The sequence below is a fragment of the Caulobacter sp. GW822-FHT01G02 genome (assembly GCF_058802865.1).
Genome location: NZ_JBXAON010000003.1, coordinates 340,306 through 395,265, shown reverse-complemented (window position 1 = coordinate 395,265; position 54,960 = coordinate 340,306). Strand labels below are relative to the sequence as shown.

54 protein-coding genes (2 of these 54 cut by a window edge) are annotated in these 54,960 nt (G+C 68.6%); 27 read left to right on the top strand and 27 right to left on the bottom strand.

All coding sequences use genetic code 11. The features are described 5' to 3' along the window. The 3 genes from AC1RNC_RS10800 to AC1RNC_RS10790 all read left to right on the top strand — a co-directional run. Positions 1–206: the final stretch of a site-specific tyrosine recombinase XerD gene (locus tag AC1RNC_RS10800; RefSeq protein ID WP_492886103.1), read on the top strand. It extends 721 nt beyond the left edge of the window; 206 of the gene's 927 nt are visible here — the last part of the coding sequence; the start codon falls outside the window, past its left edge; its stop codon occupies positions 204–206. 84 nt (positions 207–290) lie between these two features. Continuing rightward, entirely contained in the window at positions 291–512 is a 222-nt protein-coding gene (locus AC1RNC_RS10795; protein WP_099581025.1) for an alkylphosphonate utilization protein, read from the top strand. Positions 513–577: 65 nt separating this feature from the next. Next, positions 578–1,273 (top strand): hypothetical protein, encoded by a 696-nt coding sequence (locus tag AC1RNC_RS10790; protein ID WP_492886101.1) that lies wholly within the window; start codon positions 578–580, stop codon positions 1,271–1,273. Between the two features lie 13 nt (positions 1,274–1,286). Here the strand turns inward: AC1RNC_RS10790 and AC1RNC_RS10785 are convergent, their stop codons facing one another. After that, positions 1,287–1,769, bottom strand: coding sequence for a VOC family protein (locus tag AC1RNC_RS10785; RefSeq protein WP_492886100.1), 483 nt, complete (start codon positions 1,767–1,769; stop codon positions 1,287–1,289). Between the two features lie 184 nt (positions 1,770–1,953). Here AC1RNC_RS10785 and AC1RNC_RS10780 point away from each other — a divergent pair, with 184 nt between their 5' ends. The 3 genes from AC1RNC_RS10780 (at position 1,954) to AC1RNC_RS10770 (ending at position 5,368) form a co-directional block, all read left to right on the top strand. Continuing rightward, positions 1,954–2,952 (top strand): aldo/keto reductase, encoded by a 999-nt coding sequence (locus tag AC1RNC_RS10780; RefSeq protein ID WP_492886098.1) that lies wholly within the window; start codon positions 1,954–1,956, stop codon positions 2,950–2,952. 198 nt (positions 2,953–3,150) lie between these two features. Continuing rightward, the gene (locus tag AC1RNC_RS10775) at positions 3,151–4,179 is read left to right on the top strand and encodes a mechanosensitive ion channel family protein (protein ID WP_492886096.1); all 1,029 of its coding nucleotides are present in this window, start codon (positions 3,151–3,153) and stop codon (positions 4,177–4,179) included. 130 nt (positions 4,180–4,309) lie between these two features. Next, entirely contained in the window at positions 4,310–5,368 is a 1,059-nt protein-coding gene (locus AC1RNC_RS10770; RefSeq protein WP_492886094.1) for an HpcH/HpaI aldolase/citrate lyase family protein, read from the top strand. 98 nt (positions 5,369–5,466) lie between these two features. Here AC1RNC_RS10770 and AC1RNC_RS10765 read toward each other — a convergent pair whose 3' ends face one another. The 3 genes from AC1RNC_RS10765 to AC1RNC_RS10755 form a co-directional block, all read right to left on the bottom strand. Beyond that, on the bottom strand, positions 5,467–5,895 hold the full coding sequence (locus tag AC1RNC_RS10765; protein ID WP_492886092.1) for an OsmC family protein: 429 nt from the start codon (positions 5,893–5,895) through the stop codon (positions 5,467–5,469). Positions 5,896–5,948: 53 nt separating this feature from the next. After that, on the bottom strand, positions 5,949–7,343 hold the full coding sequence (locus tag AC1RNC_RS10760; protein ID WP_492886089.1) for a cytochrome P450: 1,395 nt from the start codon (positions 7,341–7,343) through the stop codon (positions 5,949–5,951). 204 nt (positions 7,344–7,547) lie between these two features. Next, a complete protein-coding gene (locus AC1RNC_RS10755; protein ID WP_099581009.1) occupies positions 7,548–7,748 on the bottom strand; it encodes a hypothetical protein in 201 nt (66 codons plus the stop codon). 286 nt (positions 7,749–8,034) lie between these two features. Here AC1RNC_RS10755 and AC1RNC_RS10750 point away from each other — a divergent pair, with 286 nt between their 5' ends. Both AC1RNC_RS10750 and AC1RNC_RS10745 read left to right on the top strand, forming a co-directional pair. Continuing rightward, positions 8,035–8,997: an acetyl-CoA carboxylase carboxyltransferase subunit alpha gene (locus AC1RNC_RS10750; RefSeq protein ID WP_492886087.1), complete on the top strand. Its 963-nt coding sequence runs from the start codon at positions 8,035–8,037 to the stop codon at positions 8,995–8,997. A 75-nt stretch (positions 8,998–9,072) separates the two neighbouring features. After that, positions 9,073–10,050 (top strand): NAD(P)H-dependent flavin oxidoreductase, encoded by a 978-nt coding sequence (locus tag AC1RNC_RS10745; protein ID WP_492886085.1) that lies wholly within the window; start codon positions 9,073–9,075, stop codon positions 10,048–10,050. A gap of 85 nt (positions 10,051–10,135) precedes the next feature. On the opposite strand, the gene AC1RNC_RS10740 is transcribed toward AC1RNC_RS10745, so the two are convergent. The 15 genes from AC1RNC_RS10740 to AC1RNC_RS10670 form a co-directional block, all read right to left on the bottom strand. Next, a complete protein-coding gene (locus tag AC1RNC_RS10740; RefSeq protein WP_492886083.1) occupies positions 10,136–11,596 on the bottom strand; it encodes a CehA/McbA family metallohydrolase in 1,461 nt (486 codons plus the stop codon). A 79-nt stretch (positions 11,597–11,675) separates the two neighbouring features. After that, on the bottom strand, positions 11,676–14,483 hold the full coding sequence (locus tag AC1RNC_RS10735; protein WP_492886081.1) for a TonB-dependent receptor: 2,808 nt from the start codon (positions 14,481–14,483) through the stop codon (positions 11,676–11,678). Positions 14,484–14,556: 73 nt separating this feature from the next. Continuing rightward, positions 14,557–15,516: a FecR family protein gene (locus AC1RNC_RS10730; protein ID WP_492886079.1), complete on the bottom strand. Its 960-nt coding sequence runs from the start codon at positions 15,514–15,516 to the stop codon at positions 14,557–14,559. Then, positions 15,480–16,061, bottom strand: a complete 582-nt coding sequence (locus AC1RNC_RS10725; RefSeq protein ID WP_492837047.1) for an RNA polymerase sigma factor — start codon at positions 16,059–16,061, stop codon at positions 15,480–15,482. The genes AC1RNC_RS10730 and AC1RNC_RS10725 overlap by 37 nt, the downstream gene beginning before the upstream one ends. 192 nt (positions 16,062–16,253) lie before the next feature. Next, positions 16,254–18,011: a methyl-accepting chemotaxis protein gene (locus AC1RNC_RS10720; RefSeq protein ID WP_492886565.1), complete on the bottom strand. Its 1,758-nt coding sequence runs from the start codon at positions 18,009–18,011 to the stop codon at positions 16,254–16,256. A 476-nt stretch (positions 18,012–18,487) separates the two neighbouring features. Continuing rightward, the gene (gene uvrB, locus AC1RNC_RS10715) at positions 18,488–20,770 is read right to left on the bottom strand and encodes an excinuclease ABC subunit UvrB (RefSeq protein WP_492886077.1); all 2,283 of its coding nucleotides are present in this window, start codon (positions 20,768–20,770) and stop codon (positions 18,488–18,490) included. Between the two features lie 108 nt (positions 20,771–20,878). Beyond that, positions 20,879–22,381: a PepSY-associated TM helix domain-containing protein gene (locus tag AC1RNC_RS10710; RefSeq protein WP_492886075.1), complete on the bottom strand. Its 1,503-nt coding sequence runs from the start codon at positions 22,379–22,381 to the stop codon at positions 20,879–20,881. Beyond that, the gene (locus AC1RNC_RS10705) at positions 22,381–22,962 is read right to left on the bottom strand and encodes a hypothetical protein (RefSeq protein ID WP_492886073.1); all 582 of its coding nucleotides are present in this window, start codon (positions 22,960–22,962) and stop codon (positions 22,381–22,383) included. The genes AC1RNC_RS10710 and AC1RNC_RS10705 overlap by 1 nt, the downstream gene beginning before the upstream one ends. After that, positions 22,959–25,277, bottom strand: coding sequence for a TonB-dependent receptor (locus tag AC1RNC_RS10700; protein WP_492886071.1), 2,319 nt, complete (start codon positions 25,275–25,277; stop codon positions 22,959–22,961). The genes AC1RNC_RS10705 and AC1RNC_RS10700 overlap by 4 nt, the downstream gene beginning before the upstream one ends. A gap of 313 nt (positions 25,278–25,590) precedes the next feature. Next, positions 25,591–26,619, bottom strand: a complete 1,029-nt coding sequence (locus AC1RNC_RS10695) for an RNA polymerase sigma factor (RefSeq protein ID WP_492886069.1) — start codon at positions 26,617–26,619, stop codon at positions 25,591–25,593. Positions 26,620–26,776: 157 nt separating this feature from the next. Beyond that, on the bottom strand, positions 26,777–27,664 hold the full coding sequence (locus AC1RNC_RS10690) for a DNA/RNA non-specific endonuclease (protein ID WP_492886067.1): 888 nt from the start codon (positions 27,662–27,664) through the stop codon (positions 26,777–26,779). 36 nt (positions 27,665–27,700) lie between these two features. Continuing rightward, the gene (locus AC1RNC_RS10685) at positions 27,701–28,171 is read right to left on the bottom strand and encodes a hypothetical protein (RefSeq protein WP_492837033.1); all 471 of its coding nucleotides are present in this window, start codon (positions 28,169–28,171) and stop codon (positions 27,701–27,703) included. Positions 28,172–28,183: 12 nt separating this feature from the next. After that, positions 28,184–28,507, bottom strand: coding sequence for a hypothetical protein (locus AC1RNC_RS10680; protein WP_492886065.1), 324 nt, complete (start codon positions 28,505–28,507; stop codon positions 28,184–28,186). A 140-nt stretch (positions 28,508–28,647) separates the two neighbouring features. Next, complete coding sequence (locus AC1RNC_RS10675) at positions 28,648–29,070, bottom strand: DUF1810 domain-containing protein (protein WP_492886063.1); 423 nt, start codon at positions 29,068–29,070, stop codon at positions 28,648–28,650. A 22-nt stretch (positions 29,071–29,092) separates the two neighbouring features. Next, the gene (locus AC1RNC_RS10670; protein ID WP_492886061.1) at positions 29,093–29,980 is read right to left on the bottom strand and encodes a LysR family transcriptional regulator; all 888 of its coding nucleotides are present in this window, start codon (positions 29,978–29,980) and stop codon (positions 29,093–29,095) included. Positions 29,981–30,109: 129 nt separating this feature from the next. Here AC1RNC_RS10670 and AC1RNC_RS10665 point away from each other — a divergent pair, with 129 nt between their 5' ends. From AC1RNC_RS10665 to AC1RNC_RS10650, 4 genes are all read left to right on the top strand, one after another. Further along, positions 30,110–30,850, top strand: coding sequence for an SDR family oxidoreductase (locus AC1RNC_RS10665; RefSeq protein ID WP_492886059.1), 741 nt, complete (start codon positions 30,110–30,112; stop codon positions 30,848–30,850). Between the two features lie 163 nt (positions 30,851–31,013). Next, positions 31,014–31,343, top strand: a complete 330-nt coding sequence (locus AC1RNC_RS10660; protein WP_199743360.1) for a PadR family transcriptional regulator — start codon at positions 31,014–31,016, stop codon at positions 31,341–31,343. A gap of 32 nt (positions 31,344–31,375) precedes the next feature. Continuing rightward, positions 31,376–32,347 (top strand): hypothetical protein, encoded by a 972-nt coding sequence (locus tag AC1RNC_RS10655; protein WP_492886057.1) that lies wholly within the window; start codon positions 31,376–31,378, stop codon positions 32,345–32,347. A 441-nt stretch (positions 32,348–32,788) separates the two neighbouring features. Further along, positions 32,789–33,979, top strand: coding sequence for a cell wall hydrolase (locus AC1RNC_RS10650; RefSeq protein ID WP_492886055.1), 1,191 nt, complete (start codon positions 32,789–32,791; stop codon positions 33,977–33,979). On the opposite strand, the gene AC1RNC_RS10645 is transcribed toward AC1RNC_RS10650, so the two are convergent. Together AC1RNC_RS10645 and AC1RNC_RS10640 are read right to left on the bottom strand one after the other, a co-directional pair. Further along, positions 33,939–34,769 carry an SDR family oxidoreductase gene (locus tag AC1RNC_RS10645; RefSeq protein ID WP_492886053.1) on the bottom strand — a complete coding sequence of 277 codons (831 nt, stop codon included), beginning with the start codon at positions 34,767–34,769 and terminating at the stop codon, positions 33,939–33,941. The genes AC1RNC_RS10650 and AC1RNC_RS10645 overlap by 41 nt on opposite strands. A gap of 157 nt (positions 34,770–34,926) precedes the next feature. Next, positions 34,927–35,112, bottom strand: a complete 186-nt coding sequence (locus tag AC1RNC_RS10640) for a YegP family protein (RefSeq protein ID WP_492103306.1) — start codon at positions 35,110–35,112, stop codon at positions 34,927–34,929. A 164-nt stretch (positions 35,113–35,276) separates the two neighbouring features. Between AC1RNC_RS10640 and AC1RNC_RS10635 the strand changes: the two genes are divergently transcribed. Further along, positions 35,277–35,849 carry a DUF1003 domain-containing protein gene (locus AC1RNC_RS10635; RefSeq protein ID WP_492886051.1) on the top strand — a complete coding sequence of 191 codons (573 nt, stop codon included), beginning with the start codon at positions 35,277–35,279 and terminating at the stop codon, positions 35,847–35,849. A 5-nt stretch (positions 35,850–35,854) separates the two neighbouring features. Then, the gene (locus AC1RNC_RS10630) at positions 35,855–36,766 is read left to right on the top strand and encodes a carbon-nitrogen hydrolase family protein (RefSeq protein WP_492886049.1); all 912 of its coding nucleotides are present in this window, start codon (positions 35,855–35,857) and stop codon (positions 36,764–36,766) included. Here AC1RNC_RS10630 and AC1RNC_RS10625 read toward each other — a convergent pair. Together AC1RNC_RS10625 and AC1RNC_RS10620 are read right to left on the bottom strand one after the other, a co-directional pair. Beyond that, positions 36,763–37,113, bottom strand: coding sequence for a DUF3147 family protein (locus AC1RNC_RS10625; RefSeq protein WP_492886047.1), 351 nt, complete (start codon positions 37,111–37,113; stop codon positions 36,763–36,765). The two genes, AC1RNC_RS10630 and AC1RNC_RS10625, sit on opposite strands and share 4 nt — an antisense overlap. Before the next feature lie 56 nt (positions 37,114–37,169). Beyond that, a complete protein-coding gene (locus tag AC1RNC_RS10620; protein ID WP_492886045.1) occupies positions 37,170–38,111 on the bottom strand; it encodes a GlxA family transcriptional regulator in 942 nt (313 codons plus the stop codon). A 95-nt stretch (positions 38,112–38,206) separates the two neighbouring features. Between AC1RNC_RS10620 and AC1RNC_RS10615 the strand changes: the two genes are divergently transcribed. Then, complete coding sequence (locus tag AC1RNC_RS10615) at positions 38,207–38,899, top strand: DJ-1/PfpI family protein (protein WP_492886043.1); 693 nt, start codon at positions 38,207–38,209, stop codon at positions 38,897–38,899. Between the two features lie 174 nt (positions 38,900–39,073). Here AC1RNC_RS10615 and ygiD read toward each other — a convergent pair whose 3' ends face one another. Further along, positions 39,074–39,844 carry a 4,5-DOPA-extradiol-dioxygenase gene (gene ygiD / locus AC1RNC_RS10610; RefSeq protein ID WP_492886041.1) on the bottom strand — a complete coding sequence of 257 codons (771 nt, stop codon included), beginning with the start codon at positions 39,842–39,844 and terminating at the stop codon, positions 39,074–39,076. Positions 39,845–39,947: 103 nt separating this feature from the next. Between ygiD and AC1RNC_RS10605 the strand changes: the two genes are divergently transcribed. From AC1RNC_RS10605 to AC1RNC_RS10585, 5 genes are all read left to right on the top strand, one after another. Continuing rightward, entirely contained in the window at positions 39,948–41,108 is a 1,161-nt protein-coding gene (locus AC1RNC_RS10605; protein ID WP_492886040.1) for an acyltransferase family protein, read from the top strand. Positions 41,109–41,290: 182 nt separating this feature from the next. Then, positions 41,291–42,064 carry a tyrosine-protein phosphatase gene (locus AC1RNC_RS10600; protein WP_492886038.1) on the top strand — a complete coding sequence of 258 codons (774 nt, stop codon included), beginning with the start codon at positions 41,291–41,293 and terminating at the stop codon, positions 42,062–42,064. 170 nt (positions 42,065–42,234) lie between these two features. Beyond that, positions 42,235–43,683 carry an MFS transporter gene (locus AC1RNC_RS10595; protein ID WP_492886036.1) on the top strand — a complete coding sequence of 483 codons (1,449 nt, stop codon included), beginning with the start codon at positions 42,235–42,237 and terminating at the stop codon, positions 43,681–43,683. Positions 43,684–43,787: 104 nt separating this feature from the next. After that, complete coding sequence (gene pabB / locus AC1RNC_RS10590) at positions 43,788–45,113, top strand: aminodeoxychorismate synthase, component I (RefSeq protein ID WP_492886034.1); 1,326 nt, start codon at positions 43,788–43,790, stop codon at positions 45,111–45,113. Continuing rightward, on the top strand, positions 45,110–45,859 hold the full coding sequence (locus AC1RNC_RS10585) for an aminotransferase class IV (RefSeq protein ID WP_492886033.1): 750 nt from the start codon (positions 45,110–45,112) through the stop codon (positions 45,857–45,859). Before pabB ends, AC1RNC_RS10585 begins: the two co-directional genes overlap by 4 nt. Here the strand turns inward: AC1RNC_RS10585 and AC1RNC_RS10580 are convergent. From AC1RNC_RS10580 to AC1RNC_RS10570, 3 genes are all read right to left on the bottom strand, one after another. Beyond that, positions 45,846–46,427: a TadE/TadG family type IV pilus assembly protein gene (locus AC1RNC_RS10580; RefSeq protein ID WP_492886031.1), complete on the bottom strand. Its 582-nt coding sequence runs from the start codon at positions 46,425–46,427 to the stop codon at positions 45,846–45,848. The two genes, AC1RNC_RS10585 and AC1RNC_RS10580, sit on opposite strands and share 14 nt — an antisense overlap. After that, entirely contained in the window at positions 46,424–46,981 is a 558-nt protein-coding gene (locus tag AC1RNC_RS10575; protein ID WP_492886029.1) for a TadE/TadG family type IV pilus assembly protein, read from the bottom strand. The genes AC1RNC_RS10580 and AC1RNC_RS10575 overlap by 4 nt, the downstream gene beginning before the upstream one ends. Before the next feature lie 92 nt (positions 46,982–47,073). Beyond that, a complete protein-coding gene (locus AC1RNC_RS10570; RefSeq protein WP_492886027.1) occupies positions 47,074–47,520 on the bottom strand; it encodes a pilus assembly protein N-terminal domain-containing protein in 447 nt (148 codons plus the stop codon). Between the two features lie 317 nt (positions 47,521–47,837). On the opposite strand from AC1RNC_RS10570, the gene AC1RNC_RS10565 reads away from it, so the two are divergent. The 7 genes from AC1RNC_RS10565 to AC1RNC_RS10535 all read left to right on the top strand — a co-directional run. Next, positions 47,838–48,014 carry a Flp family type IVb pilin gene (locus AC1RNC_RS10565; RefSeq protein ID WP_492837007.1) on the top strand — a complete coding sequence of 59 codons (177 nt, stop codon included), beginning with the start codon at positions 47,838–47,840 and terminating at the stop codon, positions 48,012–48,014. Positions 48,015–48,194: 180 nt separating this feature from the next. Further along, positions 48,195–48,707, top strand: a complete 513-nt coding sequence (locus AC1RNC_RS10560; RefSeq protein WP_492886026.1) for an A24 family peptidase — start codon at positions 48,195–48,197, stop codon at positions 48,705–48,707. Between the two features lie 205 nt (positions 48,708–48,912). Beyond that, positions 48,913–49,809 (top strand): Flp pilus assembly protein CpaB, encoded by an 897-nt coding sequence (cpaB, locus tag AC1RNC_RS10555; protein WP_492886024.1) that lies wholly within the window; start codon positions 48,913–48,915, stop codon positions 49,807–49,809. 32 nt (positions 49,810–49,841) lie between these two features. Continuing rightward, positions 49,842–51,509, top strand: coding sequence for a type II and III secretion system protein family protein (locus AC1RNC_RS10550; protein ID WP_492886022.1), 1,668 nt, complete (start codon positions 49,842–49,844; stop codon positions 51,507–51,509). 9 nt (positions 51,510–51,518) lie between these two features. Continuing rightward, on the top strand, positions 51,519–52,199 hold the full coding sequence (locus tag AC1RNC_RS10545) for a CpaD family pilus assembly lipoprotein (protein ID WP_492886021.1): 681 nt from the start codon (positions 51,519–51,521) through the stop codon (positions 52,197–52,199). Continuing rightward, positions 52,199–53,755, top strand: coding sequence for a CpaE/TadZ family protein (locus tag AC1RNC_RS10540; RefSeq protein WP_492886019.1), 1,557 nt, complete (start codon positions 52,199–52,201; stop codon positions 53,753–53,755). The genes AC1RNC_RS10545 and AC1RNC_RS10540 overlap by 1 nt, the downstream gene beginning before the upstream one ends. Continuing rightward, a protein-coding gene (locus AC1RNC_RS10535) for a TadA family conjugal transfer-associated ATPase (RefSeq protein WP_492886017.1) crosses the window boundary here: on the top strand, positions 53,756–54,960 show its 5' portion. The gene runs 301 nt beyond the window's last position; the window shows 1,205 of its 1,506 coding nt (coding positions 1–1,205); the start codon lies at positions 53,756–53,758; the stop codon falls past the right edge of the window.

Below are 54,960 nucleotides of genomic sequence, written 5' to 3'. Positions count from 1 at the left end.
ACCGCGAGAAGGTCAGCCCGCACGTCCTGCGCCACGCCTTCGCCACCCACCTGCTGGAAGGCGGCGCCGACCTGAGGGTCATCCAGACCCTGCTGGGCCACGCCGATATCGCCACCACCCAGATCTACACCCACGTGGCCGGCGAGCACCTGCAGCACATCGTCCAGACCAAGCATCCGCTGGGGCGGAAGAAGACGCCGTATTGACGCGCGGCCTTGGCAGCCCTTAGGAAAGACCCCATCAAATCTACGGGTTTGCCTCTTGGGCCGCCCTATCCCGAAAGGCCCGACATGTCGGAAGAAACCCGCGACTCCAACGGAACCCTGCTGGCCGAAGGCGACACCGTTACCCTGATCAAGGACCTGAAGGTCAAGGGTTCGGGCGGCGTGACGCTGAAGCGCGGCACGGTGGTCAAGAAGATCCGCCTGACCGGCGACCCCGAGGAGATCGAGGCCAATGTCGACAAGGTCCGGGGCCTGGTCCTGCGCACCGAGTTCGTGAAGAAGGCCTAGCTTAACCCTCCCGCGCTAGGGTCTCCGTCGAACGGGCGGAGAACCGCCGGGCGGGGCTGAAAGCCATGGTGACGACGGCGGGGCAGGCGGGACCGATGGTCCTGGCCGCCTATGGCAAGACGATGGGGCTGGTCGGGGCGACGTCTCCTGAAGCGTCCAAGGACGCCCCCGTGGCGGCCAGGAGCCCCGAGGCCGAGGCGCTCGACCGCCTGAAAAGCGACATGCGGACCAACCGCAAGACCCAGATTGGCGAGGCCAAGGGCCGCGCCCGCGAGAAGCTGCAACGCATCATCGAGAAGATGAAGCTGCTGAAGAAGCTCTACGCCAACGACCCCAAGGCCATGGCCAAGGCGCTGGCCGCCGTGGCCAAGGAGCTGCAAGGCGCGGTCAAGGAATATGGCAAGGCGGCCAAGGACGCCGGCGAGATGTTCAAGGCCGACTTCGCCGCCGCCCCCGACGCTTCGCTGACGCCCGACCAGCAGGCCGCCGCCCGCAAGGACCTGGAAGACCAGGCCAAGGGCGAGGCCAGCGGCGACATGGACTTCATCAAGTCGGTCCGCGCGCTCAGCAGGGCCCTGAAGGACGAGCTGCAGACCGCCAAGACCAAGGGCATCCTGACCCAGCCGGGCAAGTTCGAGCGCTCCGACGAGGTCAAGGACGCCGAGGACGGCCTCAAGGATCTCGACCAGATGACCGAGGACCTGGACACGCAGATCCGGCAGGACATGCCCCCGGGCAGCCTGATGAAGCTGGCGGCTTAGGAGGCGCTGGCCCTCATTCCCCCTTGAACGCCTTCTCGATCGCCGCGACGTCGATCTTCTTCATGGTCATCATCGCCTGGAAGGCGCGGCCGGCGGCTTCGCGGTCCGGGCTGGTGGTCGCCTCGATCAGCTGCCTGGGCGTCACCTGCCACGACAGGCCGAAGCGGTCCTTCAGCCAACCGCACTGGCTTTCCTGGCCGCCGTCGGCCGTCAGGGCGTTCCAGTAGTGGTCGACCTCGGCCTGGCCGTCGCAGTCGATGACGAACGAAAAGGCCTCGTCCAGCTTGAAGGTCGGGCCGGCGTTCATGGCGATGACCTTCTGGCCGTCCAGCTCGAACTCGACGATCATCACCTTGCCCTCCTCGACGCCCTCCGGCCCGTCGCCGGGATAGCGGGCGATCCGGTGGATCTTCGAGTTGGGGAACAGCGAGACGTAGAGCTTGGCCGCGTCCTCGGCCTGGTGGTCGAACCACAGGAACGGGCTGATCTTGGGCATGGGTCTTCCTCTGGCGTTGTGAGCCTAGGACGGGTGGGTGAGGGTGGTTCCGACACCGCCTGAAGAAAATCGATTGTCCGTCGCGCCGGGAAGATTGCCTGATCCTCCACATCGACGCGACGGCCCTAGGCTTGCCGCGCGCGGGTCCCATCTTCATCGTCATTCCACATCCAAGGAGCATCCCATGAAGACGCGCAAACTCGGCGACGGCCTCGAGGTCTCGGCCATCGGCCTCGGCTGCATGGGCATGGGCCAGGTCTATGGCACGGCCCTCGACAGCGCCGACGCCCACAAGGTGCTGGCCAAGGCCGTCGAGCTGGGCGTGACCTTCTTCGACACGGCCGAGGTCTATGGCCCCTATCTGAACGAGATCCTGGTCGGCGAGGGCCTGAAGCCCTTCCGCGACAAGGTGGTGATCGCCACCAAGTTCGGCTTCGACATCGCGCCGGAAGGGACGGGCGAGGGCTTCGCGCGGATGCGCGGCACGGACAGCCGCCCCGAGCACATCCGCGCCGTGGCCGAGGCCTCGCTGAAGCGCCTGGGCGTCGAGGTCATCGACCTCTTCTACCAGCACCGGGTCGACCCCAACGTGCCGATCGAGGACGTGGCCGGGACGGTCAAGGACCTGATCGCCGAGGGCAAGGTCAAGCATTTCGGCCTTTCCGAAGCCGGCGCGGCGACCATCCGCAAGGCCCACGCGGTCCAGCCGGTGGCGGCCCTGCAGAGCGAATATTCGCTGTGGTTCCGCGAGCTCGAGGCCGAGATCCTGCCGACCCTGCGCGAGCTGGGCGTCGGTCTCGTTCCCTATAGCCCGCTGGGCCGGGGCTTCCTGACCGGGGCGCTGAAGAGCGAGCTGGCCGCCGACGACTTCCGCCGCAACCTGCCGCGCTTCCAGGGCGAGGCCCTGACCAAGAACCTCGGCCTGGTCGAGGCCCTGACCCAGATCGCCGGCGAGAAGGGGATCACCCCGGCCCAGCTGGCGCTCGCCTGGATCCTGCACCAGGGCCCGGACATCGTCCCGATCCCCGGCACCACCAAGATCGCCCGCCTGGAGGAGAACATCGGCGCCGTCGACGTCACCCTCTCGGCCGAGGATCTCACCCGCATCGCGGCGGCGGTTCCGGAAACGGCCATCGAGGGCGAGCGCTACACCAAGGCCGGCATGGCGATGGTGGGGCGGTAGGGGGGCCACGGCTAAATCTCTCCTCCCCCCTTGGGGGAGGGGGACCGCCGAACGGCGGTGGAGGGGGTCAGCGCCGCGCCTGCTGAGTCATGACCAGCCCCCTCCGTCACGCCGCGCTTCGCGGGCGCGCCACCTCCCCCAAGAGGGGGAGGAGAGGGCCCTTGATCCCTCCCGCCCGATCCGCCCACACTCCGCCCCATGGCCGCCAACTCGCTCCGCACGCTCGATTCCTTCGAACTCCTGAAGCTGGGCAAGGCCTCGGTCACGGTCGGAGGCCTCGCGGCCGGGGTGCTGATCGTGGCCGTGGCGCTGTTCGCCGCGCGGCTGAGCTCGGCGGGCTTGCGGCGGCTGCGCGAGCGGGCGGCCGGGGACGCGGCCTCGCTCTACATCGTCGAGAAGGTCCTGACCTACGGCCTGGTGATCATCGGGGTGACGGTGGGCCTGTCGACCATGGGCCTGGACCTGACCTCGCTGGCCGTGTTCGCCGGCGCGGTCGGCGTCGGTGTCGGCCTGGGCCTGCAGGGCATCATCAAGGACTTCGCCTCCGGCGTGAGCCTGGTGTTCGAGCGGCTGGTGGCGGTGGGCGACTTCGTCGAGCTGTCCAATGGCGGGCGCGGCGTGGTCCACGAGATCGGCCCGCGCGCCACCCGCATCCGCACCAATGACAGCACCGACATCATCGTGCCCAACTCGGTGCTGGTGAACGACCAGGTGATCAACTGGACCCTGCGCAACACCAACCGCCGCTTGCGCGTGCCGTTCGTCGCCGCCTTCGGGGCCGACAAGAACCAGGTGCGCGAGGCGGTGCTGAAGGCCGCCAGGGCCGCGCCCTACACCTCGCCGGACGACGCCGTGCGCCGGGCCCAGGTCTGGCTGGTCGGCTATGGCGAGAGCAGCCTGAAGTTCGAGCTGGTGGTCTGGCCCACCGTCGAGGCCGTGCGCCGGCCCGCGGCGATCCACGCGGCCTATACCTGGCTGATCGACGACGCCCTGCGCGAGGCGGGAATCGAGATCCCGTATCCGCAGCGCGACATCCGGGTGCGGGGGCTGTTCGGCGAGGAGGGCGAGGACGCCCTGACCAGTCTCAAGCTGGAACCCGCCGCCCGCCGCCGCAAGGCGGCCAAGGCCGTCAAGCCCGGCTCCAGCAACGACGCCGCCGCCGACCTCGAGCGCGAGGACCCCGACGAGGCGCCCAAGCCGGTCCCGCCGCCGGCCGCCAAGGCCTGACCCGCGCGTCGGCCTTGACCTTGATGCCGCGTCGCCGCAGTCTTCTCGCAACTGCGAAACGGCAGTGCGACAGCCGAAGGCGGATGCCGGTTTCGGCGACTGTCGCGCGTCAACAAAGACTGTTCGGGGAGTGATCGGCATGAAGACGCCGCGCGGCTTTTTCAAACCCTTGGCCATCGGCGCGCCGGCGCCCTATCGCGAGCTGCCGGCGCGCGTCGAGCGGATGATCCACTTCGTGCCGCCGCACCTGGACAAGGTCCGCGCCAAGATCCCCGAGATCGCCCCGACCGTCGACGTCATCCTGGCCAACCTCGAGGACGCCATCCCCGCCGACGCCAAGGGCGCGGCCCTGGCCGGGCTGGTGGCGATGTCGCGCGAGGTCGACTTCAAGGCCCTGGGCGTCGGCTTCTGGACGCGGATCAACTGCCTGAACTCGCCCTGGCACCTGGATGAGATCAGCACCATCGTCGAGAAGGCCGGCGACAAGATCGACGTGATCATGGTCCCCAAGGTCGAGGGGCCATGGGACATCTTCTACATGGACCAGTTGCTGGCCTCGCTGGAAGCCAAGCACGGCGTGACCCGGCCGATCCTGCTGCACGCCATCCTGGAGACCGCCGAGGGCGTGATGAACGTCGAGGCCATCGCCGCCGCCAGCCCGCGCATGCAGGGGATTTCGCTGGGTCCGGCCGACCTGGCCGCCAGCCGGGCCATGAAGACCACGCGGGTCGGCGGCGGCCATCCGGGCTATCGCGTCATCGAGGATCCGCACGCGGATGGCTCGCCCCGCGCCTCGGTGCAGCAGGACCTCTGGCACTACACCTTCGCCAAGATGGTCGACGCCTGTGCGGCCCATGGGATCAAGCCGTTCTACGGTCCGTTCGGGGCGATCGACGACCCGACAGCCTGCGAGCAGCAGTTCCGCAACGCCTTCCTGATGGGCTGCGCCGGGGCGTGGAGCCTGCACCCCAGCCAGATCGAGATCGCCAAGCGGGTGTTCAGCCCCGACCCGGCCGAGGTGGCCTTCGCGCGCAAGATCCTGGAGGCGATGCCGGACGGCACGGGCGTGGCGATGATCGACGGCAAGATGCAGGACGACGCCACCTGGAAACAGGCCAAGGTCATGGTCGACTGCGCCCGGCAGATCGCGGGCAAGGACGCGGAATACGCGGCGCTTTACGGGTTTTAGAGCGGCGCTGTCCCCCTCCACCAGCTTCCTGGTCCCCCTCCCCCAAAGGGGGCGGACAGGCCTCGCGCGGCGAGGTCAGGTGGGGGGTAGTGCCGAGCCTAGTCCTGCTCCGCCACCGTCGTCACGATCCTCGCCCCCGCCGTCAGCAGCTTGTGGATCGGGCAGCGATCGGCGATCTCGAACAGGCGCTCGCGCTGTTCCTCGTTGAGGTTGCCGTCGAGGCTGATGACCCGCTCGAAGCGCTCGGGCGGGGTCTTATCGGCGTCGTAGTGCGAGAACACCTCGACGTGCAGGCCGCTGACGTCCCAGTTCTTGCGGTTGGCGTAGAGGCGCAGGGTCATGGTGGTGCAGGCCGCCAGGCCCGCGGCGACCAGCTCGTGCGGGTCCGGACCGAGATCCAGGCCCCCCTGGGCCGCCGAGACGTCGGCGACGATGGTCGACGGGCCGGCGGTGACGAAGGTCTGCAAGACCCCTGTGCCGGTGTCCGTGGCAGTGGCGAACGGACGGGTCTGGGCGACTTCGGTCATGGGGGGATCCTTGCAGAGCGGTGGTCGGAAGCTGGCGCTTCCTGCCCCGCCGATCAAGGCCGGGCTTGTACGATCGGCTCCAGACGGAAATCCGGCGCGTGGTCCGGCCCCAGGGTGATCGAGGCGCGGGGGATCACGGGACGGTCGCTGGCCATCGAGACCTTGAAGCGCGCCAGCAGGCTGGCCAGCACGATCTGCGCCTCGGCCAGGGCGAAGCCCGCGCCGATGCAGACGCGCGGCCCGGCCCCGAACGGCAGGAAGGCCTCCAGGCCCCACGGGTGAGGCTGGTCGATGAACCGTTCGGGCTTGAAGGCGGTCGGGGCGTCCCACAGCTTGCGGTGCCGGTGGATGACCCATGGGCTGATGGTGACCATGCAGCCGGGAACCACGTCGCAGCCCGAAACGACGTCGGCCTCCAGGGCCTGGCGGGCGATCAGCGGCGCGGTCGGATAGAGCCGCAGGGTCTCGAACAGCACCGAGCGCAGCAGCGGCCAGGCCTTCAGATCGTCCAGGCTGGTCAACCGCTCGGCCGGGAAGGCCAGAACCTCGGCGCGGACCCGGTCCTGGGTGGCCGGATCGAGGGCCAGCAGATAGGTCGCCCAGAACAGCAGCCGCGAGGTGGTCTCGAAGCCGGCGGCCAGCATCGAGCTGCACTGGTCGCGGATTTCCTGGTCGGGCAGGGGCGAGCCATCCTCGTTCCGCGCGGCTAGAAGGCGGTCGAGCAGGTCGCGGACTTCCGGATGCGGCTTGGCCCGTCGCTCCTCGATCAGGGCGTCGACCGCCGTGAACCAGCGCTTGCCGAGCCGTCGTCGCTCGCCGTCCATGAACAGCAGGTCGTCGGCGCCCTTGGCGACGAAGTCCATCAGGTTGAAGTGCGCCGGCCCCTCCATGTAGCGGCGGGCGAGGTCGGCCAACAGCGCGCCTTCCGTGTCGGCGCGGCGCGAGAACAGGGCCCGCAGCACGGCGTCCAGGGTGGCGCGGTGGAAGTCCTGGGCCAGGTTGGCGCGGTCACGGCCCTCCAGCCCTTCCGCGAGGCCCGCGCCTGCGGCGACGAAGTGAGGCAACAGGCCGCCGATCGCGGCGGGGGTGAAGACGGGCGCCAGGCTCTTGCGCTGACGCCGCCAGGTCTCGCCCTCGGACATCAGCACGCCCTCGCCGACCAGCGGCTTCAGCGAGCGGGCGGCCTTCACGGGCCGGGCGTATTTGGCAGAGGTCAGCACGTGGCGAACGCCGGCGGGGTCGTTCAGGAACAGGCCCGGCTGGCCCATGAACATGTATGGCGCGGCGAGGCTCTCATAGTCCTCCTCGCAATAGGCCCCGATCAGGCTGCGGCCCATCTCCCAGGCCACGCGGAGCTGGCCCAGCGGGGTGACGCCCAGCGGCGTGGGGTGGATCTTCGGGGCGGGCGGGATCAGCGGCGCGGGGCGGACGGCGGCGAGCATGTCCATGAAGCGGCCTTCCGGTCAGCGGAGCGCGTTCGAGGCTCCATCCGGACGTTGACGCTATAGTCGCTCACGTCGCGATGCAATTATTCATCGCGGTCGGAATTCTTGGCCCGCAACCTCGTCCTTCGACAGGCTCAGGATGAGGTTTCCACGGACGCGTCGAGCGTAATCCTCATCCTGAGCCTGTCGAAGGACGAGGATGGACCCTCAGGCCGCGACCGCCCGCAGCGGGCTGACGTCGAACACACGCTGCGATCCGCGCCAGACCTCCACGAAGTCACAGCGGTGGTGCATGTCGAGAAGTTCGAAAGCTCTCGCGCGCGCGGCCGAGTCGTCGGCGCAGGGCGTGACGTCGAAGCGCGGCACCGAGCCGTCGGATTCGACACAGAAAAAAGTGAACACCTGCATGGGCGCTACGCACTCTCTACAGGCGGGGCCGCGCACGTTCGATGGCGGGGGCCGCGGGGCGCAGATCGACTTCCGCGACCTGCTACAAAAGAACATAGGACTCTATGTCGCGATTCACCAGGGGAGAGAGTCTCGATTCGAGACTCACCTGTGAACCGCACCATTCAGCCTGTGGATAAAACACGTCGGATTCGCGGCGGTTCCCGGCCGGAATCTGGCCTCTTTCCCTCGGGGGATTCCGCCACTAGGTTCGCACCCCTTCATCAACGGCGACGTTCAAGAGTCCATGGCCGCCCATTATCTCGATTTCGAACGCCCAATCGCTGATCTGGAAAGCAAGATCGAGGAGCTGAGCAAGCTCTCCGAGACCGCTGGACCGGGGGCGTTCGACCTCGAGATCCAAGCCCTGCGCGACCGCGCCCAGGAGCTCCGCAAGGAAGCCTACGCCAATCTGGACGCCTGGCAGAAGACCATGGTCGCCCGGCATCCCCAGCGGCCGCACCTGCGCGATTATGTCGCGGGCCTGATCGACGAATTCGTCGAGCTGCGCGGCGACCGCAAGTTCGCCGACGACCAGGCGATCGTCGGGGGCCTGGGCCGGTTCCGCGGCCAGCCGGTCGTGGTCATGGGCCACGAGAAGGGCCACGATACGACGACCCGCCTGAAGCACAATTTCGGCATGGCCCGCCCCGAAGGCTACCGCAAGGCCGTCCGCCTGATGGACATGGCCGAGCGCTTCAGCCTGCCGGTCATCACCTTCGTCGACACCGCCGGCGCCTATCCGGGCCTGGGGGCCGAGGAGCGCGGCCAGGCCGAGGCCATCGCCCGTTCCACCGAACGCTGCCTCACGCTCGGCACGCCGATGGTCGCCACCATCGTCGGCGAAGGCGGCTCGGGCGGGGCCATCGCCCTGGCCGGCGCCAACCGCGTGCTGATCCTGGAGCACTCGATCTATTCGGTGATCTCGCCGGAAGGCGCGGCCTCGATCCTGTGGCGCGACGGCGCCCGGGCCAAGGACGCGGCCACCCAGATGCGGATCACCGCCCAGGACCTGATCAAGCTGGGCATCGTCGATCGCATCGTCGAGGAGCCCGCCGGCGGCGCCCACTCGAACGGCGAGGTCGCCATCCAGGCCGTCGGCGACGCGGTCGAGGAAGAGCTGAAGGCCATGGCCCACATGAGCGCCGAGCAGTTGCGCAAGCAGCGCGCCGACCGCTTCTACGCCATCGGCCGCGCGGGGCTGCAGTAGGGCCTCTCTGGCCTCTTGCCTGACCCTAGGGTCATCCCCGCATAGTCTCCGAAAATCAGAGGGAGACCTGCGGCCATGGCTATCAAGACCCGTTTCACCGCGCTGTTCGGCGTCGAGCACCCGATCGCCCAGGGCGGCATGCAGTGGGTCGGCAAGGCCGAGCTGGTCAGCGCCGTCGCCAACGCCGGGGCGCTGGGCTTTCTCACCGCCCTGACCCAGCCGACGCCGGAAGCGCTGGCCAAGGAGATCGCCCGCACCCGCGACCTCACCGACAAGCCGTTCGGCGTCAACCTGACCATCCTGCCGGCCATGACCCCGCCGCCCTATGCCGAGTACCGGGCCGCGATCATCGAGAGCGGGATCAAAATCGTCGAGACCGCCGGTTATAAGCCTCAAGAGCACGTGGACGACTTGAAAGCCCACGGGGTCAAGGTGATCCACAAGTGCACCGCCGTCCGCCACGCCCTCAGCGCCGAGCGGATGGGCGTCGACGCCATCTCAATCGACGGCTTCGAGTGCGCCGGCCACCCGGGCGAGGACGACATCCCCGGCCTGATCCTGATCGCCGCCGCCGCCGACAAGGTGAAGATCCCGATGCTGGCCTCGGGCGGCATCGCCGACGCCCGCGGCCTGGTGGCGGCCCTGGCGTTGGGCGCCGACGGCGTCAACATGGGCACCCGGTTCTGCGTCACCCAGGAGGCCCCGATCCCGATGGCCTTCAAGGAGCAGATGGTCGCCAACGACGAGCGTCAGACCGACCTGATCTTCCGCACCCTGCACAATACCGCCCGCGTCATGCGCAACGCCGTCAGCCAGGAGGTGGTGCAGATCGAGCGGGCCGGCGGCGCGAAGTTCGAGGACGTCGCCCACCTGGTCGCCGGAACCCGCGGCCGCGACGCCCTGGCCAAGGGCGACACCGACGGCGGCATCTGGAGCGCCGGCATGGTCCAGGGCCTGATCCACGACATCCCGACCGTGAAGGACCTGGTCGACCGCATCGTCGCCGAGGCCGAGGCGATCATCCGCGGGCGGCTGGCGGGGATGGTGGGTTAGGACGCAACGCCGTCCGGCATGGGGACCGGTGTCGATCTGACCGGAATGCTCCGGCGCTCCACACGTCTCGGAAGGTCGTTTAGCCTCAGGGGCCGACCGCGAGATAGATGGGGTTGCCGATCACGAGCAATCGCCCCGCCGGGTCGCGCGAATTGACCCGCACCCAGCTGGCGCCCTGCCCCACGCGGATCGAGAACTCGCCCGCCGGAGAGATGCTCACGGCGGCCTTGGCCCCGTCACGGATCACCTCCAGGCCCGCGACATCGAGGTTGGAGACGACGGCGGTGAAGGTCACGGTCGCGCCGGCTTTAACCGCCAGCGTCTCGCCCATGACGGCCTTTCGGCCGCCTGTCGTGGCCGTCAGGTCGAGCATACGGTCGCGGGTCCCGTCCAGGTCGATGAACACCCGGCCGGCGCGCAGACCGGCGAGAATGGCTTCGGTCGAGAGGCCTTCGGCATGGACGACCGTCGCCGGACGACCGACGGCGGACGGCTTGTCGTGCGGGATGCCGGCGTCGTGGTTGTCGCTGCCGCCCACGGCGGTGATGCGCCGGCCCTGGTTCAGCAGGGCCTCCCAGAAGGGCACGCCCGACAGAACGCCCTCGAAGTCGCCCAGGGCCTTTTCGTTGCCGCCGTTGGCGACCTCGATCGCCTGGACGGCGTCGTAGTCGGTGTCCTTGACGGTCCAGCCGCAGCCCATGCACTGCTCGCCGGACGGCGCGGCCGGGTGGTTGATGGAGAAGACGCCGCCCGCCGCCTTCACCGCCTGCTGCAGGCCGCGAATGGTCGGCACGGTCTTGGACCCCAGGCGGAAGTCGATGAAGGCCGTGGGGCCGAAGACGTTGGCGTGACCCTGGAAGGTGGTGACCTCGCGGCCCGGGATCAGCAGCAGGCCGGGAAACGCCGGCTGGAGCTCGGCCATCGCCTCGGCCTGACTGGTCGTGTTGTGGTCGGTGATGGCGATGAAGTCGAGACCGGCGGCCTGAGCGGCCAAGACGGTGCGGTAGACAGGGCAGGGCGCGCGCGGGGCGTCGCCGGTCACGCAGCCGCCGTCGCTATGGGCGGTGTGCATGTGCAGGTCGCCGCGATACCAGCCCGGCGTCGTGGCCTTGGGCAGGACGGCGGGAAGCGGCGCGGGCGTGCGCTGGAACCAGATCTGGGCTTCGTAGGTCGCCTTCGCGTTCGGCCGAGCATTGGGCACGCCCAGCAATAGCGTCCACTTCCCGGCCGGCAGCGGTCCGGGCAGGTAGCCGGCCGTCGCCGCCTCGGCGGAGACGAAGAACGCCTTCCTGGCGCCGCCGCTCCAGCCGCGGAAGCGGATGGGGTCCATCAACCCCAGGTCCAGCACGGTCTTGTCCTCTCGGCCGGTGTAGTCGAACGCGACCGACAGGCGCGTGACGCCGGCCGGCACGTCGAAGGTCACCGGCTTGTAGGTCTGGTGGTCGGCGCCGCTGATCTGACCGGTCAGGACGAGATCGGGCCCGCCGGTCCGGGCCCAGGCGGGCGCGGCGATCAGCAGAAGGGCCAGGACGAGCCAGCGGATCATCGGAAGCTCCAATAAAAAGAAGGGCGGCCGAAGCTGCGGCCGCCCCAAGGTTCAGGGGAAGGAAGTCAGGCGGCGCGCCCTAGAACTTGTAGAGAAGCGCCGCCTTGAAGGCCCGGCCGAACTCCGGCCGGCCGACGCCGTACAGCGATCCGGCCTCGCTGCTGATGATCTGGCCGGCGCGGGGATTGCCCTCGGTCAGGCCCAGTTCGTTGGTCAGGTTCGTGCCGTAGACATAGGCCGAGAGCTGGTCGGTGAGGTTGAACCGCACCGTGGCGCCCACCAGGGTGTAGGCCGCCAGCTTGGAGGTGTTGGCCGCGTCCGAGAACCGGTCGCCGTAGCGCTCGATGGTGCTCTCGATCCGCAGGCGGCCGTCCATCAGGTTGAAGCCGGGCGTCAGACGGAAGGCCGTCTTTGGCACGCGGATCAGCTGATTGCCGGTGAAGTCGCGAGTCCGCGTCGCCGAGCCCGCCGGCGGCTTGATCTGGCAGGTCGGGTCCGAGGCCGAGACCGTGCAGCCTTCCTCGAACTTGTAGTCGCCGAACTCGGGGTTCTGGATCGTGGCGCTGAAGCCCAGGTCGAACCACGAGACCGGGCGTAACGTCCCTTCCAGCTCCAGGCCCAGGGTCTTGGTGTCGGTGATGCTGGTCTGGTTCACATAGGCGCCGGTGGTGGGGTTGAACACCAGGCTGCCGAAGGTCAGGGCGTCATAGGCGGTGTGGAACACCGTGGCGTAGAGATCGAGCTTGCCGGCGCTCAGCTTGTAGCCGGCTTCCCACAGATCCATCGTCTGGACGATCGGCGCGGTGTTGGACGCGTTGGTGATGTAGTCGCCCAGCGACGGCAGGCGGAAGGCCGAGGTGTAGCGGGCGAAGAGGCCCATGCGCGGGCTGATCCGATAGTCCGCGCCGACGGTCCAGCCGCTGTGCTCGAACTTGCGCGTGAAGCGGTCATAGACGCCCGAGCCGGCCAGCACGGTGTCGTCGGCCGGAGTCGGCGAGAGGCCCAGATTGATGGTCGCCGTCCGCTCGCTGCGACCGGTGAACTCCACCTTCTCCCAGCGCACGCCGGCGTCGATGCGCAGGGCGGGCGTCACCTGCCATTCGTCGGTCAGGTAGAGGGCGGTGGTGTTGGACTTGCCGTCGCCATTGGCGAACTCGGCGCCGTAACGGCTGATGCCGTTCTCGGTCAGGCTGGAGAGGACCTTGCCCGCGCCGTCGACCGCCACCAGGTCCAGGCGGCGCGCGTTCTCGCGCACGTCCAGCAGGGCATTGGCCGAATAGCGGTTGAACGCCTCCTCGACGTGGGCGTGATAGAAGCCGGCCGCCACGTCATGGGTCTGGCCGCCGATCTCGAACTTGTGCAGCAGGCGGGTGTCGTTGATCAGCTCGTCCAGCGGCACGGAGACGTAGCGCAGCGAGCCGTCCACCACGAGGCCGTTGCCGTTCTGGCCCGCGGTGTCGAACACTTGGCTGGGATTGGTGGCGTAGCGCAGCTGCACGTCGACCGCGCCGGGCGTCGCGGCCAGCAGGGCGGCCTTGTACTGGGCGATGCGGGCCGAGCCCAGCACCGGGGTGTTGGGGAAGAGGCCGATGCGCTTGGACTCCGAGGTCCGGTAGCGCAGGGTCTCCTGCAGACGCCAGCCATCGGCGATCTCATACTTCAGGACGGCGGTGGCCTGGGTCAGCTTGACCTCGGTGCCGCGCGACAGGTCCCAGTCGAACGGGCCCTTGGGGCCGCGCAGGGTCAGTTTCGTGGTCTCCGGACCCGCCAGCGTGCCGGTCAGCGGATCGAAGCCCGGCGCGGCGCTGGCCTCGCCATTGGAATTGAACTTCAGCGGCACGCCGGCGAACAGGATGACGTTGTCGTCCAGGTGCTTGATGTTGAAGTCGAAGCTGCCGCGCTGGAAGTCGCGGCCGATCGAGGCGCGGACCTGATAGCCCTTGTTGGCCGTGAAGCCGGGATCGCGGATGCCGTCATCCTCGCGCCAGAAGCCGCCGACGCTGGCGCGCCAGTCGCCGATCGGGCCGCCGTAATAGGCGTCGACGCGCTTGAGACCGTAGTCGCTGGCCTGGACCTTGACGACGCCCTCCTTCGTCTCGCCCTTGCGGGTGATGAAGTTGACCGTGCCGCCCGGGGCGTAGGAGGCGAAGATCGAGGATGGGCCGCCACGCACCACCTCGATGCGCTCGATGGTCTCGTCCAGGCGGAACGACTGGTCGGCGTTCAGATAGCCCAGGCCGCCGTCGTGCTGGACCGGCGCGCCGTCTTCCTGCAGGGCGATGGCCGAGAAGCCCTCCTGCGGGATGCCGCGGGCGCGGATGTTGGCGCTGGCCTCGCCGCCCGAGGCCTCGACCCAGAAGCCGGGCACCGACTTCAGAGCGTCGGCCACGCCCATCGGCGAGCGCAGTCGCAGGGTCTCTTCGTTCATGGTGGTGACGGCGTAGCTGGTGGCCAGACGCGTGCGGGCGTCGGAGCCGGCGCGCGAGGTGACGATCAACTCCTCGACCGTCGACACCTCAGCGGCGGCCGGGCCGACGGCCAAAGGGCCGGCGCCCCGCTGGCGCAGGGTGATGACCTGGGCGGTGGCCGAGGCGATCTCCAGGTCGCTGCCGTCGATCAGCTTGCGGACCGCGTCCTCGCGGCCATAGGCGCCTTGCAGGCCCGCCGCGCGGTGCTTGGCGGCCACGTCATAGGGGAACAGGATCTGCACGCCCGCCTGGCGCGAGAAGGCGGTCAGGGCCTGGGCCATGTCGCCGGCCGGGATGTTGAACTCCACCCGCGCGGCCGCCTGGGCCTGGGCGACGACCGGCGCGACCAGCGCCGTCGTGGCCAGAAGCAGACATGCGCCGATGCGCGGCGCCCCAAATCGCGTCCAAGACTTGATCATCGTATTCGCCCCTCTTTTCGTCCGCCGAAAACCGGCGTCTCGTTCGGCCAGATGGAGGGGGCGCGAAAAACCGCTATCGAGATTTTAGAAGAATTCGTGACGATCCATCGTCGATAATCCGTATGCCGAACGTTGTGCGCAAGGCGTCCAGGAAGTTCTCGGGATTGTCCGTCAGGAACCGGCCGCCCAGACGCATGGCGCCGACCTTGGGGTCTTCTACGACCAACTTGCGGGTGAGATAGCGATTGTACTCCTCGACAGCGTCGGCCAGGCGCTGACCGTCGAAGACGATTTCACCGCGACGCCAGGCCTGCACGGCCTGCACCTCGGATTCGGGAGCGGGCGCGATGACGACGCCGGTCGTCGTCACCGCCAGCGCCTGGCGCTCGTCGGTGGCGCTCTCGACGACGGCCCGGGTCTCGCCGGCGGCCGTCTTGATCGCCGCGCGGCCGGCCAGGACGATCAGGTCCAGGCCGACGGGGCGCAGTCGGGCGTTGAACTGGCCCGAGGCCAATTGCGCGAGCCCCTGCCGCGTGAACAGCTCGAACGGCCGCAGGGCGTCCTGGGCGATGGTCAAGGCGACCTCGCCGCGCTCCAGCCACAGGCGACGGCGCTTGCGGTCGAACCGCCACAGGACCTCGGTGTCGGTGTTCAGCTCGACCGAGCTGCCGTCGGGCAGGGCCAGGGTCCGCCGTTCGCCGACACCCGTGAGGGTTCGGGCGCGCAGCAGTTGATCGCGTCCCAGATAGGCCGCGCCGGCGACGCCCGCGGCCAGGGCCAAGCCTCCGCCCAGCCAGGCGCGACGGCTCATGGCCGGCCGCCCGATCAGGTCGGGGCCGGGCTCGGCGTCGCGCAAGGCGTCCAGCTTGCTCCAGGCGGCCGCGACCTCGGCGAAGGCGGCGGCGCGGCGCGGATCGGTGTCGCGCCAAGCCTCGAACTCGGCGGGATCCGCGCGGCCGGCGTCCAGACGCGCCAGCCATTCCGAAGCCTGGGCGATCAGCGCGTCTCTGTCTTGATCGCCCGTTTTCGCCATGTACTCGCTTTACTCCCGATCCTTCGGTCTTCGCTCGCCGCCAGGGACTTGGTCAGCAGCATCAGCCCTTTGGCTAGGTGCTTCTCAACCGTAGAGATGGACAAGTTCAACCGAACCGCTATCTGGCCCGGCGAAAGGCCTTCCATTTTCCGCAAGGTGACCACGCGCCGACACTGTTCTGGCAGGCGGTTGACCGCCTCGAGGACACGCGACAGCTCCTCGCGGGCGCTGGTCACGGCGTGCGCGTCCGGCGCGGGGTCGGGCAGAGCTTCCATCTCCAGCACCCCGATCTGGCGAATGCCCACGACCTTGGCCCGGCGGAAACGCTCGAAGGCCAGGTTGCGGATGATGGTCAGCACAAAGCGCTCCGGTTGCTCCAGGCGCCGCCAGTCGGGCACGCTCAGCACCTTGGCGTAGGCTTCCTGCACCAGGTCCTCGGCCTCGACGGCGTCGCCGGTCAGCTTGCGGGCATAGGCGCGGTAGGTCTGCGCGAACGGCAGCACCGCCTCGGCGAACCACTTGTCTATGTCACGTAGCCAAGCCATCGCGCCGCGTCCCGCCGGCGACGACCGCCAACTCCCAGAGCGCTGGAGTAGCGAAGCGAGGTGTCAGTTTGGCGACGGTCACCGTTTCACGCGATCCGGAGCGCGGCCGGCTCCGGCTGAACCGGCCGCTTCTTCGTCGCCCCGCCGGGCCGCTCCGCGTTTCAGGTCAGGCCGAGGGGCTGGCGGTCAGGATCAGAACTCCTCCCAGGATTCCTGAGCCACGGCCGCCGCGCCGCCTCCGCTCGGCCGCGTGAAGCTTGCGATCTTGGCCTGCATCTTGGCCACGGGATTGCGCGGCGGGGCCTGACGATCAGGCCGAGCCGGTTGGGCGCGGGCTGGCGCGGCGCGGTGCGCGCCCTGGCCGGTTTCAAAGCGCAGCACCAGGCGCGCCAGCTCATTGGCCTCGTTCTTGAGGTTGGACGCGGCGGCGGTGGCCTGCTCGACCATGGCCGCGTTCTGCTGGGTCACCTGATCCATCTGATTGACGGCGACATTGACCTGGTTGAGGCCCGTGGCCTGTTCCTGGGAGGACTGGGCGATCTCCGAAATCAGCAGGTCGATCTGGCTGACCTTGCCGACGATGTCGGTCAGGGCCTCTCCGGTCGCGCTGACCAGTTTCACCCCACGCCCGACCTGAGACGAGGAGTTGGCGATCAGGGTCTTGATCTCCTTGGCCGCTTCGGCCGAACGCTGGGCCAGGGCGCGCACTTCCTGGGCGACGACGGCGAACCCGCGTCCGGCTTCACCGGCCCGGGCGGCCTCGACGCCGGCGTTCAGGGCCAGGAGATTCGTCTGGAAGGCGATCTCGTCGATGACGCCGATGATCTGGGTGATCTGGCCCGAGCTCTGCTCGATTTCGGTCATGGCCGTGACCGCTTCCTGCATGATCCGCCCCGATTTCTCGGCGTCGACCTTCGCGCCCGTGGCGGCGCCGGAAGCCTGGCGGGCCCCCTCGGCGCTGCGCCTGACCGTGGCGGTGATCTCGTCGAGCGCGGCGGCGGTTTCCTCCAGGCTGGCGGCCTGCTGCTCCGTCCGCCGCGACAGATCGTCGGACGCGGCGGCGATCTCGTCGGAGCCGCCGCGGATGCCGTCGGTCGTCCCCGAGATCGCGGTCATCGCCTCGCGCAGACTGGCGATGGCGTCGTTGAAGTCGGACTTGATCTGGGCGTACTGACCGTTGAATTCCGCATCGATCTGGGTCGTCAGATCGCCTTGGGCCAGCTTCGCCAGACTGGCGGCGAGCGCGGAGACCACCATCGCCTGTTCGGCTTCGGTCTTGCGACGTTCGGCTTCGGCCCGCCCGCGCTCCCCCTCGGCCTCGGTCCGCAGCCGATCGGCGTCGCTGGCCAGATCGCGAGCCTTCAGGCCATTGTCCTTGAAAACCTGGACGGCCTTGGCCATCAGGCCAACCTCGTCGCCCCGCGCCTGGCCGTCGACCTCGACCTCGAGATCGCCGGACGCCAGGCGGCGCATTCTGTCGGCCAGGTGGTTGAGCGGCCGGGTGATGCTGACACCGGTCATCCAGAGCGCGCTGCCCACGCCCACGGCCGTGCCGAGCGCGGCGATAATCAGCAACTGCCAGCGCGTGCGGCTGGAATTGGCGCTCAAGGCGTTGGATTGTTCGTGGCCGTCCTTGATGCTGGCGTCGACGATCTTGGTGTTGGCCGCGCCGAAGGTCTCGACTTGCTTGGCCGCAATGATCATCGCCTGGGCCGCCTCATCGTTGCGGTTCTGTAAGCCGAATTCGACGACCTTATCCAAGGCGGCCTTCACGCCCACGGCGTTCGCCGACAGCGCCTTGATCTGGTCGCTCTGGCCGGGCAGGCCCTTGGCGCCGTCCTTCAGAAAAACCTGGAGCGTCGCATAGGTCTTGTCGTAGTTGGCCTTGGCGCTGCGTCCTTCAGGCGAGGCGCCGTCATAGAACACGGTCATGGCGGCGAAGTAAGCCATCTGGTTCAAGCTGCGGTTTGCGCGCGCCATCTCTACCCTGGCGGGACCACGCACGTCCGCGAGAACAGAATAGGTTGCATCGCTTTTCCTCAGTTGCTCACCGCCATAGGCGGCAACGAGCATACAGATCAGCCCAAGCGCGATCATCATGGAGGCGATTTTCACGCCGATCTTCGTATTCTCCAACAGGCGCACAGATGTCTCCCCTCCGCGCGCCAAGGAGCGCGGGATTATTGTTCGTCTGAATATATATTTTTGGGAACGCCAAACAGGCGGGCGAAATACACTTGCCCGACCGTGAACTCTTTGGCTCTGGAGTTTGACGAAATCTTAATTCGCGACCCCAGACGCTGACTTGCGTCAATGGGGCGCAGGTCATTGACCTGGCTATCCTCGGAAGGCGGCGCCGGGTCGAACGGGGACGTGGGCCGCATTGGCCTCCCTCCCCCACGACGCGGAGCAGGAGCCGATCCCCGCTACTTCCGCTTCTTCCTGAACTCCTCCGCCTTCTCCTGGCGGATCTCGGCGCGCAGGCGCTTGGGGGTCGACTTGTCGACCTCGTCCCCCGTCGCCGCCAGGACCTCGTTGGCGAATTCCAGGTCCATAAGTTTCATGCGCTTGATCTCGTCGCGCAGGCGGGCGGCGGTCTCGAACTCCAGGTTGGCGGCGGCCTCGCGCATCTTGGCCTCCAGGTCCTTGAGCGCGGCCTTGAAATTGTCGCCGCTGAACGGGCGGTCGTCGGTCTCGGACATGCCCATCGGCACCAGCACGCGGTCGCCGCGCTCGTAGGGGCTGTTGAGGATGTCCTTGATGTCGCGCTTGACGCTCTCGGGCGTGATGCCGTGCTCGAGATTGTAGGCGTGCTGCTTCTCGCGGCGGCGCGAGGTCTCGGCCATGGCCCGCTCCATCGAGCCGGTGATCCGGTCGGCATAGAGCACGACCTTGCCGTCGACGTTGCGCGCGGCGCGGCCGATGGTCTGGATCAGGCTGGTCTCCGAGCGCAGGAAGCCTTCCTTGTCGGCGTCGAGAATGGCCACGAAGCCGCATTCGGGGATGTCCAGGCCCTCGCGCAGCAGGTTGATGCCCACGAGGACATCGATATTGCCCATCCGCAGCTCGCGGATGATCTCGATGCGCTCCAGGGTGTCGACGTCGCTGTGCATGTAGCGGACGCGGATGCCCTGTTCGGTCAGGTATTCGGTCAGGTCCTCGGCCATCTTCTTGGTCAGGACGGTGACCAGGGTGCGGTAGCCCTTCTTGATGGTCTGGCGGATCTCATCGACCACGTCGTCGACCTGGCTGGCCCCGTCCTTGGAGACCGGGCGCACCTCGACCGGCGGGTCGATCAGGCCGGTGGGACGGATCACCTGCTCGGCGAAGACGCCGCCGGCCCGCTCGATCTCCCAGCCGGCCGGGGTGGCGCTGACGTGCACCGTCTGCGGCCGCATGGCGTCCCACTCCTCGAACTTGAGGGGGCGGTTGTCCAGGGCCGAGGGCAGGCGGAAGCCGTACTCGGCCAGGGTCCATTTGCGGTTGCGGTCGCCCTTGTACATGGCGCCGATCTGCGGAACCGTCTGGTGGCTCTCGTCGGTGAACAGCAGGGCGTTGTCGGGGATATATTCGAAGAAGGTCGGCGGCGGCTCGCCCGGCTGGCGGCCGGACAGGTAGCGGCTGTAGTTCTCGATGCCGGCGCACGAGCCGGTGGTCTCGATCATCTCGAGGTCGAAATTGGTCCGCTGCTCCAGGCGCTGGGCCTCCAGCAGCTTGCCGTTCTCGTACATCCAGGCCAGGCGTTCCTTCAGCTCGGCGCGGATGGCGATGATCGCCTGACGCAGGGTCGGGCGCGGGGTGACGTGGTGGCTGTTGGCGTAGACCTTGATGGTCTCCAGCTCGGCGGTCTTCTTGCCGGTCAGGGTGTCGAACTCGCTGATCGACTCGACCTCGTCGCCGAACATGGTCACGCGCCAGGCGCGGTCCTCGTAGTGGGCGGGGAAGATCTCGATGGTGTCGCCCCGGCGGCGGAAGGTGCCGCGCTCGAAGGCCATCTCGTTGCGCTTGTACTGCTGGGCCACTAGGTCGGCGATCAGCTGCTTCTCGTCCACCCGGTCGCCGACCGTCAGGGTGAAGGTCATGGCCGTGTAGGTCTCGACCGAGCCGATGCCGTAGATGCAGCTGACCGAGGCCACGACGATGACGTCGTCGCGCTCCAGGATCGCCCGGGTGGCCGAGTGCCGCATCCGGTCGATCTGCTCGTTGATGGAGCTGTCCTTCTCGATATAGGTGTCGGTCCGGGGCACGTAGGCCTCCGGCTGGTAGTAGTCGTAGTAGCTGACGAAGTACTCGACCGCGTTCTCCGGGAAGAACGACTTCATCTCGCTGTAGAGCTGGGCGGCCAGGGTCTTGTTCGGGGCCAGGATCAGCGCCGGGCGCTGGGTGGCGGCGATGACCTGGGCCATGGTGAAGGTCTTGCCCGAGCCCGTGACGCCCAGCAGCACCTGGTCCTGCTCGCGGTTATTGATGCCCTCGACCAGCTCCTTGATCGCCGTCGGCTGGTCGCCGGCGGGCTGGTAGTCGGAAACGAGCTTGAATTTCTTGCCGCCCTCGGACTTGTCCGGCCGCGCGGGGCGGTGCGGGGTCCACAGCATGGGCATGGTCGCGTCGGCGACGTCCTGGACGGTGTCCCCAAGGGTATCCAGGACGAAGGGCGTCGAGACGTCGGAAACGCCCCCAAGAGGCGCGGTGTCGGGGGTGCGAGGCATGGCCCCAAGTTAGGGACCCGCGAGGCTCACGGCTAGAGGGCCTGCTGACGGGGAGTGGCAGCAGCGTGGCGGGAGGACCGGCTGGGCGGCCTATGGCGCCAGCTCGCCTCACACCGGCTGGCGCGCCTTCCAGACACTGCCGGCCAGGAGGAGAGCGGCCAGCACTACGCAGGCGTCGGTGATCCAGCCGACTGGATCGGCCATTCGCGCGCCGTTTAGCGCGGCATGAACGCCGGCCGTCAGCAGCAATAGGGCCGCCGTCGCCAAGCGCAGGCGGATCGAGATGGCCGCGGGCGTCCAGACGATCGCCGTCCCGCTGGCCGCCAGGGTGGCGACGATCCAGACGGTCACCGGTGGGACGGGTAGGATCAGGGCGGCGACGGCCGAGGCGGCGTAGGCGAAAGGCTGGCTCCAGACGAATGCGGTCCAGACGCGCTCCCAGCGCGGCGCGGGGCGACCCTTGTCGCGGCGGCGGGCCAGCCAGATGGCGACGCCGCTGGACGTCACGGAGGTCAGGCCCAGTCCCAGCAGCAGATAGGCGACCTTAACCGGCCAGCCGCCGAACCAACCGAAGTGCAGGGGCGTCATCGACGACAGAACCTTGAGGCCCAGGGCGCCGCTCTCGTAGCCGACCTCGCCGAGCAGCTTGCCATCACCATCGAGCACAAACGTCTCGCCGCGCGACAAACGGCCAGGGGTGACGGCGTTGACCATCACGTGCTGGCCGCGCTCGCCGGGGTGTTCGACATAGAGGTATGCCGGGCGCGCATTGGGACGAGCAACGCGCAGGGTCTCCAGCGGCTTGGCTAGGTCTAGCACCGGCGCGGGGCGTGGATCGTCGGCCACCGTCGGGCCGCTGAACAGGGCGTAGGCCTTGGCGGTGTCGCCCTTGAACGTGGCCAGGGCCAGCACGCCGACAATGATCACTGTCAGGCCCAGGAACGCGCCGGTCAGCGACACCACCAGGTGGAAGGGCAGACCCCAGATGCTGATGCGATTGTGAAGGTCGGCCTCCTGCAGGCGCTTGGATCCTCCCCAACGAAAGGCGAAGGCGTCCTTGAAGACGCGTGGATGCGACAGGACGCCCGAGATCAGAGACGACAGCAGGGCCACGCCGGTGAGCCCTACGACGAAGCCGCCCCAGGCGCGGGGCAGGTGCAGCACGGTGTGGAGCTCGGCCTGGAATTCGGTCCAGGGCGTCTTCAGCTCGCCGACGATCGCGCCCGAGGCGTCGGCGACCACGGTGCGCTCCGCCTTCTTGGCGTCGTCGAGATGGGCGGTCAGGCGCGGGCGGACAGACTGGGGCAGCTGGATCAACAGGTCATGGGCGGCGGGATTGATCGCCAGGGCCTGGCGGAAGGCTCTGTCCACCGCCTGGGGCGTGGTGTGCTGCAGCACCGGCCCCGCCGGCTGTTCCCAACGGGTATACTCCTGGGTGAAGACGGCGATCGAGCCGGAAAAGCAGACCAGGTAGATCAGGGCCGCGAAGGCAAGGCCCAGGGCTGAATGGCCGGCCAGCATGGCCCGCACGAACTCGGCGGGGACCTTGGGCCAGATCGGCTTGCCGATCGCGCGCGGCTTGGCGGAAGGCGTCGGTTTCGCGGCGTTCATTACAGCGCCCCCTTCAGGAAGGCCGCGCCCAGGGTAACGACCGAAACGCCGGTCAGCACGGCGGTGGCGCGCAGGATCTTGTCGTCGGACAGGGTCCAGGCCATGCCGCCGGCCCACAGGAACGGCGTCATCAGTCCGCCGATCACCATGCGGCTCTGTATCGCGCCAGGCGCGCAGATGGCGATGGCCAGGCCGCAGCCCAGGGCGGCGATCCCGGCCAGCGGACCGGCCAGGAAGGCCCGCAGCCAGCCGCGCCAGGCGATGCGTCGGCGCTCGGACGGCTCGAGAGCCAGTTCGCGCGGAGCCTTCTTCTTGGCGTTGCGAAACTCGACGCCGGTCGCGACCAGCGCCAGGGCCACGGTCGAGCCGAGCGCCAGAACGATGGCCGGCCCCCGTGCGCCGCCCAGCAGGAAGCCACTGGCTGCCAGGATTACCCCCAGCAGCGCCCAGGCGCCGGAGATCAGCCAAGGGCGGCCTAGGCTGTTGCGTCTCCAGGCTTGGCGCAGCAACAGGGCCGCGACCAGAACAAGGGACGTCAGGGCCAGGCCGACTAAGGCGTCGGGGGCCAGCGAACCGGTCACCAGCGGGTCTCGAGCGAGACGCCGATCACCCGAGGATCGCCGAGCAGGGCGATGTTCTGGTCGGAACGGGAATACTGGGCGTACTTCTTGTCCAGCAGGTTCTTGCCGAACACGTAGATCCCCCAGTGCTCCTGCTCATAGCCGAACCGCCCGTTGACCAGGGCGCGCGCCTTGACCGGGTCGTCGGTGGCCTGGTTCACGTCGGCCTGGGAATAGGCCTTGGTGCGGTAGTTGGCGTTGAGGTTGGCCACGAAACCGTTGTCCCAGCGATAGTCGGCGCCGGCGGCCAGGGTCCAGTGCGGGGCGTAGGGGAACTCCGCGCCCGTCAGGTCGGTCGAGGTCGTGCCGACATTGACCTTGAACTCGTCGAACTGGGTGCGCGTGTGACCGACCGAAGCGTACCAGTTGAACCGAGGCGTCACCTGCTGCGACACCTCCAGCTCAAAGCCGTAAAGGTGCGACTTGCCGGCGTTGACCACCTGATAGTCATAGGCGTTGAGGCCCAGGTAGACGATGACCTGCTGGTCCTTCCAGTCGGTGTAGTAGGCGTTGGCGTTGACCGTCAGGGTGTTGTCCAGCCAGGCGGTGCGCAGCGAGGCTTCGTAGTTCCAGGTATACTCCTGGTCATAGGGCGCGACCGTCGAGCGCGCGATGTTGACCATCTGGCCGCCCGAGCGATAGCCGCGTTGGGCGGTCAGGCTGGTGGAGATGTCGTCGGTCCAGGCGTACTTCACGCCGATCTTGGGTAGCCAGGCATTGAACTTGCGGGTCGATTCCGGGGCTGAGGCGCCGGCCTGCGCCACCATGCCGGTGACGAAAGCGTTCACGGTCGGCACGAAAGGTTGGTAGGGCGCGGGGAAGGCCGCTGCCGAGGGCAAGGCCGAGGCCAGGATCGCCGTCGCCGTGCTGCTGCTGGTGTTTTCTTCGTGATCGTAGCGCAGGCCGCCCAGCAGGGTCAGCTTGCCGTTCAGGGCGAAGCTGCCGTCGAAGAACAAGGCGCTCGTTTCGATCGTCTCGGGGTTCACCGAGCTGTAATTGACCGGAATGACTGGCAAAGCGCCGGCATAGCGGGCCGAGAAGTCCGCCGCCGTCGCCGCCGCGACGGGCTGGGAATAGCCCATGCCCGCCAGGGTTTGCGTCATGACCGCCGTGAGGGTCGAGGTTGGGAACTGGACGTTGGTCAGGCTGACGGAGCTTAGGTCGCTGTCTCGTTTGGCGTGATAGAAACCCAACAGGCCCTTGAAGCGGGTGTGGGCGTAGTTCAGCCGCAGCTCCTGCGAGGCGGTCTTGGTTGTATCGTCGCGCGTCCCGTAGCTGATACGGGCCGGCGAGTAGTCGGCGTCGTACTTGCCGATCGAGTGCAGCTTGTTCCAGGACACGACGCCGGTCGCCGTCAGCTGGTCGGTCAACTTGTAGCTGGCGTCGAGCGTGAAGATGTCGCCCTTGGAATTGGAGGTCTGCGGATCGCCGGAGGTGTCGACCCGGTGGTCGTAGTGGTCCGGCGTATCGGTGCGCGAATAGGTATAGAGGTAGCCGGCGTCGCGCTTGAAATGGCTGTAGGTCGCCAGCGCCTTGAGGCCGGGCAGGGCGGTCGGGGTCAGCAGCAGCTTGCCGCGGACGTTGAAGATGTCGGCGGCCTCGGCGTCGACGTGACGGGTCGGGTTGTAGATGAAGCCGTCGGTGGACTTGTCCTCGACCGCCAGGCGGAAGGCCAGCTGGTCGGCGATGATCGGGCCGCCCCCGGCGAAGGCGATCGAGCGCTCGTCGCCACTGGCGGCTTCGGCGCGGGCCTTGAAGCCCCAGGTGAAGGTCGGATCGGTCGAGCGGATCACCACCGCGCCGGCCAGGGCGTTGCGGCCCTGAAGCGTCGATTGAGGACCGCGGAACACTTCGATCTGGCCGATGTCCCACATCTCCAGCGGGCCGCTATAGGCCGCGGCGTCGGGCAGGGCCGCGCCGTCCAGGTAGATCGTCGCCAGGCCGCTGGAGCCGCCGCCCGAGACGTTGGTGTTGGACACCCCTCGGATGGTGAAGCCGCTCTTGCCGTAGGTGTCGCTCATGTTGGCGGTGCGATTGACCACATCGTAGAGGGTTTTCAGATGCTCGCGCTCGATCGTGCGGGCCGTGGTCACCGCGACGCTGGTCGTCGTCTCCTGCAGGCCACGCGACGACTTCTCGCCGGTGACGATCACGGCTTCGACGGCGTTGGTCGATGGATCGACCGCGGGCGCTGTCGGGGTTTCCGCCGCGTGGGCCATGCCCATGGTCAAGGCCAGAGCGCTGACGGCTCCGATCATCGAAAGTTGAAAACGCATCACCGCCCCAGAATCTAATAATGCGTCGCAATTACGTTTAAGTGAGAATGACTGTCAATCGCAGTTTTTGGGGCTGTATCTCTCTTGCGCTTGGGGACCGAAGGTCTTCCCGTCCGGAAACAGCCGACGCATCTGCACCTCGTGGAAGAGGCCCGGAAAGAGGTCGGCCGGCGACGGCGGCAGGCGGCAAAAAGCGGCGAGCAGCCAGCCGGGCCGGCTGCTCGCCAGTCAGGGCCATCGAACCGATCGCCCGTTCGGCCGGCCATAAGGGGAGGACCGGCCAGAGTTTAGCTTTTGCGGGTGCGGCCAGGGGCTACTTCGACAGGTAGGGCCCGAACCGCTTCATGGTCTCGCGGCGCGCGTCGGTGTCGTTGAGGACAAAGACTTCGTACTGCTCGCCGCCGGGCGCGACGCGGATGACGACGTGGCCGTTATAGCTCTTGTAGAGGCTGTCCATGATCGGCCCGATCGCCGCCCGCGTCTCTGGCGCCATGCCGGTGGAGAAGACGTCGCGCGGACCCGGATAGAGACCCTTGGACGCCATCCGGGCGACCACCTCCTCGCCGGGCTGCGGCGAGAGCCAGTTTTCCTGCACCATGACGCGGGGCGCGAGATTGCGCAGGATGTTCTCGTTGATGGTGTCGCGGTTGCCGTGGTGGTCGAGCAGCATGACGTCGACCGGGCCGACCACCGCCGACACCGGAGTCTCGATGTCGCGCCACCAGGGCTGGGTGTAGTTGGGCCCGCCCGGGATATCGCCGCCCGAATAGTATTTGAACCGGCCATAGGCGAGCGTCAGCACGTTGCTGAACGGGTTCTCGTCGAACCCGCAATCCTTGACCGCGCCCTTGGGGATGTAGTCCTGGGTCTCGTCGCGCGCGCCGGTTTCGACGGTGCTCAGCGACATGCTCATCCGCCGGGCGATTTCCACTTGGGAGACCCCGTCGAAATGGTACTGGCTGAACACGTTGCGGACGGCGGGAGGCAGCTCGTAGAGCGCCGAGACCAGGCTCTGCAGGGTCTCGCGGCTTTGCAGCACCCGTTCGGGCGAGAAGCCGGCCTGATCCTCCGCATCGAAATCACCGTGCTGAGCGACGATGAAGGCGCGAGTGCTGGCTCGGCGCGCCTGATCGCGCAGAACATTGGCGGCGATCTGGAAGATATAGCCGTGGAGGTTGTCCACCGTTGAAAGGTTCTGCCGGGCCAGCCGGCCAAACACTTCCTGGACGAGATCGTCCGCCTCTTGGCCCGCCCGGATACGTCGCTGGAAAAAGCGCGTGAGCGGTCCTGAGTAGTCGATCACGACCTGCTCAAGCGGTGTTCTCATGACCGACGCCGACATGCTGGGGCCTCCTGTTCGTAGGACGCAGCAGCGTTTCGATGCCGTAAGAAAAATGTCTCCCGTCCCGATTTCCGGGCTGTGGGCCAGACGTCCGCGCCTCCAGATGAGTCCGTTTCGGCGAAAGCCAGTGCTTGGAACGGCGAGCCTTGCCCGCCTCCTAATCCCTCACTTCGTTCGCGCAGCCCTGGCCGTGTCCCCAGAAGCTGCCCTTGCTGCTTTCCAGGATGTTCTGGTCGCGGCGGGGCAGGGCGGTCAGGAAGTCGAGGCCGGTCTCGACCTCCAGCTGGCTGATCGGCACGATGAACCTGTCCGACGGCGTCTTCTTGTAGGCCTTGTTGTCGAGGCGGAAGCCGATCGCCCGGCCGCGCTGCACGTCGTACAGCACCTTGAAATAGGCGGCCGGCGACAGGATCTTGTACGGGCCCTTGCCGATCCACAGCGCGCTTGAGCCGTAGATCGGGCCGGTGATGACGATCACGTCCTGGTGGCCGCCGCACAGCACCGCCGCGTGCACGTCCTCCTCCAGGAACCGCCACTGGGCGCGGTTGAAGCCGGCGCCGACCTGCGGCGACATGTTGCTCATGTAGAAGCTGTCGTCGGTCAGGGGCTGGCTGGACTTGAAGTCGGCCGCCGGGGCCTGGTGGCCGCGATCGCGGGGATTGGCCGGATCGGCATAGTCCTGCGGCGTCGGGCTGAAGCCCTTGGCGTCGGGATCGGCGCGGAAATTGTCCTTGCGCTTGGCGGTTCCGGTCAGGGCGGCCGGCGACAGCCGCTCGATCACCCAGTCGGGATTGCGCGTCTCCTTGTTGAACGACACGGCGTAGCCGTCGCGGCAGATCAGGATCTGCTTGGCCAACTCGTCGTCGCCGCGATGCCGGGGCAGGCCGACCTGGGCGAAGCGGTTCAGGCAGGCCGCCGGGGCCGGATCGGGCCGCGCGCCCTTCTGGGGCGTCCCCGGCGGCGTGGCCTGGGCCCACGAAGCGTCTGGGGCGAAGGCGGGCGCCAGCGCCAGCAGCGCGGCCCCGAGCAGGCTTGAGCGAAGCATCGCGGTCTCTCCCGTCTGGCGGTCAGCTTTCGGCGGTCAGGACTGAGTGGTGTCGCCGGTATTGGCCGTTCCGCCCGTGCCGCCGCTGCTGTTGCTGGAAATGCCCTTGGAGATGATGAAGCTGCCGCCGCTGATGCCGATCAGGCCCAGCACGGTCGGCGGCACCTCGACGAAGGCCCCGGCTTCGATCGACAGCAGCAGGAACAGCCCCGCCACCACGAAGGTGAAGATCAGGAACTGGAAGCGTGACAGGCTGGCCTTGACCGGCACGCGACGGACGGCGGCGGCCACGGCGTCGGCGGTCGGGGCCTGGCCGCCGGCGGCGGTGACGGCCGCGACCAGGGCCGCCTTCAGCGCCGTTTCGGACGGGATCTCGGCGATCAGCCCGTCCAGCTCGCCGCGCTTGGTGGCCAGCCGCCAGGCGACCACGGCCGCGAAGCCCAGGATGATGGCGACGACGGCGACGCCGACGATATAGGCCAGCAGGCCCCAGGGCGTGTTGATCATGATGCTTCCCCCTTATGTGCGTTCGTAGAGCTTGCCGCCGATATGCACGCCGAGGCTGGCGGCCAGGATCGAGAGCGCCTCGGTCGGAAGTTCGGGCAGCTTGTCGGCGTGGGCCGAGACCGCCTGCAGTCCCAGGGTCGCGTACCAGCCGGCGAACCCGACCACGACGCCCAAGGCTTGCAGGCGCGCGGGCGACACGCCGCCGGTCTTGGGATTGACGATCAGCCCCCGGATGTTGCCGCCGGAGAAGCCCTTCAGCAGCAAGACCGCCGCGACCACGGCCAGCCAGATCAGCAGGCCGTATTGCGCGAGGTCGGCGACAGGCTTCAGCGACATGGCAGGCCCCGGACGGAGGTCGACGCGAACGAAAGCCAGAAAAGGAGGGCGCGGCCGGACGCGATACGCGTCTACGGACTCGACGAATTCACGCCCCCGGTACAGCGCGGACTTTGGCGAGAGTTTATTCTTCTGTCAACTCAGAGATGTTTTACGAGTCGCTCCACCGTCAGCGGATCGGGCGCGCCCGAGAAGTACTTGTCGAGCGCCCGCTGGAAGCTCGGCTCGTCCGGCGCGGCGGCCTGGAACAGGGTCAGGGACGAGCGCAGCTTCAGGTCGTCGGGCGATCCGAACACGGCGGTGGCGTCGCGGCCGGGCAGGGCCAGGATGGCCTCGACCGCCTCGACGAGGCGCGGGCCCAGGACGGGATGGGCCAGATAGGCGCGGGCCTCGTCCAGATCGGCGATGGCGTAGAAGCGCGCGGTCGGGCTGTGGCCCAGGCCGGCGATCTGCGGGAACACGAACCACATCCAGTGGCTGGTCTTGCGGCCGCGCTTCAGCTCGGCCAGGGCGGTGTCGTGGACGGTCGTCTGGGCCTCGACGAAGCGGCTGAGATCCGCCATCGCAAACTCCCTGCAGTCTCTGTCAACCCGAACCGAACCGCCGCGCGGCCCAGTCGATGAACACCCGAACGCGCGGGGACAGCTGTCGGCTGCGCGGATAGAGCAGGGACACCGGCGTCGGGGTCGGGGGGAAGTCGGCCAGCACCTCGACCAGGCCGCCGTCGGCCAGCTGGGCCTCGACCCGGTAGCGCGGGACCTGGATCAGGCCCAGGCCCAGCAGGCCCATGGCCACGGTGTTCTCGGCCGAGTTGACGGTGACGTCGGCGGGCACGGCGATCTGGCGCGGCTTGCCGTCGATCGTCAGTTCCAGCGGGAAGGGGTGTCCGGTCCCCGCTTGCAGGAAGCCGACCATGCGGTGGGCCTTCAGATCTTCCGGCGCGAGCGGGACGCCCCGGCGATCCAGATAGGCCGGGGCGGCGCAGGTCACCTCGGGCAGCAGGGCCAAGCGGCGGCCGACCATGGCGCTGTCCTCCAGGTCGCCCAGCCGCAGCACGCAGTCGACGCCCTCGCGCACCAGGTCCACGAGGCGATCGCCCTCGGTCATCTGGATCTTCAGCTCCGGATAGCGGTCCAGGAACGCGGGCAGGCCCGGAACGATGAACCGCCGCGCCAGCGCGCCCTGGACGTCGATCCGCAGCAGGCCGCGCGGCGTGCGCTCGCGGAACGCGCCCTCGGCCTCCTCCAGATCGTCCAGCAGGCGCAGGCAGCGCTGGTAGTAGGCCTCGCCGTCCAGGGTGGGACTGACCTGGCGGGTGGTGCGCTGGAGCAGCCGCACGCCCAGCCGGCTCTCCAGCTGCTGCACGGCCTCGGTGGCGGTCGAGCGGGGCAGGTCGAGATCGGCGGCGGCCTGGGTGAAGCTGCGGCGCTCCACGATCCGCGTGAACAGGCGCATAGCCTCGAACCGATCCAAGTTTATGTCTCCATTATTCGACACTGCGAACAGTCATGTCGCGATTGGCTGAATTATTCAATCAGGGCGAAGGCGCATGGTCTCCCAGCCGACAAGAGGTCGGCCCCGAAAGAGACCGGAGACATTCCAATGACTCAGCAAACTTCGAAGGTGGCGCTGGTGACCGGCGCCTCGGGCGGCATCGGCGCGGAAACCGCTCGGCGCCTGGCCCGCGACGGCTTCGCCGTCATCGTCAACTACGCCGGCGCCGCCGCGCCCGCCGAGCAGGTGGCGCGCGAGATCGAGGCCGCCGGCGGCAAGGCGGTCGTCGCCCAGGCCGATGTCAGCGACCCCGCCGCCGTCCGCCGCCTGTTCGACAGCGCCGAGGCGGCGTTCGGCGGCGTCGACGTGGTGGTCAACAACGCCGGGATCATGAAGCTGGCCAACATCGCCGACGCCGACGACGCCCTGTTCGACCAGACCATCGCCGTGAACCTGAAGGGCGTCTTCAACGTCCTGCGCGAGGCCGCCCGCCGCCTGCGCGACGGCGGCCGGATCATCAGCCTGTCGTCCAGCGTCGTCGGCCTGCTGCCGCCCGGCTACGGCGTCTATGCGGCGACCAAGGCCGCCGTCGAGACGATGAGCGCCATCCTGAGCAAAGAGCTGCGCGGCCGGAACATCACGGTCAATGCGATCGCCCCCGGACCGACGGCGACCAAGCTCTTCCTGGATGGCAAGCCCGCCGAGGTGATCGAGCGCCTGTCCAAGGCCGCCCCGCTCGAGCGCCTCGGCCAGCCGGACGATATCGCCGGGAGCATCGCCTTCCTGGCCGGTCCGGACGGCGCCTGGGTCAACGGCCAGGTCCTGCGCGTCAACGGCGGCATCATCTAAGGGAGGGCCAGCGCCTGTCAGCCCGGACAGCCCCGCGCGGCTTCCGGGCTTTCCCGTGGCGGAGAGCCGAACAGTGTTCCCCGGCTGTTGACTCTCACTCGTACTGTATGCCACACAGTGTGTATCGCACACCATGTGCCACACACTATGCGACGCACACCCAATGCCCACCGATACGGACATCTTTGAATCGCTCCGCCTGGAGCTGCGGCGAGGGACCCTGATCCTCGCCGTCCTCGCCCAGCTGCGGGAGGAGCGGTACGGCTACAGCCTGCGCCAGGCCCTCCAGGCCGTGGGCGTGGAGATCGACGAAGGCGCGCTCTATCCGATGCTCCGCCGGCTGGAGACCCAGGGGCTGCTGGCCAGCGAATGGCGCGAGGAAGACAAGCGCAAGAAGCGTTTCTACCAGCTGTCGGATGAGGGCAGGCGCGTGCTGGCCCGCCTCGCCGACGAATGGCGCGCGATCAACGCCGCCCTCGAGCCGCTGCTGTGAAGGCGGCCTCTCAGTTCCAAGGGGACAAGACCATGAGCGATCTGATCGATCGTTACCTGGCGGCCGTGGCCGCCCTGCTGCCGAAGGCCCAGCGCCAGGACATCACCGCCGAGCTGCGCGACCTGATCATGAACCGCGTCGAGGAAACGGAAGGGCGTCTTGGCCGCCCGCTCGACAAGCGCGAGATCGAGGGGCTGCTGCATGAGATCGGCCATCCGATCGCCGTGGCCGGACGCTATGGTCCGCGCCAGTCGCTGATCGGACCGGAGCTCTATCCGTTCTGGGAGTTCGCGGTGAAGGTGATGCTGGTCATCGCCGCCATGGCCACCTTCATCCCCGGCGGCGTGCTGCTGGTGATCGGCGACGCCGACGCCCATCGGATAGGCGGCCTGTTCGGCGACTTCGTCTCGCTCGCCTTCAGCCTGGTTGGCGTGGCCACCCTCGTCGGGGCGGCGATCGAGCGCGGCTGGATCAAGGTCGACGAGTTCGCCAAGTGGAAGGTCGCCGACCTGCCGCATATCCCGCGCGGCAGGCCCCTGTTCGCCAAGAGCCGCTTCGACGCCGTGTTCGAGCTGGCGGCCCTGGCGCTGTTCGTCGGCTGGTGGACCGGCGCGATGAAGTTCCCGATCGGGGCCATGTTCGACGCCGGCCGCGGCGACCTCAAGGTCATCCTGGCTCCGGTGCTCACCACGTTCTACTGGCCGATCCTGGTCCTGGCCCTGCTGCAGATGGTCTCCGCCGCCATCACGGTGATCCGGCCCGGCGCGGTGCGCGCCCGCGCCGCCGCCGAGATCGTCTGCGCCCTGGGCGGCGTGGCCCTGGTCGCCGTGCTCTGGCCGGCCCAGCCGCTGATCGTCTTCCAGGCTCCGGAGGGCGCCTATGCCGCGCTGGGCAACCTGCGGCGCAGTGTCGACCTCTCCATCCAGGTGATCCTGGTGGTGATGGTGGCGGTCAGTCTGACGACCCTGGCCGTCAACGCCTGGCGCCTGGCGCGGGGACGCTAGGCGGTGATTTCGAAAGGGCGGTTCGGAGGGCGGAAAGCTCCGTGTTCTGAGTCTTCATTCACCGCGAATGTTAAGGTTTATGTCGTCGTCGAGTAACGATGCGGCGCCGCCGAAGGCGGCTCAGAAATCGGCGAACACAGGTGCGACAAGGCGTTTCCATCCACAAAAAAACGCCGCTCGCACTCGTCCAGCTTCTCGCGATGATTCAAGGCGTTAACAATTCAACTGTGCGACTTCTGAGCGCAGAGGCCATGTTGCAGTGCGGCAAGTGCTTGCGAGTCGGTCACGGATACGTCATAAGCCGCTACAAGCAGGACCTTGGCCACATCGTGATACGGCCGGGTCTCCGCTTCGAAGCGCTCCCCGCAGTGATTTTTCCGGGGATTTCGGGGCGGTTTTTGTCGGGGGGCCGGAGCGCCCTCGCCGCGCAGGACACGAGTTTTGTATATCAAGTCGCAGACGCGCGCGGATGCGCGCGGGCTGGTCGGCGCCGTATTGGTCGGATCCATCACGGGTCTGGCTCTGGGCGGCGTTTACCTTCTGGGTGGCCTGGCCCAATCGGCCTCCACCCACGCCCGCGTCGCCCGATTGGCGGAAGGCGCTTCGGGGAACTTCTCCGACGCGGCGATGCTCAGCGCTTCTACGCGTATGGACCCCGGCGCCCTTGCCGTGGCCAAACGTCATGATCCCTATCTCTTCGCCGCGGTCGAACGCAGCGGCCGTCAGACCCAGCAGCTCGCCGCCCGCCTCGAAGGCGCCGGCTCCAGCCTGATGCCCGGCCAGAGCGGCCGCACCGGTCCGCTGATGCTCCGCGCCAGCTTCGGCAACGCCTTCAACGTCGGGGGCAGCACGCCGTTCCAGTTGGGCAACGCCCTGGAGAGCTCGCGCGAGCTCGAATGCCTGGCCGACGCCGTCTATTACGAAGCGCGCGGCGAGACCCCCAGCGGCCAGGCGGCCGTGGCCCAGGTGGTGATGAACCGCGTGCGCCATCCGGCCTTCCCGAAGTCGATCTGCGGCGTGGTCTTCCAAGGCGCGGTCAACCGCACGGGCTGCCAGTTCAGCTTCGCCTGCGACGGCTCGATGCGCCGCGCCCGCGACGTCGGCGCCTGGGCCCGGGCCCGCAAGATCGCCTCGCGCACCCTGGCGGGCGCGATGCCCAGCGAGGTCGGCTCGGCCACGCACTTCCACACGATCAATGTTTCGCCCGGCTGGGGTCCGCGCCTGCTGCGCGTCGCCCAGGTCGGCATGCACATCTTCTACCGCTTCGGTCGCGGCGGCGTCTCAACCTACGCGCCCTCGCGCCTGCCCAGCGTCGACGACATCGCCCCGTCCGAGATCGCCAGCCTGACCGCCGATGGTCGTCCGCCGGTGGTCTACGCCGCCAGCGCCCTGGGCCGCGTCGAGCCCGCCTCGACGAACGCTCCGGGCATGGGCGGCCCGATCGGCGCGGCGGTGACCGAACCCGCTTCGGCGCCGATCGCCACGGCCGCCAAGACGACGCCGGCCTCGGCGATGTCGATCAAAGCTCCGGCGACCGCAGCCTCGACCAAGGCGATCCCGGTCTCGTCCGACCGCGCGCCGCTGGAGGGCCTCAAGACGACAGTAGGGGCCGGGAGCGGAGCTGCTTCCTGACGGCGCCCGGCATGTGGCTGGTGGCGAAGCGCATCTGCTTCGCCCGCTTGCCCACGAAATAGTGCAGCTGCTTGCCGTGGGCGGCGTCCCAGACCGCCTGGGCGGCGTCCTCCACGGGATAGACCTCCAGCCCGCCGGCGCGCAGGGCGTCGGCCATGTGCTCGTTGGAGCCCGAGGCCCCGGCGTTCAGGATCGGCGTCTCGACGAACCATGGCATGACGCAGGCGACGCTGACCCCGTGCCGGGCGTATTCGACGTCCAAGGCTTCGGACAGGCCCCGCACCGCGAACTTGGTGGCTGAATAGACCGCCAGCTTCGGCGAGCCGTAGAGCCCCGCGCACGAGGCGATATTGATCAGCCGCCCGCCGGCGGCCTTCAGCAGCGGCAGACCCGCCCGCGCGCCGTTGATCACGCCCTTGATGTTGACGTCGATCTGGATGTCGCAGTCGGCGTCGGAGAGATCCTCCAGCACCCCGAACCGGGCGACCCCGGCGTTGTTGAGCACGACATCGGCCTTGCCGCCCGTCTCCTGGCCGAATTCGCCTAGGGCGTTGGCCCATCCGTCGCGGTCGCGGACGTCCAGGGGGTGGATGGAGCCGTTGTCCTGGCCGATGGCCAGCAGGGCGGCCTTCAGCCCGGCCTTGTCGATGTCCGACAGCCCGATGAACCAGCCCGCCGCAGCGAACCGCTTGGCGCAGGCCAGGCCGATGCCGCTGGCGGCCCCGGTGATGAAGATGCTCTTGCGCCCGTTGGCCGGCATGACGGCTCCCTCCCGTATCATTGTTATCAATGATCAGAAGGCCAGGAGCGGGAAGGGTCAAGGTATCTCTGAAAGATCCTCCCCCGCGCAGCGGGGGAGGTGGCCCAGAGGGCCGGAGGGGGCCTGCACGGCCTGCCCCCTCAGTCGGCTCCGCCGACAGCTCCCCCGCATCGCGGGGGAGCATCTATCAATCCGCCAGCGTCTGGTCGTCGATCTCGGCGCCCGGGCCGTTCTTCAGGATCGACTCGATCGCGTTCTTGGCCGAGGCCTTCGACGCATAGCCTTCGGTCCAGAAGATGGTCTCGCTGTTGTAGGTGAAGTAGGCGACGAACTCGCCCGCCTTGTTCTTCTTGATCACGAACTTATGGGCCATCGGTCGTCTCCATCGATCGGTTTGACTTGAGGTCGGCCCCACCCGACCCGCCGAGCGTCGCCTTGCGAAGGCGGGCCTGTCAATCACCGGGTGATGACGTTTAGGTTGGTCTCGCACGCCGGCTCAGCCGATGATCCGGTCTTCACCTGCCCAAGAGCCCGCCCATGAATGTCGACGACCGCCTCGACCAGTTGTCCCGCCAACTTCTGTCTGTCCCCTATGGACAGCTGAACGAGGTCCAGAAGAGCGTCATCGACCTGATCTGCGCCGAGGCGCCGACCGGCCTGAACTCGATCCTGCTCAATGACGACCGCTCGTTCTGGGACCGGCTGGCCGACAAGGTGGCGGCGGTCGGCGGCTCGTGGGGTTTCATCGGCGGTTTCAGCGCGGCCTTGCTGCTATGGACGGCGGTCAATGTCGCGCTCAAGCCGCTGAACCTGGCTTTCGACCCCTATCCGTTCATCTTCCTCAACCTGCTGCTGTCCACCGTCGCGGCGCTACAGGCCCCGGTGATCATGATGAGCCAGAACCGCCAGGCGCTGAAGGACCGCCAGAACGCCGAGCACGACTATGTCGTCAACCTGCGGGCCGAGCTGGAGATCATACACCTGCACGACAAGCTGGACGCCCTGCGCGAGCGTGACATCGTCGCGCTGAGCAAGCAGCACGCCGAGGCGCTGGGACGGCTCGAGGCCCAGATGACCGCGCTGACGGCGCGGCTGGAGGCCAAGGGGTAGACGGCATGGTTCTGAAGGTCGCGACCGCCCAGTTCGCCGTCTCGTCCGACATCGCCGGCAACCTGGCGGCGGTCGAGCGGCTGATGCGCCAGGCGCGGGCGGCGAACGCCGATGTCGTGCATTTCTGCGAGGCGGCGCTGTCGGGCTATGCCGGCGTCGACTTCGCGCGCTTCGCCGGTTTCGACTGGCCGCGCCTGGAGACCGCCACGCGGCGGGTCATGGCGCTGGCCGGGGAACTGGGCCTCTGGGTCGTGGTCGGCTCGGCCCATCGTCTGTCGAACGGCCACAAGCCCCACAACAGCGTCCATGTCATCGATGCGTCCGGCGCCCTGGTCGACCGCTACGACAAGCGCTTCTGCGCTGGCGACGCCGAAGGGCTGACCGGAGACCTGGCCCACTACACGCCCGGCGACCACTTCGCGGTGTTCGAGATCGCCGGCGTCCGCTGCGGGGTGCTGGTCTGTCACGACTACCGCTATCCGGAGCTCTATCGCGCCTATCATCGCCTGGGCGCGCGGATGATGTTCCACGGCTTCCACGCGGGCGGGCTGTCCGCGGAGCGGTTCGCCGCGATGGAGGCCGGGGTCGGCGTCCATCACCTGACCGGCGGGACCACCCTGCCGGCCATCACCATGCCCGCCGGCATGATCGCGGCCGCCTCGAACAACAACCTGTGGATCAGCTGTCCGAACTCGTCGGCGCCGAGAAGCTGCTGGCCGTCGTTCTTCGTGCGGCCCGACGGGGTGATCACCGGGGCGCTGGAGGCCGAGATCGAAGGCCTGCTGCTGTCCGAGGTCGACCTGATCGCCGACATTTACGACAGCACGGTCGCCTGGCGCGACCGGGCCATCGACGGGGTGCTGCACTCGGGGGATCTGGTCGAGGATCCGAGGTCGAAGGATCGGACGGGGCTCTAGAGTTTCAGGCCCAGCTTCGGCCCGGCCCAGACCATCGCCGCGTAAAGCGCCATGGTCAGAACGCAGCCGGCGACGAGAGCCGTCCAGAACGGCGCGCCGCGCTTCAGCATCGCCGGGATCAGCAGGAACATCGGCAGCGAGGGCAGGACGAACCAGAACGTGCCGCTGGCGTGGGCCGCCATCCGCGCCGGATCGTGGGTGTCGCGCCACAGCCAGATCATGCCCAGCACCGAGACCAGCGGCAGCGACGCCACCAAGCCGCCCAGACCCGGATAGCGCTTGGCGATCTCCGACACGGCGGCGACGATGACGCCCGAGACGGCGGCCTTGATGACGAGATAGAGCATGGAGCCGAGCCTGGACCGATCCGGCGTTCGGGCCAAGGGTGAGCGGACCTTGGCGCTCAGACGCTCTTGGCCGATCGCCGCAGCGCCTGGGGCGGCTGGCCGAAGGCGCGGATGAAGGCCCGTCGCATCCGCTCGCTGTCGCCGAACCCGGTCTCCAGGGCCACGTCCTCGACCTGCAGCGGCTGGCTGTCCAGCAGGGCGCGGGCGGCCTCGACCCGCAGGCGCTCGACGGCCTTGGCGGGGGTGACGCCGGTCTCCTGGGCGAACAGGCGGGCGAAGTTGCGCGGGCTCATGGCGGCGCGGTCGGCCAGCTGCTCGACCGACAGGGACTGCGCCAGGTTCTGGCGGGCCCAGGACAGCAGGGCGTCGAAGCGCCCGGGGCGCAGGTCGATCAGCGCCGAGAACTGCGACTGGCCGCCGGGACGGTGGTGATAGACCACCAACTGCTGGGCGGTGCGGCGGGCGATGGCCTCGCCCTCGTCGGCGCCGATCAGGGCCAGGGACAGGTCGATGCCGGCGGTGATGCCGGCCGAGCTCCACACCGCCCCGTCCTGGATCCAGATGCGGTCGGGCTCCAGCTTCACGTCGGGATAGCGGCGTTGGAAGTCCTTCGTCCGGCTCCAGTGGGTGGTGGCGCGCTTGCCGTCCAGGAGGCCCGCCTCGGCCAGGACATAGGCGCCAGAGCAGACCGAGGCCACGCGGCGGCAGTCGCGGCCGGCCGCGCGGACGAAGGCCAGGGTCTCGGGGCAGGTCGCCGGGACCTTCACCCCGTCACCGCCCGAGATCAGCAGGGTGTCGAGGCGCGGCGCGTCGGCCAGGGCGGTGGTGTGGATCGTCACGCCCGACGAGCTGGGCGTCGGCTCGCCGCGCAGCGACAGGAAATGCAAGGCATAGGCGCCCGGCGAGAACCGCCCGGCGATCTCGAAGGCCGCGATGGGGCCGGTGGCGTCCAGCAGCTGGAAGCCGGGATAGACGAGGAAGCCGATCGCGCGGGGCATGCCCATAGCCTTGGCTGAAACCGTGGGAACTATGTCATTTCAGACGGACGCTAACTGAACCATGGTCTCCGCGCAATCATGACGGAGACCATCGCATGAGCCAGTCCCAAAGCCCTTCCCTTCAGATCGTGATCGCCATCTTCCCGGGCGTGACCCACCTGGACTTCACCGGTCCGCACCAGATCCTTTGCCGCCTGCCGGGCGCCAAGGTGACCGTGGCCAGTCTCGAGGGCGGCGAGATCGAGGCCGACGGCCTGGTCTTCGCGCGCCTGACGAAACTGTCGGACATCGAGGCCTGCGACGTGCTGATCGTGCCGGGCGGGTTCGGGACGACGCAGGCCATGGGCGACATGGACTTCATCGCGGAAATCCGGCGGCTGGCCGATGGCGCGCGGTACGTGACCTCGGTCTGCACCGGCTCGCTGGTGCTGGGCGCGGCGGGACTGCTGAAGGGCAGGCGCGCGGCGTGCCATTGGGCCTGGCGCGACCAGCTGGCGCTGTTCGGCGCCATCCCGGATCCGTCGCGGGTGGCGCGGGACGGCCGCTACATCACCGGCGGCGGGGTGACGGCGGGCATCGACTTCGCCCTGACCGTCGTGGCCGAACTGGCCGGCGAGGCGGTGGCGCAGGGCATCCAGCTGGCGGTCGAGTATGCGCCGGCCCCGCCGTTCGACGCCGGCCGGCCGGAGACCGCGCCGGCCGAGGTGCTGCGGCGGATTTCGGGGATGTACGGCAAGGGCATGGAGCAGCGGCTGGCGGCGGCGGAGAAGGCGGCGGCGGCGCTGTGAGCCGGCCGGCTCTCTCTCTCTCTCCTCCCCCTCTTTGGGGGAGAGGGACCGCCGAACGGCGGTGTAGGGGGTCAGCCGCAGCGCCATTGGGCCCGAGCCGTCCCCCTCCGTCACGGCGCGTATTCGCGCCGCGCCACCTCCCCCAAAGGGGGAGGAGAGACCTAAAGCGCCGCTCTAACCGATCCGCACCCCCGTCATCGAGATCGCCGCGAACACATCATCCGTGAAGAAGCTCACCGCCTCCCCGGGCGTCTGGGCGCCCAGCACATAGAGCAGCGGCAGGTAGTGCTCGGCGCTGTTGATCGAGATCTCCGCGTCCGGACCCAGGCTCCGCCAGTCGATCAGCGGATCATGGTCGCCGGCCAGGATCAGCGCCTTGGCCCTCTCGTTGAACCGGTCGGCCCACGGCGGCGCCTCGGGCCGGCGGAAGTCGGCCGCGCGCAGGTTGTGGACGATGTCGCCGCTGCCCATGATCAGCACGCCCTCGTCGCGCAGGGCGGCCAGGCGGCGGCCGGCCTCGTAGTGCCAGCGGTCCGGGCGGCCGCGGTCGATGCTGAGCTGCACCACCGGCACGTCCGCTGCGGGATACATCGGCTTCAGCACGCCCCAGGCGCCGTGGTCCAGGCCGCGCGTCGGGTGCTGCACCACGACGTCGGGGGACAGCAGCTCGGCGACCCGCGCCGCCAGGGCCGGGTCGCCCGGCGCGCGGTACTGGACGTCGAACAGCGCCTGCGGAAAGCCGCCGAAATCATGGATGGTCTCGGGCGCGCTGGAAGCGCTGACCGCCGAGGCGCCGCGCGTCTCCCAGTGAGCGCTGACCATCAGCACCGCCTTGGGACGCGGCAGGGTCTGGCCCAGCCGGCGCCAGTCGCGGCTCCAGGCATTGTCCTCGATGGCGTTCATCGGCGAGCCATGGCCGACGAACAGGACGGGCAGGCGAGACATGGTCGATCCTATTAGAAACAGTAGAAGTTGCAGATAGTGGCCGCGACGCCATACCGCAAGACGACGTTCCGGACACGGCTTTCACACGGGCGACGGCTTTGTTATGGCGGGGTCTGTGACCGTCCCGCTTTCCCAGATTCCTCCGGACGCGCCGCAGGCCGCGGTTGTGCTGGAGCGTCCCGACAAGGCCGCTGTCCGGGGCGGCGCGCTGGATTTCCTGCGCTTCCTCGCCTCGCTGCTGATCGTTGTCTACCATTACGGCGCCGAGAGCCCGATGCGGATCGAGCGCTTCGGCCAGGTGTTCTCGCGCGGCTTCCTGGCGACGGACTTCTTCCTGATGCTGTCCGGCTATGTGCTGGGCCGGGCCTATGGCGGCTCGGTGATCAAGGGGCATATCAGCACCCCGCGCTTCTGGGCTCGCCGCGCGGCGCGGGTGTGGCCGGGGCACCTCGTGGTGCTGGCCATGCTGGCCGTGCTGGTGCTGCTGCTCAACACCGTCGGCACCGACGCCCACAAGCCCAGCCGCTTCGCCTGGGATCAGCTGCCGGCCCAGGCCTTCCTGGTCCACGCCTGGGGCTTCACCAGCGACGGCTGGAACCTGCCCAGCTGGTCGCTGTCGGCCTTGATCGTCTGCTACGCCCTGTTCCCATTCTTCTGGAAGACGGTCAGCAAGGTGCGCCACGCCTGGATCCTGCCGCTGGGCGCGGCCGCGATCCTGGGCGTGTTCGAGGTGATCGCCCGCCACGTCTTCCACCACGCCCTGCCGGATCTGCAGTTCCAGTACGGCGTGGTGCGCGCCCTGCCGCTGTTCATCCTGGGCGTCTGCCTGGCGCGGGTCGTCGACATGCGCTGGCCGTCGGAGACGGCGGCCAAGGCCCTGCTGTGGGGCGGCGTCGCCCTGCTGGTCGTCACCCAGCCGCTGGACCGCTACGCCCTTCCCGACCCCTGGCTGTTCGACGCCCCGTCGCTCTTGGCCATCGCCATGATCGTGCTGGGCGCCGGGCGCCTGCCGGTCAAGCACCCGAAGGCCTGGATCGAGGAGGGCGCCAAGCTGTCGTTCGCCCTGTTCATCACCCACATCTTCGTCGGGGTGATCTATTGGAGCGCCGTGCACAAGCTGATCGAGACGGTGCCGATCGGCATCGGCTGGCAGTGGCTGATGTGGCTGGCCGGCTTCCCGATCGCCTATGGCTTCGCGTGGCTGTTTCACACCTATGTCGACCAACCGCTGCAGGATCGCATCCAGCCGCTGCTGAGGAAGTAGCTTAAGTTTTCCGTTCTCCCCGGCGAAAGCCGGGGCCCAGATACATTCGGAGAGGCTGGGGTGTTCGCGCCTTGGGTCGTCGCCGAAACCACGAGAGCTCTGGGTTCGATCTGGGCCCCGGCTTTCGCCGGGGAGAACGGGTTTGGGGTTTATTTTGAGTTTGGGCGGCGCTAATTCGGCCCATGACCAGAACCATCCCCCTGCAAGGCGTCGAGAACTTCCGTGACTTCGGCGACTACGCCGCGGGGGCGGGGCGCCTGAAGCGGGGCGTGCTGTTCCGCGCCGCCCACCAGGCCGAGGCGACCGACACCGACCTGGAGGCCCTGGCGGCCCTGGGCATCGTCACCCTGGTCGACCTGCGCCGGCCCAATGAGCGTGAGCGTTCGCCCTCGCGCCGCTGGACGGGCTTTTCCGCCCAGGTGATCGACAACGACCTGGGCGTCACGGGGACGGATCCGTGGCTGGAGTTCATCACCAGTACGGACCTGACCGTCGACGCGGTCCACGACTACATGGACGAGTACTATCGCCGCCTGCCGTTCAAGGAACGACATATCGACCTCTTCCGCCGCTTCTTCCTGGCGTTGGCGCAGAGCAAGGGCCCGGCCCTGATCCACTGCGCGGCGGGCAAGGACCGCACCGGCGTGCTGGCGGCTCTGACCCACCACATCGCCGGCGTGGCCGACGACGACGTCATCGACGACTACCTGCTGACCAACGACCCGACCCGCTTCGACCGTCGCGGGACGATGTTCATGGACCACATCGAGGGGATCACCGGCCGCCGCCCGGACGAGGCCGCCATGCGCGCGGCCATGGGCGTCGAGGCCCGCTATCTGGCGGCGGCGTTCGAGGTGATCAAGGCCGAACACGGCAGCCTGGACGGCTATCTGGAGCAGGCGGTGGGGCTCGATGCGGACACGCGGGAAAAGGTGCGGGCGCATATTCTGCTTTAGGGTTTCGCACCAACCCATCCCCAACTTCCGTCATTCCCGCCCTTGTGGCGGGAATGACGGTTGGATTTGAGTTTACTTCCCAGCTCAATCCGTAAGGTGACAAACGCTCGTTTAAGGTCCAGCCTGATGCCACGGTTCCAGCAGAGGGCCGAGCGTCACTAGGGTGTGGTATGAGCGAGTTGGCGGGTACGCCTCCGGGCATGAGCGATGTCGCCGGCGACGATGTCCTGGTCCCCGCCCCCAAACAGAAGCTCTCCCGAAGCGCTCTCAGCTGGATCCTGCACCAGGGCTCGCGCGACCCCTATGTGATCCTGGTCACCATCTATGTCTTCTCGCCCTATTTCTCGCGGGTGCTGGTCGGGGATCCGGTCAGAGGCCAGGCGACCGTCGCCGACATCTCCACCGTCTATGGCCTGCTGACCGCCGCCCTGGCGCCGATCCTGGGCGCCTCGATCGAGCGGTTCGGGCCGCGCAAGCCGTTCATGGCCCTGATCCTGGCGATCATGGCGCCCTTGCTGTTCGCCCTGTGGTGGGCCAAGCCCGGCGGCCTGCCGGTCGATCTGGTGGGCGTGGCCCTGATCATCCTGGGCGTGGCCTACAACTGCGGCGACGTGCTCAACAATTCGCTGCTGGCCCGCGCGTCCGAGAAGGGCCAGGAGCCGGTGCTGTCGGGGCTGGGCTACGCCCTGGCCAACGGCCTGTCGGTCAGTCTGCTGATCTTCGTGATGTGGGCCTTCGTGCTGCCCGGTGTCGTGCCCTGGTCGTTCGTGCCGTCCGCGCCGCTGTTCGGCCTCAGCCAGGTCGAGCACGAGCCCAGCCGCATCGTCGGCCCGCTGTCGGCGGCGGTCATGCTGCTGGGCGCGATCCCGTTCTTCCTGTGGACCCGCGACGCGCCGCGCACCGGCGCCTCGCTGGGCGCGGCGATCAAGGAGGGCGTCAAGCTGATCCTCGACACCTTCGCCAACCTCAAGGGCCACGCCGACATCGCCAAGTTCCTGGGCGCGCGGATGCTCTATTGCGACGGCATGACCGCCCTGCTGATCTTCGGCGGCCTGTTCGCGGCCGGACTGATGAAGTGGGGCGAGCTGGAGATGCTGGCCTACGGCATTTCGCTGTCGATCTTCGGGGTGCTGGGCGGCCTGATCGCGCCATGGCTGGACAAGACCCTGGGTCCCCGGCGGGCGATCCAGGTCGAGGTCGGCATCTGCATCCTGGTGCTGCTGGGCACGCTGGGCATGGGCCGCGAGAAGATCCTGTACTTCTGGACCTGGGACGCGGCGACCCATCCGGCCGTCTGGAACGGCCCGCTGTTCCGCACCCTGCCGGAGCTGATCTATCTGGGCCTGGGCCTGCTGATCGCGGTCTTCGTCACCGCCCAGTACGCCTCGAGCCGCACCCTGCTGGTGCGCCTGGCCCCGCCGGACCGCATGGCCGCCTTCTTCGGCCTGTTCTCGCTGTCGGGCACCGCCACCATGTGGCTGGGCTCGCTGCTGGTGGCCCTGGCGACCAAGATGTTCGCCAGCCAGGTGGCCGGCTTCATCCCGATCGCCGGCCTGCTGGCCCTGGGGCTGGTCGGCCTGTTCACGGTGAAGGGCGGGGGCCGGGAGGCTCAGCACTAGCCCCCACCTGACCTGTTAGCGCAGGTCTCTCCTCCCCCTCTTGGGGGAGGGGGACCGCCGAACGGCGGTGGAGGGGGACTGCTCCGCCTGCTACATCCCCGCCCATGCGTCGCGTCGCTCTCCTTACCGCCCCCTGGCGCGAGCCGACGTGGGCGCTGGCCCCGTTCCGGGACGAGCCGTACGCCTGCGCCCTGGTCACCGGCGGCGCGGGGCGGTGGTCGTATCTGCTGCGCCAGCCCGACGCGACCTTCAGCCTCGCCGCCGCCGATCCCGCCGATCCGTTCGTCAGGCTCGCCGAGCTGACCGGCCCCCGCCAGCCGAGCGACCCCGACGGTCCGCCGTTCCAGGGCGGGGTGGTCGGTCTGGCGGCCTACGAACTGGGCGACCGTGTCGAGCGTTTGGGCCTAGCCCGCACCGCCTGGCCGGACCTGAGCTGCGCCCGCTATCCGGCCCTGCTGGCCTTCGACCACCACGCCCGGCAGGTCGTGGCCGTGGGGCGAGGCGAGACGGACGCCGAGGCGGGAGCCCGCGCTCGTGAGGCTCTGGCCTGGCTGGACGCGTCGGCCGATCGCGCGCCGTTCGAGGGCGCGCTGTGCCTGGATCTGACCGCTTCCGACGGCGAGGCCTACGAGGTCGCCGTGGCCGACGTGGTCGGGCGCATCCTCTCCGGAGAGATCTTCCAGGCCAATATCGCCCGCGCCTGGACTGGACGGCTGGCGGCCGGCGCCGATCCGTTCGACCTGTTCACGCGGCTGCGGAGCCAGAGCCCGGCGCCGTTCTCGGCCTATCTGCGCCTGCCGGGCCGGGCCGTGGTCTCCAACTCGCCGGAACGGTTTCTGAAGGTCGACGCGGACGGGGCGATCCTGACCCAGCCGATCAAGGGCACGCGTCCTCGCGGCCGCGACGCCGCCGAGGACAAGGCCCTGGCCGCCGAGCTGCTGGCCAGCGACAAGGACCGGGCCGAGAACCTGATGATCGTGGATCTGATGCGCAACGACCTGGCCCGGGTCAGCCCGCCGGGCAGCGTCAGGGCGCGCGAGCTGTTCAAGGTCGAGAGCTTCGCCAACGTCCACCATCTTGTTTCGACGGTGACCGGCCAGCTGGCCGGCGGCCGGGCGGTCGCCGACCTGCTGCGGGCCAGCTTCCCGCCCGGCTCGATCACCGGGGCGCCCAAGGTCCAGGCGATGAAGGTGATCGCCGGGCTGGAACCGCCGCGCGGACCCTATTGCGGCAGCCTGTTCTGGGCCGGCTTCGACGGAGCGTTCGACTCGAGCGTGCTGATCCGCACGGTCGGCCTGGTCAAGGACGGCCAGGGTTGGACCCTGGAGGCCCGCGCCGGGGCGGGCGTCGTCGCCGACAGCGACCCGCGCGGCGAGCGCCTGGAGACCGAGGCCAAGATCGCCGCGCTGAAGAGGGCCCTGACGGAATGATTATTCCTCTTGAGGACAGGGGCTTGCTGCTCGGCGACGGCCTGTTCGAGACGATGCTGGCGGTCGACGGCGCACTGCCGCGTCTGGCCGCCCATCTCGACCGCATGGCCGCCGGCTGCGCGGTGCTGGGCCTGCCGTTCGACCGCGATGAGGCCGAGCGGCTGGTTCGCGAGGCGGCGCCGGCCGCTGGCCGGTTCGCCGTGCGCCTGACCCTGACCGCCGGCTCGGGCGGCCGGGGGCTGGACCGCCCGGCCGCGCCGCTGCCGCGCCTGTTCGCCACCGCCGCGCCGTCCGCGTCCGTCACCGCGCCGGCGACCGCGATCGTCGCGGCCGCGCGCCGTAACGAGGGCTCGCCCGCCTCGCGCCTGAAGACCCTGAGCTATCTCGACAACGTCCTGGCCCGGGCCGAGGCCAGGGCCGCCGGCGCCGACGAGGCGGTGATGCTGAACAATCGCGGCGAGATCGCCTGCGCCGGGGCGGCCAATCTGTTCTGGATCGAGGGCGGGCGTCTGTTCACCCCGCGCCTGGACTGCGGCGTGCTGGCCGGGATCACCCGGGCGCGGCTGATGGCGGCCGAAGCGGTCGAAGCAGTCGCCGTCGGGGTCGAGGCGCTGGAGCGGGCCGAGGCGGTTTTCCTGACCAACAGCCTGATCGGCTTGCGCCCGCTCTCGCGGCTCGTCACCCCCTTGGGCGAGCGGACCTACGCCCCGCACCGGCTGGTCGAGCGCCTTGCTACAGCGTGCTGACCCAGGTCACCGTGTCGGAGCGGCGCGGGCGCAGATAGTAGTTGCGCTTGAAGGTCATGGTGGTGGGCATGACCAGCTTGGTCGGCGAGCTGTAGTCGTAGGTGGCCCGCGAGACGATGATGCTCTGATTGGCCGCCAGCACGCCGGTCGAGATGTCGGCGACGGTCGCGCCCTGGGCCGGGCAGCCGGCCATGCCCACGCCGGCGGGGTTGGGCTGCACCCAGGCGACGGTGTTCTTGCCCGCGGCGTCGGAGACGACGCTGTAGACGCACATCTTCAGGCCCGCGGTCGGATAGGGCGCCATGATCAGATTCCCGATGTTGAAGATGTCGGTCATCTTGCTCGGGCCGGTCTGGGGGCTCTGGGCGACAAGGTCGCCGATCTGCGCGGTGATGTTCGACAGGCGGCGCTGGGCCATCATGGCCTGGGTCGTCTCGGCGAAGCCGAAATACATCAGGATCAGCACCGGAGCGATCAGGGCGAACTCGATGGCCGAGACGCCGCGGGCATCGCGCCAGAAGGTCTTCAGAGAGGCCTGCTTCAGCCGGGGCGACGCGCGGCGGGTCATTGGTCGAACGGCTCGTTGGTGAAGGCGGTGGCGGCGTAGACGATCCACCGGCCGTTGGAGTTCTGGAAACCGGTCTGCATCAGCGGTGAGATCAGCGGCCAGGCGTAGTAGGCGCGGACCAGGACGATCGAGCCGGCCGTGCCGGGGTTCCACTGCATGTTGGTTGGCACCGCGTTGGCCGCCGAGGCCGAGCTGGCGCTGGCCGAGTAGTCGTCATAGGTCTGCACGTCGAGCTGCAGGGCGCTGTCGCAGCTCATCGCGCCGATCGGTCCGATCTTGTTGCAGACGGCGGTCTTGAAGGTGGCGGCGGTGCCGCCGTTGGTCTGCACCTCGCCGGTGCGGATGGTGCGGCCCACGTCGATGACCGCATTCTCGAGCAGCAGCGAGACCATGTAGACCAGGGCCAGCTCGATCAGGGCGAAGACGAGCATCAGGAAGGGCATGAAGACCAGGGCGAACTCGACCGCCGTGGCGCCCCGCTCGGCGCGCGCGAAGCGACCGGCGAAGCGGGCCAGCCGGCGTCGGGCGCGAGCGAAGATGTGATTGTAGGCCATGCGGCGGCGCGGACCCTGAAATGATCGTCCGCCAGTCTAGCCGGACGATCCTAACCACTGGTTAGAGCGCGCGCTCGCGTGGGGGAGGGCGCCTACGGCGTGCCCGAGGCCGGGCCGGGGGCCGCGCCGGCCGCGCCGGCCGCGCCGACGCGCATGCAGCGGGCGGCCCCGCAGGCATAGCTGTTGGCCGTCGCGCCGCGATAGATGGTGACGCCCCCGTCGCCGACCTCGGAGACCACGACCTGGCGGTTGGTCAGGGTGCGGCCGCCGGCTCCGAAGGCCATCAGGGTGGTGACGCCCGGACGCTTGCCCATCACGACCAGGGTGCGCTCGTTGACGATGCTGACGTCGGCGATGGTGGGATCGGCCACCACCACGTCCCGCACCGTGCCCCCCACGCTCATATAGGAGGCTTCGCCCGCGGCCAGCGACAGGTCGGCCGAGGTCGCCTTCGCCGGCAGGACGCCCGTGTTCTGAGCGTTGGCGCCGGCCCCCGAGAGGGTCAGGACGGCGGCGATGGCGAGCGAAAGGCGGCGCATGAGGTTTCCGATCTCGGATCCGAACGTGCCTCAGCATCCTTTGGTTTGGTCAACAAAAGACTAAGGCCCGTTTGCGTGCGTCCAAGCGTCGCTTGAGAAAGTCCTTGATTCAAAAGGGGTTGATCGCTTTCGCTGCGGCCATGGTTAAGAACAGATAACGGTAAATACAAATAAACCAAAAGAAAAATCTGAGAAACCAACTGATGTTTACTCAGCATTAAGTGAGCTCGGAGAAATTGATCGTGTTTTCGGGGGTTAGCAAGTCGAGCCGGCTTGAAGCCTCAAATCAACCAGCTCTGACTTTAGGAGATCTAGACATGACCAAGTTCGTCACGCGCTTTCTGAAGGATGAATCGGGCGCCACGGCCATCGAATACGGCCTGATCGCTGCCCTCATCGCCGTCGTCATCATCACGGGTGTTGGCGCTCTGGGCACCACGCTGAACACGAAGTTCAACGACATCAAGGACAAGGTCGCGAACGCTGGCACCTAAGTCCAGCTAACGCTCGAAAAGAAAAGGGCCGAGGCTTAAGTCTCGGCCCTTTTTCTTTGCCTGGATGACAGAGGTTCCAGGCTTCCGCCGAGGCGCGGGAAACGATTGCTTCATCCGTCCGTCCCAGAATGGCCCGGTACGGAAGGGGTCCCCGACGGGGATTTTACAAGGCGCGAGAGCATGCAAGCTATCCAGATCCCGCTGCTGCTGATCTTTCCGGTCCTGGCCATCATCGGCGGCCTGAAGGACCTGATCAGCTACACGATCCCCAACTGGATTTCGCTGGCCCTGATCGCCGCCTTCTTTCCGGCCGCCCTGGTCAGCGGTGCGCCCCTGGCCCAGATCGGTCTGTGCCTGGCCGTGGGCCTCGGCGGCCTCGTCCTCGGAATGGGTATGTTCGCCGCCGGCTGGATCGGCGGCGGCGACGGCAAGCTGTTCGCCGTCTGCGCCCTGTGGATGGGCTGGCCCGGCGCCTTCCTGTTCCTGGTCTATACCGGCCTGGCGGGCGGCGTCCTGACCCTCGCCATCCTGACCCTGCGCTCGGGTTATCTGGTTCCGGCCGTGGCCGGCGGGCCGGCCTGGCTGCGCAAGCTGGCGGCCAAGGACGGCGATCTGCCGTACGGCGTCGCCATCGCCGCCGGCGCCCTGTGGGCCTTCCCGCACGGCGCCCTGGCCGTCGCGGCCCTGGGCTGAGACTCCCTTGAGTTGAGCCCGGCCGCGCGCTGACTCATCCCGCGACACCCTGCCGCGCGCCCCGCCGCCTGAACGATGAAAACTTTTAGCAGCCGTTAACCATGCGCGGGCGAGCATGGGGCGTGGCCAGAAAGGCTGACTGACGAATCGCGCGCGCCCGCCGGACGGTGGCCGTTCGGTTCCCCCTTGAGTTACAGCCCGCGCCATGAGTCCCGTTCGCCTCCTGATCGTCCTGATCGCCGCCGTCTCGGCCATCGGCCTGGCCGTGGTCCTGCAGCGCGCGCTGGGCGGCAAGCCGGTCGCTCCCGCCGTCGTGGCCGCGCCCGCCGCGCCGGGCAAGCCGATGACCCAGGTCCTGGTGGCCAAGCGCGACCTGCCGATCGGCACGCGCCTGGTGGCCGCCGACGTCGCCTGGCAGGCCTGGCCGTCCGACGCCATCAGCGGCGCCTTCATCACTAATGGCGCGACCCCGGCCGCGCCCGACGGCAAGGTCGAGGCCGCCAAGGCCGCCGTCAGCGGCGCCGCCGACCAGATGATTGGCGGCGATCCGGCCAAGATCGTCGAAGGCGCGATCGTCCGCGACCCGATCCTGACCGGCGAACCGGTCACCAACCGCAAGATCGTGCGCGGCGGCGAGGGCGGCTACCTGTCCGTCGTCCTGACCCCCGGCAAGCGCGCCATGGCCGTGCCCGTGACGTCCGAGACCGCGGCCGGCGGCTTCGTGCTGCCCGGCGACCGCGTCGACGTGCTGGTGACGCACGAGGCCCAGGTCAACGCCACCGGCGACAGCGGCTCGGCCAACGGCCGGGTCGTCCAGGCCGAGACGGTCCTGCAGAACATCCGCGTCCTGGCCCTGGACCAGTCCACGTCCGCCGACAAGGACGCCAAGTCGATCGTCGCGGCCACCGCCACCCTCGAGGTCGGCCCGGCCGAGGCCGAGGCCCTGACCCGCGCCAAGGCCGGCGGTCCGGTGACCCTGGCCCTGCGCGCCTATACCGATCTCGGCGGCCCCTCGGGCATCGTCGGGAAGACGGCCGCTTCGGACTCCACCATCCGCATCAATCGGGGCGGCCAGACCTCCAACGTCTCGGTGCGCCCGTGAGCCGCCCCATGGACGCCTTCGCGAAAGCTCAAATGTCCCTGAAGCGCCGTATCCTGACGGCCCATCTGGCCGTCCTGCTGGGCCTGTCCTCGACCACGCCGGTCTTCGCCGACGGTCCGATTGGCGGCTCGCACGTCTATCGTCCCGCCGCCCGCGTCTCGCGCCCGGCGCCCCTGCCGCCGCCGGCCATGCCGCTGGCCCCGCCGCCGCTCGGCGACCAGGCGACCCGCATCACCCTGACGGCCGACCAGAGCGCCGCCACGGTCGAGCTGGTCAAGGGCAAGTCGGCGATCATCGAGCTGCCCGCGGACGTCCGCGACCTGCTGGTCACCAACCCGCTCGTCGCCGACGCGGTGCTGCGCGACAAGCGCCACATCCACGTGGTGGGCCTGGCGGAGGGTTCGACCGACGCGGCGTTCTACGACGCCTACGGCCGCCGGATCGTGTCGCTGAACATCCGCGTGACCCAACCCGTCGACCTTCTGGCGGCGACCCTGGCGCGGGTGCTGCCCGACGCCAAGATCCAGGTGCAGGCGATGCGCGACAGCGTCATCCTGACCGGCATGGTGCGCAACGCTTCGGAATCCGAAGCGGTGTCGCGCATCGCCGCCCAGTTCGCCGGCAAGCCGGAGAACGTGCTGAACATGCTGACCATCGCCGGCAAGGACCAGGTGATGCTGCAGGTTCGCATCATCGAGGTGCAGCGCAACGTCATCAAGCAGCTGGGCTTCGACCTCAACGCCATCATGGGCCAGCTGGGCCAGGATCAGTTCAGCTTCGGCCTGTCGCCGACCTACGGCGTCAACGGCGCCCTGCTGGGCGGCGTGACCGGCGGCTACAGCCGCGACACCACCAAGGCGCCGGTGATCTCGCGCGACGTGAAGGTGCCGCTGACGAGCTGTGCGAACGGGGTCTGCACGACGTCCGAGACGCTGAAGGCCTACGACTTCGTGGATCCCAAGGATCCGCTGTCGACGATCCGGACCGTGGCCGGCAGCACGGGCCTCAACCAGGCCAAGAGCATGGTCCAGGCGTTCGAGCGCGTGGGCCTGGTTCGCACCCTGGCCGAGCCGAACCTGACCGCGGTGTCCGGCGAGGCCGGCCATTTCCTGGTCGGCGGCGAGTTCCCGGTTCCGACCGGCAGCGACCAGACCGGCAAGATCTCGATCGAGTTCAAGCCCTACGGCGTGGGCCTGGGCTATACGCCGGTGGTGCTGTCGGGCGGCCGCATCTCGCTGAAGATCTCGACCGAGGTCTCGGAACTCTCCAGCCTGGGCGCCTTCACGGTGTCCTCCGGCTCGGCCTCGACGGCCCTGACGGTGCCGGGCCTGTCGGTGCGCCGCGCCGAGACGACCGTCGAGATCCCGTCGGGCGGCTCGCTGATGATCGCCGGCCTGCTGCAGCAGACGACCAAGCAGACGATCGACTCCATCCCCGGCATGACCTCGATGCCGATCCTGGGCACGCTGTTCCGGTCGCGAGACTTCCTGAACGGCCAGACCGAGCTGGTGATCATCGTCACCCCGTACATCGTCGACCCGACCCGTCCGCAGAACCTGCAGACGCCGGCCGACGGTCTGGTCTTCGCCAACGACATGAGCACGGTCCTGCTGGGCCGTCTGAACAAAGTGGTCAAGGCCCCGGCCGGCGCCAACGCGGGGCGCGCGTACCAGGGCCCCGTCGGCTATGTGATCGAGTAGGACGCACCCATGACGCACAAGCCTTTCGTCAAGACCGTCCTGATGGCCCTGGCCTTGTCCGGCCTGGTCGCCTGCGCCTCGACACCGCCCGGTGAGGGTCCGTCGAAGGCCGCCGCCACCGACACCCAGCAGTGGACGGACCGCATCAAGGTCACCTCCGCGCCGGACGAGATCGTGCTGGCGCCGCACGCCAAGGGCCTGTCGGCCAACCAGTCGGCCGCGCTGGAGGCCCTGATGGACCGCTGGCTGCAGGCCGAGGGCCGCGAGCTGGTCGTCACCTCGCCCAACAGCGCCGGCGCCATGGCCACCCAGATCCGCGACCGTCTGGTCAGCCTGGGCGCGCCGGGCTCGCGCGTGCGGGTCGTCGGCTTCAACCCGACCGGCCCCGACGACGAGACCATCCGCGTCGGCTTCCTGCGCTACGAGGCCGAGAAGCTGAAATGCGGGCAACGCTGGGAAAACCTGGCCGCCACCCGCAACAACGAAGCCTATGACAACTTCGGTTGCGCCATGGCCGCCAATCTGGCCGCCCAGGTCGCCAATCCCGAGGATCTGATCCGTCCGCGCGACATGACGCCGGCCGACACCGGCCGTCGCGACACGGTGCTGGGCCTCTACCGCAAGGGTGAGACGACCAGCTCCAAGAAGGACGACCAGGCCAGCGGCTCGATCTCGAAGGCGATCCAGTAATGCGGCCGTCCGATAGCGATCCCTTCGACCTGGGCTTTGACGCCGCCGACGAATTCACGACCGGCGCGAACGATCCCTGGCGCGCGTCCGCGCCGCCGTCGCTGAACCCGACCGTGGGCGGCTTCGACGACCCGTTCGCCGACTTCCCGCCCGCCCGTCCCGAAGGGCCTCAGGCGCCACGCACCGCGCCCCAGTCCCAGTCCCAGCCTCAGGCGCAGCGCGCCGCCCCGCCGCCTCAGCCGCCGCCGCAACCGCGCGCGCCGCGGCCGGCGGCCGTCCATGACGACGACCTCGACATCGCCGAGGCCGCCGCCCCGGCCGCGCCGGTCTATCATGAGCCGATCTCGGACGGCGGCCTGGGCGACGCGGCGATCCCGCGCATCACCATCCACGCCTTCTGCGCCCGTCCGGAAACGGCGGCCCTGGTCGAGCACGCCGCCGCGGACCGCCGCATGGCCCGGGCCTCGACCATCGTTCGCGACGGCGGGCTGGAGGCGGCCGTCGACTACTACCAGAACCAGCCGACGCCCTCGCTGGTCATGGTCGAGACGACCGACGGCGCCCAGCGCCTGCTGCATCTGCTGGACAGCCTGGCCCAGGTCTGCGACCCGGGCACCAAGGTGGTCGTGCTGGGCCAGACCAACGACATCGCCCTCTATCGCGAGCTGATGCGCCGCGGGGTCAGCGAGTACCTGACCCAGCCGCTCTCGCCCCTGCAGGTGATCCGCGCCGTCGGCGGCCTCTACGCCGATCCGTCCGCGCCGTTCGTCGGCCGCCAGATCGCCTTCGTCGGCGCCAAGGGCGGGGTGGGGGCCTCGACGCTGGCGCACAACTTCGCCTGGGCGATGGCCGAGAAGATGCAGACCGCCACGGTGCTGGTCGATCTCGACCTGGCCTTCGGCACCGCCGGCCTCGACTTCAACCAGGATCCGCTGCAAGGCGTCCTGGACGCCCTGACCCAGCCCGACCGCCTGGACCCGGTGCTGATGGACCGCATGATGGTCCGCTGCGGCGACCGCCTGTCGCTGTTCGCCGCCCCGGCGACGCTGGACGACGACTACGACATCGGCGCCGACGCCTACGAGGAAGCGACCCAGAAGATCCGCGGCGCCGCGCCGTTCGTGGTGCTGGACATCCCGCACGTCTGGAACGCCGCGACCCGCCGGGTGCTGGTCGGATCCGACGACCTGGTGGTGGTGGCCATGCCGGACCTGGCGTCCCTGCGCAACGCCAAGAACATCATAGACCTGGTCAAGGCCTCGCGGCCCAATGACGTGCCGCCGCGCCTGGTTCTGAATCAGGTCGGCGTGCCCGGCCGTCCCGAGATCCCGGTGAAGGACTTCGGCGAGGCCCTGGGCATCCAGCCCTCGCTGGTGCTGCCGTTCGATCCCAAGCCCTACGGCCAGGCGGCCAACAACGGCCAGATGCTGGCCGAGGTGGCGCCCAAGTCGAAGGCCGCCGAGGGCCTGGAGCACCTGGCGCGCCTGATCAGCCGCCGCGAGCCGCCGCCCTCGCAGAAGTCCTCCGTGCTCTCCGGCCTGTTCAAGAAGAAGTAGATGTTCGGCAAGCGCGACCCGTCAGCCCCCGCCGAACAGAAGGCGCCGCCCCCCGCCCCGGCGGGCGGCGCGGCCATCGCCACGCGTCCCCAGCGGATCGAGCCGGCCGCCGCGCCGACCGCGCCAGCGCCGAAGGTCAACGGTCCCGCCCCGAAGGCGACGGCGGGCCTGGACCAACTGCGCGCCGCGCAGGGGATCGCCGCCGCCCAGACGACCAACATCGTCCGTGAGCAGAGCGACTACTACCACGCCACCAAGACCGTCATCTTCAACGCCCTGCTGAACACCATCGACCTGAGCCAGCTGGCCCAGCTCGACCAGAAGCAGGCCGCCGAAGAGATCCGCGACATCGTCGCCGAGCTGGTGGCGATCAAGAACGTCTCGATGTCCGTGGCGGAACAGGAGACGCTGGTCCAGGACATCATCAACGACGTCCTCGGCTATGGTCCGCTGGAGCCCCTGCTGGCCCGCGACGACATCGCCGACATCATGGTCAACGGCGCCCACCGGGTGTTCATCGAAGTGGGCGGCAAGGTCCAGCTGACCAACGTTCGCTTCCGCGACAACATGCAGCTGATGAACATCTGCCAGCGGATCGTCAGCCAGGTCGGCCGCCGCGTCGACGAAAGCTCGCCGATCTGCGACGCCCGCCTGCCCGACGGCTCGCGCGTCAACGTCATCGCCCCGCCCTTGGCTCTGGATGGTCCGACCCTGACCATCCGGAAGTTCAAGAAGGACAAGCTGACCATGAAGAACCTGGTGGAGTACGCCTCCATCAGCCCGGAAGGGGCGCGGGTTCTCGGCGTCATCGGCGCCTGCCGCTGCAACATCGTCATCTCGGGCGGCACGGGCTCGGGCAAGACCACCCTGCTCAACACCATGACCGCCTTCATCGACCCCACGGAACGGGTCGTGACCTGCGAGGACGCCGCCGAGCTGCAGCTGCAGCAGCCGCACGTGGTGCGCCTGGAAACCCGTCCGCCGAACCTGGAAGGCTCCGGCTCGGTGACCATGCGCGATCTGGTCAAGAACTGTCTGCGGATGCGTCCCGAACGCATCATCGTCGGCGAAGTCCGCGGCCCGGAGGCGTTCGACCTTCTCCAGGCCATGAACACCGGCCACGACGGCTCGATGGGCACGCTGCACGCCAACAGCCCGCGCGAGGCCATCAGCCGGATCGAGAGCATGATCACCATGGGCGGCTA

Excerpts from the sequence above, each read along its gene's own strand:
- AC1RNC_RS10795 (WP_099581025.1), top strand. The coding sequence starts at position 291 with ATGTCGGAAGAAACCCGCGACTCCAACGGAACCCTGCTGGCCGAAGGC.
- AC1RNC_RS10790 (WP_492886101.1), top strand. The coding sequence starts at position 578 with ATGGTGACGACGGCGGGGCAGGCGGGACCGATGGTCCTGGCCGCCTAT.
- AC1RNC_RS10785 (WP_492886100.1), bottom strand. The coding sequence starts at position 1,769 with ATGCCCAAGATCAGCCCGTTCCTGTGGTTCGACCACCAGGCCGAGGAC.
- AC1RNC_RS10780 (WP_492886098.1), top strand. The coding sequence starts at position 1,954 with ATGAAGACGCGCAAACTCGGCGACGGCCTCGAGGTCTCGGCCATCGGC.
- AC1RNC_RS10775 (WP_492886096.1), top strand. The coding sequence starts at position 3,151 with ATGGCCGCCAACTCGCTCCGCACGCTCGATTCCTTCGAACTCCTGAAG.
- AC1RNC_RS10765 (WP_492886092.1), bottom strand. The coding sequence starts at position 5,895 with ATGACCGAAGTCGCCCAGACCCGTCCGTTCGCCACTGCCACGGACACC.
- AC1RNC_RS10760 (WP_492886089.1), bottom strand. The coding sequence starts at position 7,343 with ATGGACATGCTCGCCGCCGTCCGCCCCGCGCCGCTGATCCCGCCCGCC.
- AC1RNC_RS10755 (WP_099581009.1), bottom strand. The coding sequence starts at position 7,748 with ATGCAGGTGTTCACTTTTTTCTGTGTCGAATCCGACGGCTCGGTGCCG.
- AC1RNC_RS10750 (WP_492886087.1), top strand. The coding sequence starts at position 8,035 with ATGGCCGCCCATTATCTCGATTTCGAACGCCCAATCGCTGATCTGGAA.
- AC1RNC_RS10745 (WP_492886085.1), top strand. The coding sequence starts at position 9,073 with ATGGCTATCAAGACCCGTTTCACCGCGCTGTTCGGCGTCGAGCACCCG.
- AC1RNC_RS10740 (WP_492886083.1), bottom strand. The coding sequence starts at position 11,596 with ATGATCCGCTGGCTCGTCCTGGCCCTTCTGCTGATCGCCGCGCCCGCC.
- AC1RNC_RS10735 (WP_492886081.1), bottom strand. The coding sequence starts at position 14,483 with ATGATCAAGTCTTGGACGCGATTTGGGGCGCCGCGCATCGGCGCATGT.
- AC1RNC_RS10730 (WP_492886079.1), bottom strand. The coding sequence starts at position 15,516 with ATGGCGAAAACGGGCGATCAAGACAGAGACGCGCTGATCGCCCAGGCT.
- AC1RNC_RS10725 (WP_492837047.1), bottom strand. The coding sequence starts at position 16,061 with ATGGCTTGGCTACGTGACATAGACAAGTGGTTCGCCGAGGCGGTGCTG.
- AC1RNC_RS10720 (WP_492886565.1), bottom strand. The coding sequence starts at position 18,011 with ATGGCTTACTTCGCCGCCATGACCGTGTTCTATGACGGCGCCTCGCCT.
- uvrB (WP_492886077.1), bottom strand. The coding sequence starts at position 20,770 with ATGCCTCGCACCCCCGACACCGCGCCTCTTGGGGGCGTTTCCGACGTC.
- AC1RNC_RS10710 (WP_492886075.1), bottom strand. The coding sequence starts at position 22,381 with ATGAACGCCGCGAAACCGACGCCTTCCGCCAAGCCGCGCGCGATCGGC.
- AC1RNC_RS10700 (WP_492886071.1), bottom strand. The coding sequence starts at position 25,277 with ATGCGTTTTCAACTTTCGATGATCGGAGCCGTCAGCGCTCTGGCCTTG.
- AC1RNC_RS10695 (WP_492886069.1), bottom strand. The coding sequence starts at position 26,619 with ATGTCGGCGTCGGTCATGAGAACACCGCTTGAGCAGGTCGTGATCGAC.
- AC1RNC_RS10690 (WP_492886067.1), bottom strand. The coding sequence starts at position 27,664 with ATGCTTCGCTCAAGCCTGCTCGGGGCCGCGCTGCTGGCGCTGGCGCCC.
- AC1RNC_RS10685 (WP_492837033.1), bottom strand. The coding sequence starts at position 28,171 with ATGATCAACACGCCCTGGGGCCTGCTGGCCTATATCGTCGGCGTCGCC.
- AC1RNC_RS10680 (WP_492886065.1), bottom strand. The coding sequence starts at position 28,507 with ATGTCGCTGAAGCCTGTCGCCGACCTCGCGCAATACGGCCTGCTGATC.
- AC1RNC_RS10675 (WP_492886063.1), bottom strand. The coding sequence starts at position 29,070 with ATGGCGGATCTCAGCCGCTTCGTCGAGGCCCAGACGACCGTCCACGAC.
- AC1RNC_RS10665 (WP_492886059.1), top strand. The coding sequence starts at position 30,110 with ATGACTCAGCAAACTTCGAAGGTGGCGCTGGTGACCGGCGCCTCGGGC.
- AC1RNC_RS10660 (WP_199743360.1), top strand. The coding sequence starts at position 31,014 with ATGCCCACCGATACGGACATCTTTGAATCGCTCCGCCTGGAGCTGCGG.
- AC1RNC_RS10655 (WP_492886057.1), top strand. The coding sequence starts at position 31,376 with ATGAGCGATCTGATCGATCGTTACCTGGCGGCCGTGGCCGCCCTGCTG.
- AC1RNC_RS10640 (WP_492103306.1), bottom strand. The coding sequence starts at position 35,112 with ATGGCCCATAAGTTCGTGATCAAGAAGAACAAGGCGGGCGAGTTCGTC.
- AC1RNC_RS10635 (WP_492886051.1), top strand. The coding sequence starts at position 35,277 with ATGAATGTCGACGACCGCCTCGACCAGTTGTCCCGCCAACTTCTGTCT.
- AC1RNC_RS10630 (WP_492886049.1), top strand. The coding sequence starts at position 35,855 with ATGGTTCTGAAGGTCGCGACCGCCCAGTTCGCCGTCTCGTCCGACATC.
- AC1RNC_RS10625 (WP_492886047.1), bottom strand. The coding sequence starts at position 37,113 with ATGCTCTATCTCGTCATCAAGGCCGCCGTCTCGGGCGTCATCGTCGCC.
- AC1RNC_RS10620 (WP_492886045.1), bottom strand. The coding sequence starts at position 38,111 with ATGCCCCGCGCGATCGGCTTCCTCGTCTATCCCGGCTTCCAGCTGCTG.
- AC1RNC_RS10615 (WP_492886043.1), top strand. The coding sequence starts at position 38,207 with ATGAGCCAGTCCCAAAGCCCTTCCCTTCAGATCGTGATCGCCATCTTC.
- ygiD (WP_492886041.1), bottom strand. The coding sequence starts at position 39,844 with ATGTCTCGCCTGCCCGTCCTGTTCGTCGGCCATGGCTCGCCGATGAAC.
- AC1RNC_RS10605 (WP_492886040.1), top strand. The coding sequence starts at position 39,948 with ATGGCGGGGTCTGTGACCGTCCCGCTTTCCCAGATTCCTCCGGACGCG.
- AC1RNC_RS10600 (WP_492886038.1), top strand. The coding sequence starts at position 41,291 with ATGACCAGAACCATCCCCCTGCAAGGCGTCGAGAACTTCCGTGACTTC.
- AC1RNC_RS10595 (WP_492886036.1), top strand. The coding sequence starts at position 42,235 with ATGAGCGAGTTGGCGGGTACGCCTCCGGGCATGAGCGATGTCGCCGGC.
- pabB (WP_492886034.1), top strand. The coding sequence starts at position 43,788 with ATGCGTCGCGTCGCTCTCCTTACCGCCCCCTGGCGCGAGCCGACGTGG.
- AC1RNC_RS10585 (WP_492886033.1), top strand. The coding sequence starts at position 45,110 with ATGATTATTCCTCTTGAGGACAGGGGCTTGCTGCTCGGCGACGGCCTG.
- AC1RNC_RS10580 (WP_492886031.1), bottom strand. The coding sequence starts at position 46,427 with ATGACCCGCCGCGCGTCGCCCCGGCTGAAGCAGGCCTCTCTGAAGACC.
- AC1RNC_RS10575 (WP_492886029.1), bottom strand. The coding sequence starts at position 46,981 with ATGGCCTACAATCACATCTTCGCTCGCGCCCGACGCCGGCTGGCCCGC.
- AC1RNC_RS10570 (WP_492886027.1), bottom strand. The coding sequence starts at position 47,520 with ATGCGCCGCCTTTCGCTCGCCATCGCCGCCGTCCTGACCCTCTCGGGG.
- AC1RNC_RS10565 (WP_492837007.1), top strand. The coding sequence starts at position 47,838 with ATGACCAAGTTCGTCACGCGCTTTCTGAAGGATGAATCGGGCGCCACG.
- AC1RNC_RS10560 (WP_492886026.1), top strand. The coding sequence starts at position 48,195 with ATGCAAGCTATCCAGATCCCGCTGCTGCTGATCTTTCCGGTCCTGGCC.
- cpaB (WP_492886024.1), top strand. The coding sequence starts at position 48,913 with ATGAGTCCCGTTCGCCTCCTGATCGTCCTGATCGCCGCCGTCTCGGCC.
- AC1RNC_RS10550 (WP_492886022.1), top strand. The coding sequence starts at position 49,842 with ATGTCCCTGAAGCGCCGTATCCTGACGGCCCATCTGGCCGTCCTGCTG.
- AC1RNC_RS10545 (WP_492886021.1), top strand. The coding sequence starts at position 51,519 with ATGACGCACAAGCCTTTCGTCAAGACCGTCCTGATGGCCCTGGCCTTG.
- AC1RNC_RS10540 (WP_492886019.1), top strand. The coding sequence starts at position 52,199 with ATGCGGCCGTCCGATAGCGATCCCTTCGACCTGGGCTTTGACGCCGCC.